This is a genomic window from Burkholderia sp. Cy-637, assembly GCF_011753175.1.
In the GTDB taxonomy this organism is placed as follows: Bacteria; Pseudomonadota; Gammaproteobacteria; order Burkholderiales; family Burkholderiaceae; genus Burkholderia; species Burkholderia gladioli.
The window spans coordinates 55,296-111,987 of record NZ_VWWC01000004.1 but is presented as its reverse complement, the minus strand read 5'-3'; the positions used below and the strand labels follow the sequence as shown (position 1 = coordinate 111,987).

Here is a 56,692-nt window from a genome sequence, read left to right as displayed (position 1 = left end):
GCGGCGCGCTGCTCAACATGCTGTCGATCCTGAGCTGGGCGAACTCGCCGATGATCGCCGGCTACGCCGTCAGCAAGGCGGCCGCCTGGGCGCTGACCAACGGCCTGCGCAACGAGCTGCGCGAGCAGGGCACGCTGGTGACGGGTTTCCACGCCAGCTACATCGACACCGACATGATTCGCCAGTTCGACGTGCCGAAGGCGCGCCCCGAGGACGTGGTGCGCACCACGCTCGACGCGCTCGAGGCCGGCGAGGAGGAAGTGCTGGTGGACGAGATCACGCGCCAGGTCAAGCAGGGCCTGTCCTCCGGCATCTACCTGCAGGGCCCGCGGGCCGGCTGATCCCGCGCTCCCGGCGCGACCGGCGGCAGGCGACGCCTGCCGCTGCCGGCCATCCGGGCCGGGCGCCGCGCTTGCGCGCCTGCCCCGCCCCATCCTTCCCGGCGCGATATCGAAGCGCGCCGAACCTGCCGCGCCCGCCCGGGCGCCCCCGGCCCTCTCCCGCCTTCGCGGCTCCCCGCCGCGCCTTGACGTTTTTTTCACTCCCGCCCCTGGAATATTCGCGTCGATCCGGTGTTACTCCGGATGCGGCCCGCCATGGCGGCGCCGCACACCACACGCGGCACCGACAAAACAACGATATCCACCCCATGAAAGCGATCTATTCGGAACTGAAGCGCGTCCAGATGCGGCCCACCGCGGCGCGCGTGGCGGTTCTCAAGCTGTTCCACGACGAGCCGGCCGCGCACTACACGGTCGACCAGGTGTTCCAGGCGCTCAGCGGCGAGATGAACTACAGCCTGTCGAGCATCTACCGGGCGCTGGCCAACCTGCAGGAAGCCTCGCTGATCGTCGGCTCCTCGGTCGGCTCGGCCAAGCTGGTCTACGAGCTCAATCGTGGCGAGCAGCACATCCACCTGGTCTGCACGCGCTGCGAGACGATCCGCGACCTGCGCGATCCCGAGTTCGAGCGCCAGCAGGCGAGGCTCGCGGCCGCGCACGGCTTCCATTACCAGGCGTATCGGCATGTGCTGTTCGGGGTCTGCGCCGACTGCGAGTCGGCGCCGAACGCTGCCGTGCATTGAGGGGCCGGCCCGGCCTCGCGGGCGGCAACCGGCTCGAGCGCGCCCGCGGCACCAAGGGGCGCCGGGCGTCTCGATCTAGCTGCCGCTCAGGGTACGCAGCTCGCCGCTGAACAGCCCCTTGAGCGTACGCAGCAGCAAGCCGGCGATGACCAGGCTGGTCACGCCCAGCAGCAGCCAGGCGACGCCGTTCGTGAAAGCGCCGGGGCTGGCGCCGGCGTAGCGCAGCGCGCAGATCGCGGAGGCGGCCAGCGGAAAGCTGACCGCCCACCAGGACACGCGGAACGGGCAGCAGGCCGCCAGATGGCGCATCTGCCCGGCCAGCACGGCGAGCATGAACAGGCTCAGCATGTAGAGGGCGGTGGCGAACAGGTCGTGCTGGCCGGTCACGGTCGTGTAGGCCGAGTAGCCGACCGCGAACGGCGCGACCAGGATCATCAGCGAAGGACGCATCGCGTCGGGCATCGGCGCCTCGAACAGCAGGCGCGAGAAGATCAGCGTGAACAGCGGGATCGCGAAGAACAGCCCGACCGCCAGGGCGAACACGCCGAGCCCCGAGGCGGCGGGCAGGCCCAGCGCCGGCATCGCCAGCGGCAGGTCGAGCAGCCCGACCACCGGGATGATCCAGGCCGGCGTGGCATGCGCGGCGTGCTGGCGGTCGCTCATCCAGCGGCCGACGATATGCCAGGCGAACAGCATCATGCCGGCCGCCCCCACCACCCACATGCCGAACGCGAGCGCGCGATCGAGGCGCACCAGCACGATGGGCAGCAGCAAGAGGCTGATCCAGACGGTGCCGAACAGGCTGCCGGCCACCGGATGTCGAAACTCCGTCATCACGGCGGCCCGCGCGCTCAGGCATTTCCAGCCGTAAGCCAGCAGCAGCGCGACGAACACCACGATCGCGAGGAACCCGACGAGATCGGCGATCGCCCCCGGCACGCCGTACAGGCGGGCGGCCTCGCGCCAGGCGACGGCGAGCCCGACCAGGCCCATCACCGAGCCGAACAGGCTCACCGGCAGGTAGTCGAGCTGCGAGGGCGACTTGAGTACCTGGCTTGCTGTGTCTCCCATGGCTTGCCTTTGTCGTATCGAGTGAGGGATGCGGGACCGTGCCGGCCTGGCGCGGCCGGCGTCACTCGAACTCTACCGGGGAAGGATGACAGGCGAAACCGTGTCGCGCGGGCCCGCGCCGCCCATCCCGCGCGGCGCCGGAGCTTCGGTTCGAGCCTCAGGCCTCGTGGCTGACCTCGGCCACCAGCATGTAGCCCTCGTTGCGCACGGTGCGGATCAGCATGGCCTTCCGGGCATCGTCGCCGAGCGTCTGGCGCAGCCGGCTCACGCACACGTCGATCGAGCGATCGAGCGGCGTGAGCCCCTTGTCGAACACGCGATCGAGCAGGAATTCGCGCGACAGCGGCCGGTTCGGATGATCGAGCAGGGTGCGCAGGGTGCGGTAGTCGGAGCCGCCGAGCGAGACCACCAGGCCCTCGGGCGACAGCAACTGCTTCATGCGCGTATCGAGCCGCCAGCCGGCGAAGCCGATCCAGGCGCTGGCCTCGCCGCCGCGCGCGCCGCCGCCCGGCACGGCGCGCGTGCGGCGCAGCACCACCTTGATCTTGGCGACCAGCTCGCGCGGGTCGAAGGGCTTGGGCAGGTAGTCGTCGGCGCCCATCTCGAGCCCGAGGATCCGGTCGAGCAGGCCGCCGCGCGCGGACAGGATGATGATCGGCACGCCCTGCTCGCGACGCAGGTCGCGCGTCAGGTCCAGGCCGTCCTCGCCGTCGAGCATCAGGTCCAGCACCACCAGGTCGATGCTGGCGCGCCGCAGGATCTGCTTCATCTGGGCACCGTCGGCGGCCACCTGGACCTGGTAGCCCATCTCGCGCAGGTAGTCCTGCAGCAGTTGCCGGATGTGAGGGTCGTCGTCGACGACCAGGATGTGATCCATCGCCATGTTCGGGGAAAGGCACCTGCTGGAAAAGCGCCGGTATCGCGCCAACGCAATCCATTACAAAAAGGCCCGGCGTCAACACAACGCCATTACAAACGGCCTTTAGAGTCTCGCGCTGTAAATAAAAATCGTTCGTGTTTCGCGAATATATCACGCCATTTTTGCCGCTCGCGAGGCAACAGCGGCGCGTTTCGCGACGCCCGCGCAAGCGGCTCGCGCGGTGGTTCCGACCACGCGGACGAGACGCCCAGGCCGGCACGCGGCCCCCTTTTTCTTCCGACGACAGACATCGATGAAGCAGACGACTTTCGCAGTCGCCGCGTGCGCGGCCCTGAGCACCTGCGGCGCCCATGCGCAGAGCAGCGTTTCGCTGTACGGCGTGATCGACGCCGGGCTGGTCTATACCAGCAACGCGGCCGGCAGCAAGCAGTTCCAGGCCGCCAGCGGCACGGTGACCGGCAGCCACTGGGGCATCGCCGGCCGCGAGGACCTGGGCGGCGGCACCGCGGCGATCTTCGCGCTCGAGAACGGCTTCAGCGTGATGAACGGCTCGCTGCGCCAGGGCGGGCGCCTGTTCGGCTACCAGTCGTGGGCGGGCCTGGCCAATCGCGACGCCGGCACGCTGACGGTGGGCCGCCAGTACGACTCGGTGGTCGACTATCTCGCGCCGCTGAGCTTCACCGGCCATCATCCGGGCGGCAACAACCTGTCGGCGCATCCCTACGACAACGACAACCTCAACAACTCGTTTCGCGTCAACAACGCCATCAAGTACGCGAGCCCGGATTTCCACGGCCTGACGTTCGGCACGCTCTACGCGTTCTCGAACGAGGCCGGCGGCTTCGACGACAACCGGCTCTACAGCGCCGGCGCCTCCTACCACCAGGGGCCGTTGACGGTGGCGGCCGGCTACCTGCAGGCCAACAACGGCGGCAGCGCCAACACCAACGGCGCGATCACGCTGACCGAGCGCACCTTCGTCGCCGCCCAGCAGCGCACCTACGGCGCGGGGCTGAACTATCGCGTGGGGCCGGCCCTGCTCGGCATGGTCTGGACCCGCACGCAGCTGGGCGGGCTGAACACCATCAACGGCGCGAACGGCCTGAACCTGGCGCAGAACGGCCAGGGCGCGAGCTTCAGCAACTACGAGCTGAACGCCGGCTACCTGCTCACGCCCTACCTCAACCTGAACGGCGAATACACCTACACGCAGGGCAGCATCTCGAACGCGACGGGCGGGCATCATCCGCATTGGCACGAAGTGTCGCTGCAGGCCGACTACCTGCTGTCGAAGACCACCGATCTGTATGCCCAGGTCAGCTACCAGCGCATCAGCGCGGACGGCTCGGGCCTGGGCGCCGACGTCAGCGGCCAGACGCCGTCGAGCACCAGCCAGCAGACGGTGGCCGGCATCGGCATGCGCCACAAGTTCTGAACGCGAAGGAAGGAAAGAAGGAAGGGGGGTGCCGGGCACACCAGATGCCCGGCGTCTCAGGTTCCGGCGATGCCGGGCGGCATCGCGCTCGATGGCCGGCTTGGGTTGCCGACTCTCTTCATGGCCCGCTTTCGCGACCGGCGCGCCTAGCGCCCGGCTGCCACCACCACGTCCTCGCCCGCCAGCGTCGCGTCGAGCGCGAGCTTCAGGCGCCGCACGCCCTCGCGGATATCGCCGGGCGCGGGCGCCGCGAACGACAGGCGCAGCGCGCAAAGATCGACACCGTCCTCGTAGAACGCGCGCCCCGGCACGAAGATCACGTTCTGCGCGATCGCCTGCTTGAGCAGCGCCGCCGATTCCGCGCCGCCGATGCGCGCCCACACGAACAGGCCGCCCTCGGGACGATGGAAGTCGATCGCGTCGCCCAGCGCGGCGTCCAGCCCGTCGCAGAGCGCATCGCACTTGTCGCGATAGGCCGCGGCGATCACCGGCAGATGCCGTTCCAGCGCGCCCTCGGCCAGGTACTCGGCGGCGATCGCCTGGGTCCACGGCGAGCTGCACAGGTCGACGGTCTGCTTGGCGATGGTGCAACGCCGGGCGATCTCGGCGGGCGCCACGGTCCAGCCTACCCGCAGCCCCGGCGCGACGATCTTCGACAGGCTGGCGAAATGCACCACCCAGTCGCGCGAGCCCGGCACCTGGTCCGACAGCGCCAGCATCGAGGGCACCGGCTCGCCGGCGAAGCGCAGGTCCGCGTAGGGATCGTCCTCGACGATCACGAAGCGATGCCGCGCGGCCAGCGCGAGCAGCGCCAGGCGCCGTTCGCGCGTGAGCGTGGCGCCGGTCGGATTGGCGAAGGTCGGCACCGTGTAGAGCAGCTTGGGCCGCGCCACGCGCCCCGAATCGAGCAGCTCGGCCAGCGCCTCGACATCCAGCCCCGCGCCGTCGGTCGGCAGCGTGACGATGCGCACCTGCGCCAGGCGCAGCGCGGCCAGCGTGGCCGGATAGGCGGGCTGCTCGGTCAGCACCAGGTCGCCCGGCGCCACCAGCACGCGCAGCAGCAGGTCGAGCCCCTGCTGCGAGCCGGTGGTCACCACCAGCTCCTCGGGCCGGCAGGACGCGCCGCGCGAGGCCAGCCGCGCGGCCAGCGCCTCCTTCAGCTCGGGCAGCCCGTCGGTGGGCCCGTATTGCAGGCAGCGCACCGGCTTGGCATAGGCACGCTGCGCGGCGCGCTCCAGCCCCTCGGTATCGAACAGCCCGGCGGCCGGATAACCGCCGGCCAACGAGATCATCCCCGGCAGGCCGAGGTAGCGGAACAGCTCGCGGATCGGCGAGCCGGCCGGTTCGCGAAACGGGGCGGTGAAGTCATACATGGGCGGGCCCTCCCTCAGACCACGTTCTTCTCGACGATCGGCCGGTTTTCCAGCACGCGCGTCCAGTCGAGCTCGGACAGGTCCAGCGTGGTGTAGCGGCCATGCAGGATCAGCTCGCTGACGCCGCGCCCGGTGGCCGGCCCCTGCTGCAGCCCGTGGCCGCTGAAGCCGTTGGCGAAGATGCAGTTCTCGACCTCGGGGTGGTAGCCGATGATCGCGTTGTGGTCGAACACGTTGTACTCGTAGTAGCCCGACCAGCAGTTCTCGACGCGCAGCGCCTCGAAACCCGGCACGCGATGCGCGAGCGTCGGCCAGATCACCTCGTCGAACAGCGCGTGGTCGACCTCGTCGAGCGGCAGGTCGTCGGGATCGCGATCGGGCGCGGGCGAGGTGCCGCACAGATAGGTGCGTCCCTCGGGACGGAAGTAGACGCCGCTCGGGTCGATCAGCAGCGGGCAGCGTTCCAGCCGCGCCGGCGAGGACACGTTGAAGATGCTGCGGCGGCGCGCGAACACCGGGATCTCGACGCCGGCCAGCTCGGCGATGCGGCGCGCCCAGGCGCCGGCCGCGTTGACCACGGTATCGCAGGCATGGCGCTCGCCGTCGGCGCTCACCACATGGGTGATGCGCCGCCCCTCGCGCACCAGGTCCACCGCCTCGCTGGGCAGGTAGCGCGCGCCGAGCGACTGCGCCTTCTTGCGCAGCGCCTGCACCAGCCCGTAGCCGTCGAACCAGCCCTCGCCGCGCTCGCCGTAGCAGCCGGCGGCGAGATCCTCGACGTTGAGCCAGGGAAAGCCGGCGGCCAGCGCCTCGCGCTCCAGGTAGCGGATCTGCGCGCCCTCGGCCAGTTGCAGCGCGTGGTTCTCGCGCAGCGTGGCCTCGCCCGCCGGCGTGGCGAGGAACAGGTAGCCGCCCTCGTGCAGGTCGATCGAGGGCTTGACACCGTCGATCGCCAGCCGCTCGCCCAGCTCGCGCAGGAACGCGATGCCGAACAGCGACATGCGGATCGACAGCGGCGTGGAGAACTGCTGGCGGATCGAGGCCGCCGACAGCGCCGAGGACGAGCGCGCGTAGGTCGGATCGCGCTCGATCACGGTCACCGCGACGCTCGGGTCGGCGGCCCGCAGGAAGTACGCGACCGCGCTGCCGATCACGCCGCCGCCGATGATGACGATCCGGGAACTCATGCCGCGCTCCGTTCAGCCGATGTTGAAGTCGATGCCCTGCGCGAGCGGCAGCGCCGACGAGTAGTTGACGGTGTTGGTGGCGCGGCGCATGTAGGCCTTCCACGCATCCGAGCCCGACTCGCGGCCGCCGCCGGTTTCCTTCTCGCCGCCGAAGGCGCCGCCGATCTCGGCGCCGCTCGGCCCGATATTGACGTTGGCGATGCCGCAGTCGCTGCCGGCCGAGGACAGGAAGCGCTCGCTCTCGCGCATGTCGGTGGTGAACACGCAGGACGACAGGCCGTGCGAGGCGGCGTTGTTGGCCGCGATCGCGTCCTCGAAGCGCTGGTACTTCAGCACGTAGAGGATCGGCGCGAAGGTTTCGGTCAGCACCACCGCCGTCTGCGCGGGCATCTCGACGATCGCCGGGCGCACGTAGAAGCCGCCCTCGCTGCCCGCCACCGCGTGGCGCTCGCCGCCGGTGACCTTGCCGCCTTCCCGGCGCGCCTGCTCCAGCGCCGACTGCATGCGGTCGAAGGAGCCGCTGTCGATCAGCGGGCCCATCAGGGTGCCGGCTTCCAGCGGGTTGCCGATGCGCACCTTGGCGTACAGCGTCTTGAGCTTCTCGACGGTCTCGTCGTAGATGCTCTCGTGCACGAACAGGCGGCGCAGCGTGGTGCAGCGCTGGCCCGCGGTGCCGACCGCCGAGAACAGGATGCCGCGCAGCGCGAGCTCCATGTTGGCGGTGTTCGAGACGATGCCGGCGTTGTTGCCGCCCAGCTCCAGCAGCGAGCGGCCGAAGCGGCGCGCCACCTCGACGCCGACCTTGCGGCCCATCTCGGTGCTGCCGGTGGCGCTGACGATGTTCGAGCGCGGATCGGCCACCAGCTTGGCGCCGATCTCGCGGCCGCCGTTGATCACGGCGGCCAGGCCGGCCGGCGCGTCGCCGAATTCGCGCAGCGCGTCGAGCAGGATCTGGTGGGTGGCCAGCGCGGTCAGCGGGGTCTTCTCGGAAGGCTTCCAGATCACCGCGTTGCCGCACACCAGGGCCAGCGCCGCGTTCCAGGACCACACCGCGGCCGGGAAGTTGAAGGCCGAGATCACCGTGCACACGCCCAGCGGATGCCAGGTCTCGGCCATCCGGTGGCCGGGGCGCTCCGAGGCGATGCTCAGGCCGTAGAGCTGGCGCGACAGGCCCACCGCGAAATCGCAGATGTCGATCATCTCCTGCACCTCGCCCAGCCCTTCCTGCAGGATCTTGCCGGCCTCCAGCGTGATCAGCGCGCCGAGCGCCGGCTTCTTCTCGCGCAGCTTGTTGCCGAGGATCCGCACCAGCTCGCCGCGACGCGGCGCCGGCACTTCGCGCCAGGCCAGGAAGGCCTGCTGGGCGGCGGCCAGGGCCGCGTCGACCTCGGCCTCGCCCTGGGTCGCCACGCGGGCGATCAGCTGGCCGTCGATCGGCGAATGCACGGCGAGTTCGCCGCCCTGGACGAGATGGTCGATGCCGAGTTCGGAAAGGATGCTTGCTGCGTTCACGTTGCCACCTCTGGATTGGGGAATGCGGAAAAGGGATTCATGGGGCCGCGTCGCCGCGGGCGCGGCGGCCCCTCGACGCGATGGTCGCCGAGCCGCCGCCGCATGGCGCGCCTCGGACCGAGGCGCGCCATGCGGCGCACCGGATCCTCATCGGCCAGCGGCGTCATTCGACACTCTGGCGCGTGGTGACGGGTACCCAGGCCGCGCTCTTCACTTCGTAGAGCGTCGAGCTGGGCTGCTTCAGGTCGCCGTTCGGCATGAAGGCGATGGTGCCGGTGATGCCGTCGTAGCGGGTGCTCTTGAGCGCCGCGTTGTAGACCGCCGGCGCGGTGCTGTTGGCCTTCTGCATGGCGCGGATCGCGATCCAGGCGGCGTCGTAGGCGAACGGCGCGTAGGCCAGCATGTCCACGCCGTACTTGCGGCGGAAGTCGGTCGCGAAGGTCTTGCCGCGTGCCAGGCGCTCGAGCGGCTGGCCGTATTCCCAGACCGAGGCGCCCTCGCCGGCCGGGCCCGCGAGCTTGATGAAGTTCGCGTTCATCACGCCGCCGCCGGCCAGGAACTGCGCGCGCATGCCGAGCTGGCGCATCCGCTTGACCAGCATCGCGGCCTGCGCGTCGAGCCCGCCGAAGAACACCAGGTCGGCATTGGTGCTCTTGATGCGGGTGAGCTGGGCGCTGAAATCGACCGCCTTGTCCGACACGAATTCGCGCGTCACCACCGTGCCGCCGTTGGCCTTGACGGCCTTCTCGAACTGGTCGGCCTCGCCCTGGCCGAAGGCGGTGCGATCGTCGATGATCGCGATGCGTTTGGCCTTGGTCACGGCCGCGGCGTATTCGCCCGCGTTGCCGGCGTTCTGGATGTCGTTGGCGATCACGCGGTAGACCGTGTCCAGCCCGGCGCGCGTGATGTCGGGATTGGTGGCGGCGGGCGTGAGCATCGGAATGCCGGCCTTCGCGTAGATCTTCGAGGCCGGCAGCGTGGTGCCGGAGTTGAAGTGGCCCACCACCGCGGCCACGTGGTCGTCCACCAGTTGCTGGGCGACCTGCACGCCGACGCGCGGGTCGCCCTGGTCGTCCTGCGAATCGACCACGAACTTCACCGGCTTGCCGCCGATCACCGGGTGCCCGGCATTGGCCTCGTCCACCGCCATCCGCACGCCGCTCTCGATGTCCTTGCCGTAGGCGGCGGCGCTGCCGGTCAGCGGGCTGGCCACGCCGATCTTGACGATTTCCTGCGCCAGCGCGGCCCCGGAAGCGCCCGCGGCACAGGCGAGCACGAGGGCGGACAGCACGGCGCGGCGGGCAAATCTCGGCGGGAATCTCATGGGACGCTTCCTTCGGGAACGGGAATCGGGGGCGGCGCCGGGGCGCCGGGGCGCTGTCGGCAGTGGACTTGCGGGTGCTGCCTGTGAGTCGGGGTCTTCCTGGTCGGGTCCGGCACGCTCGCGGCGTGCCGGCGGAACATGGGTCGATGGCGGCCGGCGCTGCCTGGCGGCCTGGCGGGAGCGCCGATTGTCGGCAGCCGGAAACGGCGGATCAAACGACTTCCACGCACCACCTCTTGCACTTTGCTCATCAAGCCCGGCACCGCAAGGCGCGCCGGGCCGCGCGGCCGGCTCAGCGCCCCGCGTTGGCGGTCATCTTGAAGATGCCCTGGGCGTTGCCGGCGTCGAAACGCAGGTCGAGCTTCCATTGGTGCGTCGCGCGGTCGAACTCGCGCTTGCGCGTGATGAATTCGTAGAACGAGCCCGGCACGCTGCGCGAGAGGATGCGACCCTCGGCGGTGCGGAACTGGCGCTCCACGATGTCGGCGCGATAGGCGGTCTGGAACACGCGGCCCGAGCGCGAGCGCTCGACTTCCGGCTTCATCGGCCGGCCCTTGGCCTTCTCGGCCTCGGCCAGCGCGAACACGTCGGCCACGCGGTCGGTGGCGTGGTTGAAGGCATTGCCCTCGGTGGCGATCCAGGCCATCTCGGCCGATTCGGCCAGCAGCAGCTCGTAGTCGTCGACGCTCGGCACCTCGTGCTGGCGCGCGAAGGCGCCGACGATCGCCGGCAGCAGCCGGTGCGCGGCCTCGAGCGGCAGCGTGCCGTCGCGCTCCAGCTCCCAGAGCAGGCCGAGCGCCTCGGGCGTGAGCGGGTCGCGCGAGGTGCGCAGCACGCGGCTGACCGCCTGCTGGAATTCGGTCGAGAAGCGTTCGGGATGAAGCTCGCTGACGAAGAACTGCGCGATGTCGTCGGGCGCGTCCTCGTGGGCGTAGGCGCGGCCGGTCATGCCGAGCTTGTCGAGCGGGTAGCGGCCGTTCAGGCGAAAGCCCAGCGGGCGCAGGATCCGCGCGAAGGCGGCCTCGCCCGGCGGCAGCGCGCCGGTCTCGCGCCAGCGCACGGTGCGCAGCGCGCCGTGGTCGAAGAACACCGAGCCGCCGGCTGCGATCGCATCGCGCGTGTAGTCGCGGCCGTTCGGCGAGCGCTCCAGCAGGTCCTCGAACAGCGCCATGTTCATCGCCTGGGCCAGCTCGGCGCGCGTGACCGTGCCGTCTTCCCAATCCGCCAGCAGCGGCGGCAGGTTCAGCGTGGCGAACAGGGCGTCGGTCTTCGGCTCGCCGAGCAGGGTGGTCAACAGGGCTTGCAGGTTCGAATTGCGCATCGGGGATCTCGTCGGGGTCTCTGGCCAGCCGGCCTCGCCGCGCGGGCGGCGCATGGGCTGGCTTGCTCCGGACGCATTATTCGAAATGGCCGCGGCCGGCGTAAAGCGAGATAAAATTGCCACTTGATGCGTTTTCGGAATCAACATGCGCAAATTCAAGATCCCGAACATGGGCGCGCTGCTGGCCTTCGAGGCGGCGGCCCGCCACCAGAGCTTCACCTACGCGGCGCGCGAACTGTTCCTGACGGAAAGCGCGATCTCGCGGCAGATCGCGACGCTGGAGGCCAGCCTCGGCGTGCGCCTGTTCGTGCGCGCCAAGCAGCGCGTGGTGCTCACGCGCGCGGGCCGGCTCTACAGCACCCAGGTGCGGCGCGCGCTGGAGAACCTCGACCGCGACACGCTGTCGATCATCGCGCACGGCAGCGGCGGCAGCTACCTGGAGCTGGCGGTGCTGCCGACCTTCGCCTCTCAGTGGCTGATCCCGCGCCTGAAGGATTTCTACGAGCGATGTCCCGAGGTGCGGGTCAACATGGGCGCGCGCACCGGCATCTTCTCCTTCGAGGAGTCGCACTTCGAGGCGGCGATTCATTACGGCAAGCCGACCTGGCCCGGCGCCGCGGCCGACTACCTGTTCGGCGAGGAAGTGGTGCCGGTGTGCGCGCCGGCGCTGCTGAGGAAGGCGGTGCGCAAGCCGCACGAGCTGCTGGCCTATCCGCTGCTGCACTCCACCACGCGGCCCGACGGCTGGTCGCGCTGGTTCGGCGCGCTCGGCGTGGAGGACCACGGCACCATGCAGGGCGACCGCTACGAGCTGCACACCATGCTGATCAGCGCGGCGGCGGCCGGGCTCGGCATCGCGCTGGTGCCGAAGTTCTTCGTCGACGGGCGCGAGGCGCAGCTGGGCGTGGTGGTGCCCTACGCGGTGCCGGCCGCCGCGCGCGAGGCGATGCGCGACGACGCGGCCTATTACCTCGTCTACCCGACCGAGCTGAGCCACAGCAAGCCGCTGGAGGCGTTTCGCGAGTGGCTGCTGGGGCAGGCGCGCGAGTATGCCGAGGCGCAGCAATGAAGGGGAATGATCGGCCGTGATCCTGGATCTTTCCCCGACCACCCTGGACGACGTCGAGGCGCTGGTGGCGATCCGCATTGCGGCGATGCGCGAGAGCCTGGAAGCGCTCGGCCGCTTCGATCCGAAGCGGGCGCGCGAGCGCTTCCTGGCCGGCTTCACGCCGGCCGATTGCCGCTTCGTCGAGGCCGACGGCGTGCGCGCCGGCTTCGTGCTGCTGCGTCGCCAGACGCGACCCTGGCTGCTCGACCACCTCTATATCGAGCCGGCCATGCAGGGCCGGGGCATCGGCGCGGCCGTGCTGGCGGCGATCTTCGCCGAGGCCGACGCGCAGGCCGCGCCGATCCGCGTGGGCGCGCTGCGCGGCAGCGCCTCGAACCGCTTCTACCAGCGGCACGGCTTCGTGTGGACCGACGAGGCCGAATGGGATATCCACTACCTGCGCGAGCCTCGCGACGGCCCGCGCCGCTGATCAGGCCGCCGCCCCCTCCACCACCCGAAACCACGACACGGCCGCGTGCAGGCTCTCGCTCTGCCGCTCCAGCGAGGCCGAGCTGGCCGAGGCCGATTCGACCAGGGCCGCGTTGTGGGCCGTGCTCGCCTCCATCTGCACCACGCTGGCATTGACCAGCTCGATGCCCGCCGACTGCTCGCGCGAGGCCAGGCTGATGTCGGCCATGATGGCGTTGACGCTGCGCACCGCGCCGAGAATCTCGTCCATGGTCGCGCCGGCCTGGCCGACCAGCGCGCTGCCCTCGCCGACGTTCGTGCTGGAGGCCGAGATCAGCTCCTTGATCTCCTTGGCCGCCGCGGCCGAGCGCTGCGCGAGCTGGCGCACCTCGCTGGCCACCACCGCGAAGCCGCGCCCCTGGTCGCCGGCGCGGGCCGCCTCGACCGCCGCGTTGAGCGCGAGGATGTTGGTCTGGAACGCGATGCTCTCGATCACGCCGACGATGCCGACGATGCGCGTCGAGCTGTCGGCGATCGCGTCCATGGTGCGCACCACGCGGCGCACCACCTCGCCGCCACGGGTGGCGATCTCGGAGGCGCGCGTGGCCAGCGCGCTGGCGTCGTGCGCGTTGTCGGCATTCTGGCGCACCGTCGCCGTCAACTGTTCCATGCTGGCCGCGGCCTGCTGCAGCGAGGAGGCCTGCTGGCCGGCTCGCGCCGACAGGTCGCGATTGCCGCCGGCGATGTCGCGCGCGTCGAGCCGGATCGCGTCGGTGCCCTCGCGCACCTTGCCGACCACCCCGGCCACGTGGCCGCGCATCTCGTCGAGGGCGGCCAGCAGCCGGTCCATCTCGTTGCCCCGGCCGATCTCGATGCGCCCGGTCAGGTCGCCCGCCGCGATCCTGGCGAAGTGCCCCACGGCCGCGTCGATCGGCCCGACGATCGCGCGCGCCAGGCCGCGATGCGCGATGAAGCCGGCCACCAGCGCCACCAGCGCGGCGATGCCGAAACCCGCCAGCGTCATGTCGAAGCGCCGCGCGGCCTGCTCGAAGCGGGCGCGCTGGCGCTCGACCTGGAAGGCCTCCAGCGCGGTGAGCGCCTGCTGGTACTCGTCGAACCAGGCGCTGGGCATGTCGCGCTGGGTGCCGAGGAAGTCGACCAGGTTGTCGCTGTCGAGCTGCTTGAGGCCCTTGGCGAAGGCCTGCGACAGCAGCCGGTCGCGCCGGGCCAGCATGGTGTCCAGCAAGCTCTTCTCGGCCGCGTCGGGCGCGTGCAGGGCGCGATAGGCATCGAGCTCGCGATTGCTCTCGTCGAGCAGCGCATGCAGGCGGCGGATCTCGTCGCCGGCCGGCTTGCCCGCGCTGATGATCTGCTCGACGTTGCCCAGGCCCACGCGCAGCATCAGCATGCGCTCGGAGCTGGTCTTGAGGTGCACCACCGAGGCGGTGTCGTCGCGGTACATCGCGTCGAGCGCGCCATTGCTCTTGACGAGCGAGAACGCGGCAGCCGCGATCACCAGCATCAGCAGCGCGGTACAGCCGGCAATCGTGGCGGCGAGCCCGCCGCGGATCGTGAGGGTTCGGGACATGGTCGGCATCGAGGAATCGGACGGAACGGCGGCCTGGGCGAGCCGCGAACGCCGGCCGTGCCGGCAGCGCGCCTCATGCCGGAGTAACGGAATCGCCGATTTTTGACTTTTGCCGCGAAGCGACGGGAACCCGTCCAATTGCGCCATGCGGCGCGCCTCCGGTTTGCCCGGTCGTGCGCGCCGCCACCTCCGCCGCCGCGTGGGTTCGGGGTTTTGCCGCCTTGCCGGGTTGCCGCCCGGCGGCCTTGCGGCTGGACCGCCGCGATGCCGCGAGTCGCGTATCGCGATCCCTGCCGTTCAGCCCACGCCGCTCACTGCGCGTCGTCGGCCGCGAAGGCGATCTCCTTCTGCGCCTCCAGTTCGGCGAGCCGCGCCGTCAACGCCTCGTGGATCAGCCGGTAGGCGCCGCCGCCGAGCACCAGCCGCCGCGGCGCCGGGCTCTGCTCGACGCTGGCGATCATCGCGTCCACCGCCTTCTCCGGCGACAGCGGCAGGCGATAGGTGGACGGCGAGCCCAGCGCGCGCCGCCGCGTGCCGACGATGGTGTCCTCGTAGACCTCGAGCGGCGTGGCATTGTCCAGGCCGTGGATGAAATTCGTATGCGCGCCGGCCGGCTCGACCAGGGTGACCTCGATGCCGAACGAGGCCACGTCCTGCACCACCGCCTCGAAGAAGCCCTCGATCGCCCATTTCGAGGCGTGATAGGCACACAGCCCCGGCAAGGCGATCTGCCCGCCCATCGACGAGACCTGCAGGATGCGCCCGCCGCCCTGCGCGCGCAGATGCGGCAGCGCCGCGCGCGTCACGCGGATCGAGCCGAGCACGTTGGTGTCGAGCTGGCGGCGGATCTGCGCGTCGGACAATTCGTCGGCGGCGCCGAAGGCCGCGTAGCCGGCGTTGTTGACCAGCACGTCGATCCGGCCAAAGGCCTCGAAGGCCGCGTCGACCACCGGGCCGATCCGGTTCGCGTCGGTCACGTCGAGCGCCTGCACCCACAGCCGCTCGCCGTGGCGCTCGCGCAGCGCGTCGAGCCGCGCCGGCTCGCGCAGGGTGGCCGCCACGCGGTCGCCGCGTTCGAGCAGCTTCTCGGTCAGGATCCGGCCGAAGCCGGTCGAGGTGCCGGTGATGAACCAGGTCTTGCTTGCACTCATTGCTACGCACTCCTCAGGCAGGGACGCGGTGCGGCGGGCACGCGGCTTGCCGAACGTGTCGCGCGAGACGGCTCGGCATCCCGCCTGTCCGCTTGCGTGATATACGCGCACATATGGCGCCGCATCCACGCCGGGCTCGCCGAGCCCGTCGCGGCAAGCCTGGCAGCCGTCGGCCCGCGCCGCGGTGGAAAGCGTCCATGATCGTCGATCGCGCCGGCGCGCATTGATGAGTTTTCCTCTACGAGGCTTGAAGCAAATCGGGACGGTCACGAGGCCGCCAACGGCGGTTTAATGAGCTTCGCGCGCGATCCCTCGCGCGCCCCCCCGCTCCCCTCAATACGCCTCGATACGGTAATCCGCCCATGACCGCCGACTCCAAACCGACCGCCCACGACCCCGGCAACGCCGCCAGCCCGCCCGAGCGCGCCACGATCTCGCGCCGCCGTTTCCTGCAGGCCGGCGCCTCCGGCGTGGCCACCGCCGGCAGCGGCGGCTGGCTCGCCAGCGCGGCCGCCGCCGAGCCCCAGCCGGCCATCGAGGAGACGCCCGCGCCCGCCGCCGCCCCCGCCGAGGCGAGCGCTCCGAACCTGCGCTTCAGCGTGAACGGCGTGGCGCGCGAGCTGCGCGTGGCGCCGAACGCGATCCTGCTCGACGTGCTGCGCGACTCCCTGCAACTGACCGGCACCAAGAAGGGCTGCGACCACGGCCAATGCGGCGCCTGCACGGTGCACGTGAACGGCGTGTCGGTGAACTCCTGTCTGTCGCTCGCGCTGATGCACGAGGGCGACGAGGTGACCACCGTCGAGGGGCTGGAGCGCAACGGGCGCCTGCATCCTGTCCAGCAGGCCTTCTGGGAACACGACGCCTACCAGTGCGGCTACTGCACGGCCGGCCAGATGATGAGCGCGGTGGCGGTGCTGCGCGACGCGCGGATCCCCGCCGACGACCATTCGCTGCGCGAGGCGATGAGCGGCAACATCTGCCGCTGCGGCGCCTACCGCAACATCGTGGCGGCGATCCAGGACGCCCGCGCCAAGGGCGGGAGGCAGATCTGATGCGCAACTTCGACTATGTCCGCGCCGACTCGGTCGCCAATGCGATCGCCGCCCGCGCGCAGGAACAGACCGTCTACCTGGCGGGCGGCACCACCCTGCTCGACCTGATGAAGCTCGACGTGATGCGCCCGGCGCGCGTGGTGGACATCCACAAGCTCGCGCTCGACCGCATCGAGACGCTGCCCGACGGGCGCATGCGGATCGGCGCGATGTTGAGCAACACCGAGCTGGCGCGCGACGAGCGGATCCGCCAGGCCTACCCGGTGCTGTCGCAGGCGCTGCTGTCCGGCGCGAGCACCCAGCTGCGCAACAAGGCGACCACCGCCGGCAACGTGATGCAGCGCGTGCGCTGCGGCTACTTCCGCGACGGCGTCTCGCCCTGCAACAAGCGCGAGCCCGGCTCGGGCTGCGCCGCGATCGGCGGGCTGAACCGCAACGTGCACGCGGTGCTGGGCGGCAGCGAGCATTGCATCGCCGCGCATCCGTCCGACATGTGCGTGGCGATCGCCGCGATCGGCGCGCAAGTCCACGTGCGCGGCCCGCAAGGCGAGCGCGAGATCGACTTCCTCGATTTCCACCTGCTGCCCGGCGCCACGCCCTGGCGCGAGCACGCGCTGGAGGACGGCGAGCTGATCACCCACCTCACGCTCGACGCGCCGCTGGCCGGCGGCCGCGGCGCCTACCTGAAGCTGCGCGACCGCGCCTCCTACCAGTTCGCGCTGGCCTCCTGCGCGGCGATCGTGGTGACGAACGGCGGCACCATCGAGCGCGCCCGGCTCGCGCTGGGCGGGGTGGGCACCCGGCCCTGGCGCGCGCATGCCGCCGAGGCTTCGCTGGCCGGCCAGCCGGCCACGCTCGACAGCTTCGCGCGGGCCGCCGCGCTGGCGCTGGAAGGTGCGCGCTCCTACGGTCAGAACGGTTTCAAGATCGCGCTCGGCCAGCAGGCCGTGGTGCGCAACCTGCAGACCCTCACCGCCTGAGGCGCGCCATGCCCACCTCGAACCGATTCCCCCTTTCCTCCCGGAGCCCCGCATGAGCGAGACCCTCGTGGGCCAGCCGGTCAAGCGCGTCGACGGCCGCCTGAAACTGACCGGCGCCGCGCCCTACACGGCCGACCAGCATCCCGCCGGCATGGTGCACGCCTATGGCGTGTTCAGCACCATCGCCAGCGGCCGCATCCTGCGCATCGACACGCGCGAGGCGCGGCGCGTGCCGGGCGTGATCGACATCCTCCATCACGAGCACGTGCCGCGCCTGTATCGGCCGAAGAAAAGCCCGATCGCGATCCCGACCATCCTGCGCGCCACCATCACCGACGAATCGCGGCTGCCCTTCGAGGACGCCACCGTCAACTACGCCGGCCAGTTCGTGGCGCTGGTGATCGCCGATACCTTCGAGCACGCGCGCGAGGCCGCGATGCGCGTGGCGGTGAGCTACGCCAGCCAGCCGGCGGTGGCCACGCTCGACCAGGGCCTCGCGCAGAACGGCACGCGCGACGGCGGGCGCGGCCATGCGCGCGGCGAGCCGGAACCCGCCTTCGAGGCCGCCGCCTACCGGGTCGACCTCACCTATCGCACGCCCGTCGAGACCCACAACCCGATGGAGCTGCACGCCACCGTGGCGAGTTGGGAGGATGGACGTCTGCACGTCTACGAGGCCTCGCAGGGCGTGACCGTGCATCGCAACACGCTGGCCAGCGTGTTCGGGCTGACGCCCGAGCAGGTCACCGTGGAGGCGCCCTTCATCGGCTCGGGTTTCGGCAGCAAGCTGTTCATGTGGCCGCATTCGGTGGCGGCCAGCGCCGCCTCGCTGGCGGTGGGCCGCCCCGTCAAGCTGCTGGTGCCGCGCGCGCAGATGTTCACGGCCACCGGCCATCGTCCCGAGACGAAGCAGCGGCTGCGCCTGTCGGCCGATGCCAATGGCAAGCTCAGCTCGCTGCGCCACGAGTCGATCAACAGCACCGCCATGACCGATTCCTTCACCGAGAACTGCGGCGGCGTCTCGCGCGTGCTCTATTCCTGCCCGAACGTGCTGGTGAGCCACCAGACCACGCGCGTCAACCGCGGCTGCTCGACCTCGATGCGCGCACCCGGCGCGGCGCCGGGCCTGTTCGCGCTGGAATCGGCGATCGACGAGCTGGCGCTGGCGGCCGGCCAGGACCCGCTCGCGTTCCGCCTGGCCAACCTCTCGACCCAGGACGAGGCGGCCGGGCTGCCCTGGTCGAGCAATCACCTGCCCGAGGCGATCACCACCGCCGCCGAGCGCTTCGGCTGGGCGCGCCGCAACCCCGCAATCGGCTCGATGCGCGACGGCCGCGAGCGGATCGGCTACGGCATGGCCGCCTGCAACTGGGACGCCTATCGCACGCCGGCCGAGGCGCGCGTGCAACTGAACAGCGAGGGCAACGCGCTGGTCACCTGCGCGATCCAGGACATCGGCACCGGCACCTACACGATCGCCGCGCAGATCGTCTCGGAACTGAGCGGCCTGCCGATCGAGCGGATCCAGGTGCGGCTCGGCAGTTCCGCGTTCCCGGCCGCGCCGATGTCGGGCGGCTCCTGGGCCACCGCGAGCGTCTCGCCGGCGATCGCCGAGGCCACCCGCAACGCGATCCTGCAGCTCAAGCAGATCGCCGTGGCCGAGGGCGCGCCCTTCGCCGGTGCCAAGCCCGAGGCGCTGGGCTTCGAGCAGGGCGTGCTGAGCGACGGCAAGCGCCGCATCGCCTTCGACGCGCTGCTCAAGTCGCGGCGCCTGGCCAACGCGGAAGGCTTCGCCAGTACCTCGGCGGCGCCGGCCGGCAAGTTCTCGTTCCGCTCCTTCGGGGTGCATTTCGTGGAGGTGCGCTGGGATCCGGGCATCTCGCACCTGCGGGTGGCGCGCGTGGTCAGCGCGATCGACGTGGGCCGCGTGATGAACCCGCTCACGGCGCGCAACCAGGTGGAAGGGGCGATCGTGATGGGCATCGGCATGGCGCTGTTCGAGGCCACCGAATACGATCCGCGCACCGGCCTGCCCGGCAACAACAACTACGCCGAGTACCCGGTGCCGGTGCATGCCGACCAGCCCGACATCGAGGTGATCTTCCTCGATCATCCGGACCTGGCCTTGAACGAGTTCGGCGCGCGCGGGGTGGGCGAGATCGGCATCACGGGGCTGGCGGCGGCGGTGGCGAACGCGGTGCATCACGCCACCGGGCAGCGCGTGCGCGAGCTGCCGATCACGCTCGACAAGCTGATCGATCCGGCCGCGCCGGTCTTCGCCTGAGCCGGCGGGCAGCGCGCCTCAGCCCGGCGTGCCGCCCGTCAGGCCGATCACGAAATCGAGGAAGGCGCGCGTGCGCGCCGGCAGGTGCTGGCGCGAGGGGTAATAGGCATACAGCGGGAAACGCTCGTCGGCCCAGTCGGGGAACAGGTTGACCAACTGCCCGGCGGCGATCATCGGCTCGACCGCGAAGGCCAGCATCTGCGCCACGCCGAGGCCCGCCACGCAGGCGCGCACATGCGCGGCCGGATCGTTGACGATGAGCCGGCCGCGCGCCTCCACCACCAGGTGCCGGCGCTTGCGCCGGAACTCCCAGCGATAGGGGCGCCCCGTCTCGGGATTGCGGAACTCGATCACGCGATGGCCCTCGCCGGCCAGGTCCTCGGGCCGCAGCGGCCGGCCGTGGCGCGCCAGGTAGGCGGGCGCGGCCACCGTCACCACGCCGGTGTCGAACAGCTTGCGCGCGACCAGGGTGGAAGCCTTCGGCTCGCCGAACTGGATCGCCAGGTCGAAACCCTCCAGCACCAGGTCGCCGACCGTATCGCGCGCGATGACCTCGACGTCCAGCCCGGGATGCGCGGCCATGAAGCGCTCGAGCGGCGCGCCCAGCACCAGCCCGTAGCAGACCGGATCGAGGTTGACGCGCAGCCGGCCGCGCACCACCGCCGCGTCGCCGGCCGCCGCCGCGGCCGCCTCCTCCAGGCCCGCCAGGTGCGGCATGACCTGCTCGTAGAAACGGCGCCCCTCGTCGGTCAGCGAGACCGAGCGCGTGGTGCGATTGAACAGGCGGATCTTCAGGCGCTTCTCGAGCCGGGCGATGGCGCGGCTGACGCCGGGCGGCGTCATGCCGATCACCTCGGAGGCGGCCGCGAAGGTGCCGGTGTCGACCACGGCCGCGAACACGCTGATTCCGCCGGACAGGTTCTCGTGACGCGATGGCATCGGGGTGAACCGGCGCGGGCCGGGCGTGAGGGAGGATGGCGCAAAGGTATCACGAGCCGAAGGCCGCCGATCGATGACGCCATGTCATCAATGCCCTGACCCGGCGGGCCTGGGTCGCGCGCGGGCGAGCCCGCACAATCCGCCTCATTCCCGGCCGGGCCCGGGTCACCGAGGGGCGCCGGCATCGGCTCGCGCCCCGCTGCGAGAAGGAATTCCCCATGTATGCGATCACCGGCATCACCGGCAAGGTGGGCGGCGCGCTCGGCCGCCAGTTGCTCAGCGAGGGCCGCCCGGTGCGGGCCGTGGTGCGCGACGCCGGCCGCGCCGGCGACTGGGCCGCGCGCGGCTGCGAGATCGCCACCGCCGAGATGGACGACGCCCGCGCGCTGGCCGCCGCCTTCGAGAACGCGCGCGCGGTGTTCGTGCTGCCGCCGTCCGACTTCGATCCCGAGCCGGGTTTTCCGAAGGCGCGCCGCATCATCGACGCGGTGGTGGCGGCGCTGCGCGCGGCGCGGCCCGAGCGCGTGCTGTGCCTGAGCACCATCGGCGCGCAGGCCGGCGAGATGAACCTGCTCACGCAGCGCGGGCTGATGGAGCAAGCGCTGCGCGAGTTGCCGATGCCGGTCACGCTGCTGCGGCCCGGCTGGTTCATCGAGAACGCCAGCCGCGACATCGAATCGGCGCGCGAGCACGGCCTGATCGCCAGCTTCCTGCAGCCGCTGGCGCGCCCCGTGCCGATGAACGCCACCGCCGACGTCGGGCGCGTGGCGGCGCGGCTGATCCAGGAAAGCTGGCAGGGCCTGCGCGTGGTCGAGATGGAAGGGCCGCGCCGCCTGAGCCCGCACGATCTCGCGGCGGCCTTCTCGCGCGTGCTCGGCAAGCCGGTGCAGGCCGAGGCGGTGGACCGGCGCGCCTGGGACACGCTGTTCCGCGCGCAGGGCATGCGCCATCCGCTGCCGCGCATGCGCATGCTCGACGGCTTCAACGAAGGCTGGATCGACTACGAGTGCACCCACGGGCCGATCCTGAAGGGCGAGGTGGAGGTCGACGCGGTGCTGCGCGAGTTGATCGCGCGAGCGGGGTGAGGCGCCGGCAGCGCGCCAGCCGAACGCCTTGACGACGGGTCAGGCCGCTCGATGACCGTGCCGCATCGCCACCGGCACGGTCGCCGCCGCCTCGGCGCGCTGGACCACGTCGTCCGCCTCCGCCTCTGCCTCTGCCTCCTCCCGCGCCCCTTCCTCCATCAACACCCCCTCCCACTTCGCCACCGCCGCCGAGGCCACCGCGTTGCCGATCACGTTGGTGGCGGTACGCCCCATGTCGAGGAAGTGATCCACGCCCATCACCAGCAGCAGGCCCGCCTCGGGAATATCGAACTGGCCCAGGGTGGCCGCGATCACCACCAGCGAGGCGCGCGGCACCGCCGCCATGCCCTTGCTGGTCAGCATCAGGATCGCCAGCATCGACACCTGCTGCGCGAAGGACAGGTGCACGCCGTACGCCTGCGCGATGAACAGCGTGGCGAAGGTGCAATACATCATGGTGCCGTCGAGATTGAAGGAATAGCCGATCGGCAGCACGAAGCTGGCGATGCGCTTGGGCACGCCGAAGCGCTCCAGTTGCTCCAGCGTCTTCGGATAGGCCGATTCGCTGCTGGCGGTGCTGAAGCCGAGCAGCATCGGCACGCGCATGTACCGGATCAGCGCGAACACGCGACGGCCCAGCAGGGCCCCGCCGGCCAGCACCAGCAGCAGCCAGAGCAGCAGCAGGCCGCCGTAGAACTCGCCCATGAAGCGTCCGTAGGTGAGCAGCACCGACAAGCCGCGCGAGGACACCACGTTCGCGATCGCGCCGAACACGGCGATCGGCGCGAGCGCCATCACGTAGCCCGTCACCTTCAGCATCGCGTGCGCCACCTCGTCGAGCAGGCGCACCACCAGCGCGCCCTTGTCGCCGAGCGCCGTGAGCCCGGCGCTGAAGAACGCGGCGAACACCACGATCTGCAGGATCTCGTTGCCGGACATCGCCTGCACGATGCTGCTCGGCACCAGGTGCGCCACGAACTGGTTCAGCGACAGCGCGCCGGCATTGAGCCCCGAGCTCGCGTTGGCCGGCGGCAGCGGCAGCCCCAGCACGGCGCCGGGCTTCAGCCAGTTCGCCAGGCACGCGCCCAGCACCAGCGACAGGAACCCGGCCGCCATGAACCAGCCGAGCGTGCGCAGGCCGATGCGGCCGGCGGTACGCACGTCGCCGATGCGGGTGACGCCGGTCACCAGCGTGCAGAACACCAGCGGCGCGATGATCATCTTGATCAGCCGCAGGAACACGTCGGCGAGCAGCGAGAAATAGCCGCCGAAGCGAGCGGCCTGGTCGGCCGGCAAGCCGGCATGGCAGGCATAACCGGCGGCGATGCCGAGCAGCATGCCGGCCACGATGCGGGCGGTGAGCGGAAACTTCATGAGGAACTCCTGGGCGTTCGCGGGCGAACGCGGGTAGCAAGACGGCGGCTCAATGTCCTGAAACGAGCCGCGTGTAGGCGAGACAGGCCACCGCCGCATCCTGCAGCGCGATGCCGACGGCCTTGTAGATGACGATGTCCTCGGCGTCCCCGGCACGGCGCTCGCCGGCCGCGATCACCGTCGACAGGTCGACCAGCGGTCGGCGCTCGACCAGCTCGCGCGGCGGCAGCAGCAGGTCGCCGGTTTCGAGCGGCGTCTGCCGGGTCCAGTCGACCACCAGCCGCGAGGCGCGTTGCAGCGAGGCATCGTCGATCTCGCGCTGGTCCGGCCGCGTCGCGCCGATGCTGGCGACGAAGGCGCCGGGCCGCAGCCAGTCGCCGCGAAGCACCGGCTCGGATGCGCGCGTGGCGAGCACCACGATGTCCGCCGCGGCGGCTTCGCGCGCCTCGACCACGCGCGTCCCGATCCCGTGGCCGGTGGCGATCTCCTCGGCCAGCGCGCGAGCACTTGCCTCGTCCGGGCTGTGGATGCGCAGCTCGCGCAAGCCCGGCCGCGCCGCGAAGGCCAGCGCATGCGCGCGAGCCTGGATGCCGCTGCCGAACAGCCCGAGGCTGGCGCTGCCCGGGCGCGCGAGGTGCTCGGCGGCCAGCAGCGTGGTGGCCGAGGTACGGAAGCCGGTGATCGAATCGCCTTCGAGCAGCGCCACGAGTTCGCCGTCGTCGAGCGAGAACAGCGCGATGTAGAAACGGAAACGTCCGTCGATGGTCGTGTAGAGCTTGCTGGCCGCCAGCCGCGCCGAGCCGAGCATCGCGCTCATCGCGCTGAACTTCAGGTCGGCCAGGCCGATCCGCGCGCGCGGCTGCACGCTGGCGCCGCCGTTCGCCATCTCGAGGTAGGCCCGGCGGATCGCCTCGACCGAGGAAGGGATATCGAGGCAGCCGGCCACCTGGGCATTGGTATAGGTCTTCATGCGCGCGGCTCCAGCGTGGTCGGTTCCACCGCGCCGCTGATCCAGCAGCCCGCCTCGGGATTGCCCGGCTCGCGCAGGGCCACGCCGATGCTCGACGGCCGGCCCATCGCGACGCCCTGGCGGATCGTGATCGCCGTCTCGCCGGCCGGCAGCAGGCCGTGGTGCAGCGCGCCATACAGGGTCGCCGCCGCCGCGATGCCGGTGGCGGCGTCCTCGGGATAACCGGAGCCGCGCGGGAACTGCCGCGCCTGCAGGACCAGCGGCCGGGCCGCTTCGATTGCGAAGGGATAGAGTCCCGTCGATCCGAGCGCGTCGCACAGCGCGCGCACCGCGTCGAGCCTGGGCGCGATCGCATGGAGCCGCTCGACCGAGCGGATCGGCACCAGCGTCTTGGTGCGGCTGGTGCGGGCGTTGACGATGCCATGCGGGCCAAGCGCGTCGGCATCGAGGCGCAGCACCTCGCGGATTGCCTCGAGCAGGCCCGCATCCTCGACCGGCTGCACGCTGCCGCGCGGCTGGCTCACGTCGATACGTCGCGCCGCTTCGTCGTAACGCAACTCGACCACGCCGCTCAGCGTCTCGACGCGGGCCGTCGCGCCGGTCCAGCGGCCGGTCTCGCGCAGCAGCCACATCGCGCCGAGCGTGGCATGCCCGCACATCTCCATCTCGTGCTCGGGCACGAAGAAGCGCAGCCGGCACAGGTTGCGAGGATCCTCAGGCATGCAGACGAAGGCGCTTTCGTGACCATAACGCGCCGCCACCGCCTTCATGGCCTCGGCCGGCAGCGTATCGGCATCGAGCACCACGGGCGCCGGGTTGCCGCCGCCGGCACCGGCCGGGAACACGCTGAGGAAATGCGGCCGCGGATCGCCGCGATCGTTCGCGACGCCCGCCGACGCGGACAGGATTCCAACAAGACTCATGAACTGGCTCCCACGTAAAAGTGGCGCCAGCATGCCGAAGCACAAAAAAACGGTCGCGCCCGATCGGGCCAGGCATCGAGCACGATCGGGCCAGCCGCGCGCCGGGCCCGTCGCGCGGGGGCCGCGCCGCCCCGGCGTTTTCCCTGTGCCGAGCGAGCGGCCCGCTCATTTCACGAATCCGCCGCCGGCTTCGTGCTAGGCGGCCGCGCATGCTCGCGAGCGTTTCAAAAACCTGTTTGGAGCGGGCGCGCGGTTGATTTCCAGGCAGCCCGTCATCCAGAATCCTCGCGACGGGTTCGAGACGCCCGCCCGAGAAGAACCACATATTCCGGCCAATTCGTTCCCGTTTCGATGCAATCGATCGCTTTGCAGTCCTGTTGAAACTACATAAACGAAACAAACTCACAGAGGGACTTCTCGCATGTCATCCAAACTCTCCCTGGCCGCCGCCGCGGCCGTGTCCTGCCTGCTGGGCCTGGCCGCGTCGCCGGCCAGCGCCGGGCCGGCCACCGTTTCCGATCCGTTCTACAGCTACACCGGCAACACGCCCCTGGCATCGATTCCGGCCGGCACGGTGCTCAAGACGCGCGAGGTCACCTATCACGTGGCCGGCATCCCGACCGCGCTGAAGGCCGAGCAGTTGCTGTATCGCACCAACAACGCGCAGAACCAGCCGGTGGTCAACGTCACCTCGGTGATCCGCAGCCAGGTCAGCAACGGCCACGCCATCTCCTACCAGTCGGCCTACGACTCGCTGAACCCCTACGACGAACCCTCGCAGGTGATCGCCGGCGATCGCGACATCACCAAGTTCGTCAATCTCGGCACCCTGATCTACAGCGCCGAATCGATCCCGCTCTCGGCGCTGCTGCTGCTCGGCTACAACGTGATCGTGCCCGATACGCAAGGCCAGACCGCCGACTTCGCGGCCGGCCCCGAATACGGCATGACCACGCTCGACTCGATCCGCGCGGCGCTCAATACCTCGTCCACCGGCCTCACGCCCGCGAGCAAGGTGGCGATGATCGGTTATTCCGGCGGGGCGATCGCCACCAACTGGGCCGCGCAACTGGCGCCGAGCTACGCGCCCGACGTCAACAAGCAGCTGGTGGGCGCGGCCGAGGGCGGCGTGCTGGTCGACCCCGCCCACAACCTCAAGTACGTGGACGGCAGCATCGTCTGGGGCGGCGTGGCCGCGGCCGCGCTGGCGGGACTCTCTAGAGGCTTCGGCTTCGACCTGACGCCCTACCTGAGCGATACCGGCGTGGCCGTGTTCAAGGACATCCAGAGCCAGTCGCTCGCCTACATCCTGCCGAGGTACACGGGCCTGCGCTGGAAGACCCTGTTCAAGCCGCAATACGCGAACGACATCAACAGCATCCCGGTGTACGTGACCTACGCCAACAAGGTGAACGCGGGGCTGGCCCCCTCGCCGACCATCCCGATGTACATCGGCCAGGGCACCATCGGCATCGTGGACGGCACCTTCAGCCTGCAGGTGGGCGACGGCGTGATGCTGGCCCACGACGTGCGCGCCCTGGCGCAGAAGTTCTGCGCGAGCGGCACGCCGGTGGTCCATGTCGAATATCCGCTCGATCACTTCGGCTCGGTCGCGACCTGGGCCGCCGGCATGCTGCCCTGGCTCTACGATCGCTTCGCCGGCAAGCCCGCGCCCAGCACCTGCGCGCTGACGGCCCTGCTGCCGAGCAGCTCGCTGGCGCCGGAAACGCAGCACTGAGCGACGCGGCACGCGCGCCGATAACAAAAAAACGCTGTCGCCCAGGGGCGATCCGCCGTCGCGGATCGCCTTCTTCATTTTCCTTCACCGCCCCCGTCCGCCCGCTCCGCCGTCACGGCCGAATGCCATAATCGAGCCTGCCCGACATTCAAAAAGACGTCCCCGGAGAATTTCCATGCAGAACCTCGACAATCCCTCGCACGACCGCGAGGTCGGCGTCGCCGACGCGACCCAGGACACCACGCGCATCGACGACGTGCGCATCGGCGCGGTGCGCCCGCTGATCTCGCCGGCGCTGCTGCAGGACGAGCTGCCGGTGCCGCAGGCCACGCAAACCCTGGTCGAGGACACCCGCAAGGCGATCGGCGACATCCTGCACGGCCGCGACGACCGCCTGCTGCTGGTGGTGGGCCCCTGCTCGATCCACGATCACGACCAGGCGCTCGACTACGCGCGCCGCCTGAAGGCCGCCGCCGACACGCGGCAGGACGAGCTGCTGATCACCATGCGCGTCTACTTCGAGAAGCCGCGCACCACGGTGGGCTGGAAGGGCTACATCAACGATCCGCGCCTGGACGGCAGCTTCCGCATCAACGAAGGGCTGCGCGCGGCGCGCCACCTGCTGCTCGACATCAACGCGCTGGGCCTGCCGGCCGCCACCGAGTTCCTCGACCTGCTGAGCCCGCAGTACATCGCCGACCTGATCGCCTGGGGCGCGATCGGCGCGCGCACCACCGAGAGCCAGAGCCATCGCCAGCTCGCCTCGGGTCTGAGCTGCCCGATCGGCTTCAAGAACGGCACCGACGGCGGCGTGCAGGTGGCCTCGGACGCGATCGTGGCCGCGGCCTCCAGGCATGCCTTCATGGGGATGACGAAGATGGGCATGGCCGCGATCTTCGAGACGCGCGGCAACGACGACGCGCACGTGATCCTGCGCGGCGGCAAGAACGGCCCGAACTACGACGCGGAGCACGTGGAAGCCTGCTGCGCGGTGCTGCGCAAGGCCAGCCTGCGCGAGCAGGTGATGGTGGACTGCTCGCACGCGAACTCGAACAAGTCGCACGAGCGGCAGATCGAGGTCGCGCAGGACCTGGCGGGGCAGCTCGCGCAGGGCGAGCAGCGCATCGTCGGCGTGATGGTCGAGAGCCATCTGGAGGCGGGGCGCCAGGACCTGAAGCCGGGCGTGCCGCTCAAGCGCGGCGTGTCGATCACCGACGCCTGCCTGAGCTGGGCGCAGACCGAGCCGGTGCTGGACGTGCTGGCCGATGCCGTGCGCCGGCGGCGCGCGCATTCGCGCCAGGCCTGAGCGCGGAGGCGGCGGCATGGCGCGGCGGTAGTCGGACGACTCGGCTGCCGCTGGCGCGCTCGCGCTTGCCTGCCGCCGGCCGGCGAGCACCGCGCCGCCAGCCGGCGGCAGGCAGCGGCAAGCAGCGCACCGCCGTGAATTTCGACGCCGGCGCGACGCGCCTTATACTGGCCGCTCGATCCGCGTGCCGGCCCCCGCCGCGCGAAGCATCGCATGGCGTGCGCCGCGCCTGGTCCGGCGCGTCAGGAATCGCATCATGAAGCACTATCCCACCGCTTCCCGTCATCTCTCGGACGACCGCGTCGCCGACGTCCGGCACGTATCGGTCGGCGGCTATCGCACCGAGCCGCACGCGCACGACGAGGAATACATGTTCCTGCTGCCGCGCGCCGGCCAGTTGATCCTCAATGTCGAATCGAACGCGGCGCCGCTGCGCGTCGCGCCGAAATCCTTCGTGGTGGTCCCGCCGCATCGCCTGCACGACACCCACGGCTACCGGCCCCAGCAGGAACACGTGGCGGTCTACGTGGCCCGCGATTTCGTGGCCCATTGCGAGCGCAAGGCGCGGCGCGCGCTGTCCTGCGCGCGGATCTCGGTCTGGTCCGCGCCGCTGCCGCTGCTCGACGCCGTGCGCGTGGCCGCCGGCACCGGCCAGGCCGGCGGCGGCGAGCTGGCCGCCTATCGCGCCGAGCTGGCCGCCCAGATGGCGGCGGCCGCCTGCGTGGAAGCCGGCCTCGCCTCGGCACCGCTGCCGCCCGGCAGCGCCGACGCGCATCGCGAACTGGTGCGCGACATCCTTGCCTTCCTCGACGCGACGCTCGACCAGCCGGTCGGGCTCGACCGCATCGCCTACGAGTTCGGACTGTCGCGCCGCACGCTCACGCGCATCTTCCGCGACGCGACCGGCGAATCGGTGGTCGACTACCAGTCGCGCCGACGCGTCGAGCAGGCGCGGGCGCTGCTGCGCGCGCCGAACATGACGGTGGTGGCCGCGGCCGCCGCGGTCGGGCTGGAGTCGCCCTCCTACCTGGCCCGGCTGTTCCGGAAACATGGCTACGCGCCGCCGCGCCGCATCAAGGGCTGAACGCCCGCTTTCCGCTTCCCCGCTTCCCCGCTTTCCCCGCCGCCCTCTCCGTTTCCTTCAGACGAAATCGCCGTCCGGCGCGGCATCCGTCGCCATTAGCCACGTTTATCGATTCGATAATCAGCAGATAGTTTTCATTATGGCGACCGCCCTTTAGACTCCGTGAAAACCCTGATCCGCGCGCCGTTCGATCCGGCGCGCTTCGTTTGGACGTGTCCCGCGGTTTCGGCGCGACGCCTCGGCATACCGATGGCAGAGCCGGCCGCGCGAACCGTCACCTGACCGAGAGGCAAGAGCATGACCGCTTTGTTTACCCCGTTCCGCCTGAAGGACGTCGAGCTGCGCAACCGCATCGCGGTGCCGCCGATGTGCCAGTACAGCGCCGTCGACGGCTTCGTCAACGACTGGCACCTGGCGCACTACACGAGCCTGGCGCGCGGCGGCGCCGGCCTGGTGATCGTCGAGGCCACCGCGGTGTCGCCGGAAGGCCGCATCACGCCGGGCTGCACGGGCCTCTGGGACGACGCGCAGATCACCGGGCTGGCGCGCATCGCCGCCGCGATCAAGGCGGCCGGCGCGGTGCCGGGCATCCAGATCGCGCATGCGGGCCGCAAGGCGAGCGCGAACCGTCCCTGGGAAGGCGACGACCATATCGCCAACGACGCGCCGGGCGGCTGGCAGACCATTTCGCCGTCGGCCTCGGCCTTCGGCAAGCACCTGCCGAAGGTGCCGCAGGCCATGACGCACGAGGACATCGCGCGCGTGCGCGGCGATTTCGCGGCCGCGGCGCGCCGGGCTCGCGAGGCGGGTTTCGAATGGCTGGAGCTGCACTTCGCGCACGGCTACCTGGCGCAGAGCTTCTTCTCGCCGCATGCGAACCAGCGCAGCGACGAATACGGCGGCGACTGGACGCGACGCAGCCGCTTCCTGCTGGAAACGCTGGCCGACGTGCGCGCGGCATGGCCGGAGAACCTGCCGCTGACGGCACGCTTCGGCGTGATCGAATACGACGGCGACGATGCGGCCACGCTCGATGCATCGATTCGCCTGGCGGGCGACCTGAAGCGCGGCGGGCTCGACATGCTGAGCGTCAGCGTGGGCTTCTCGACACCCGACGCGCAGATTCCCTGGGGCCCGGGCTTCCTCGCGCCGATCGCGGCACAGGTCAAGCAGGCAACCGGGTTGCCGGTCGCCTCGGCCTGGGGCATCGACGATCCGAAGGTGGCCAATCGCACCGTCGAACAAGGCCAGCTCGACCTGGTGATGGTCGGGCGCGCGCACCTGGCCGATCCGCACTGGCCGTATTTCGCGGCCAAGAAGCTGGGCGTGGAGCGGCCCTCGTGGGTGCTGCCGGCGCCGTATGCGCATTGGCTGGAGCGTTACGCGGTGGCGACGGGGGATTGAGCGGGCGCCTTCGGCCGGCATGAGCAGCACCGGCATTGCCGCGACGCGATCGTGGCAATGCCGCCCGCGCCGGGCTCAATGGGACGGCGCGTCGTCCTCGAAACGAATATCGCCTCGCATATGCACGGTCTGCCCGTTCGCATGCACGATGTTCGTATAGACCACATGCCTTTCGTAGTCCTCGACATGCACGACGTTGTCGCCGGTGTGCAGCTCGTGCCAATACACCAGGTAGACGTTCGGCCGTATCTCCGCGGCATGGTAGTCGACCGTATCCGTCACGCCCTTGTAGGGCCCGGTGAGGCCGACGAAGCTCATTTGCGCGGACGTCGTGAAATCGAGGCGGAACGTGTTGTCGCCGAAACGCACCAGCACCTTCCGGCCGACGGCCACGAAGCCGCCGTCGGCGGGCGCCACCGGGTTCGCGACGGGAATGCCGGAATCCGGCGCCTTGCCCGCGGCGGCGCCCGGCATGGCGAAGGCCACCACGAACCCCAGCGCGCCCATGCATTGCACAAGCCTGCGCATTCCGTTTTTCATGAGCTCTCTCGTAGTCGAAGGGGGGAGACAAGGTGCGTCGGCAACGATGCCTTCAGTGCGGCAGGCGTGTCCTGTAGACACCGTAGGGAAGCGTAGCCCGGCTGACGCCGTTGTTCCACTGCGCGCCGCGATTGAGTTGCGAGCTCGAGACATACAGGTAGCCATTCGTGCCGATGCCGAGCGAATCCGGCCAGATCAGGCGTGAATCCGTCACCAGCGTGTGGACGGTGAAATCGGGCGACAGGTACTTGATCGAATAATCGAGCGAGCTCGTCAGGATGATGTTGCCCGAGCTGTCCGCCTCCAGGCCGTGGGTAATGCCGACCTCCTTCACGAATTGCACCTTGGACAGCAGCGTGCCGGCATCGAGATTCGGATCGGCGAGATACTGCGTCTCGATCCGATAGAGATTGACGTTGGTGACCGGCTTGAAATACAGGAAGCGGTTATCGCGAGTCAGGGCGATCCCGTTGACGTTGGAGGCATAGGGCTTGCCCGTCGCGTCGCGCATCTCCACCCCGCCGTAGGACAGGACGATGTCCGGATCGGCCAGCGTGGGCGTGGTATTGGCCAGCACGACCCGCGACTTCCCATTGGATAGGTCGAGCACCACGATTGCCGCCAGCCCGGGATCGGACAGATAGGCGAGATTGCGCTGGGTGTCGACGCGCACGTCGTTCAGCGCGGAACGATGCTTGTCGAGATCGTCGAAATGATAGATCCGCAGCGCGCGGCCGGTGGCGATATCGAATTTGACCAGCTTGAAATAGCCTTCGGTGCTGCTGCCGTCCGGGTTTTGCGTGGCCGGCTGGGAGTCGAGCACCCAGAGGAAGTCGTCGGCATCGACATAGAGGTCCTGCACGCTGGCGAAATGGTGGTCGTCGCGGGCCGTCGCGGCGTTCCAGCTCGCATCGGGATAGGGAAGCTCGCTGCCGCCGACCACCTCGGTGAGCCCGTAGCGATACGGGCCGCCCAGCTTGGGGAACGAGACGAACAGGCGGTTGGTGGAGGACACGCCCACGCCGATCGCCTGGTACGGGCCGGACGAGGCGGCCAGGCCCAGGCGCTGCTGGCTCGGCGCGACGGCGGGCGTGTCCTCGAGCACGACCACCTCGGCCTGGGCGGCAGCGGCGAAGGCCGAGCCTCCCAGTGCGATAAACAGGCTGATTGCCAGCGCGGACTGTTTCATGATGACCTCGTTGCAGGTTGCTCACCAAGGACCCGCGGCCGCCGATCGGCCCCGGGGAGTCGCCTGTCTCGACGAAGGCCGGATCAGGACGTGCGAAGCTCGCGGTCGCAGGCCGCGTTCGGCGGCGCATCGATCGAACGCTCGGGATGGATCCTCAGCGTCATCAACGCGCCCATCACGAGAAACAGCAGCGAGCCCGCGAAAGGCAGGTTCCAGTTTCCCGTCCTGTCGATCACCGCACCGAACACCACCGGCGAGACGATGGTGGCGAGCGCCGCGCCGGTATTCAGCATGCCGCTCGCCGTGCCCGCATAGCGCGGCGCGACGTCCATCGGCACCGCCCAGATCGGCCCGATCGTCAGTTCCAGCATGAAGAACGCGCCGGACAACGCCGTCGTGACGATCGTCAGGTCGCGACTCAGCATCACCGGAACCATGCAGGCCGCGGCACCGAGCAGGCTGAACGCGATCACGCCCTGGCGCGCCAGGCGCAGGCTGCCGGTCCAGGCCAGCACGCGATCGCTCAGCACGCCGCCCAGGATGTCGCCGACCACGCCGGCCAGGAACACGCCGGATGAAAAGATCGCGGAGGCCTTCAGGTCCAGCCCGTAGCCGTGCAGGAAATAAAGCGGTACCCAGCTGAAGAACAAGGTGTTGCTCCATACCTGGCAGAAGTACACGAAGATCGACGGCGACATCCGCCCGGCAATGCGTCGCCACGGCGTCGGCGGTCTCGCGTGGGCGCCGGTGCCGCCGCGCAACGGCAATTGCGCGAGTTCCGCCTGGTTCACGCGCGGATGAGCGCGCGGATCGTCCCGGTAATACCAGACCCAGACCACGATCCACAGCGCCGTCAGCACGCCCACCGCGACGAAGGAGAGGCGCCATGAATACATCGTCGCGAGCAAGGCGACCAGCATCGGGGCGATCGCGTTGCCCAGGCGCGACGAGGAATGCGTGATGCCCTGCACGAAGCCGCGCTCCTTCGCGTGGAACCAGTTGGCGATCGCCCTCGACTGCGCCGGCAAGGCCGCCCCTTCACCGACGCCGAGCAGCAGGCGCGCCGCGCACAGCGATGCCAAGCCGCCGACCATGCCCGTCGCGATCGTCGCCACCACCCAGATGGCGCCGCAGATGAACAGGGTGCGACGCGCCTCGATGCGATCCGCCAGCCAGCCGCCGATGATCTGGAAGATCGCGTACGTATAGCCGAAGGCGGAAAAGGCGAGGCCCAAAGTCGTGTTGGACAGGCCGAGTTCCGCCTTGATCGGGCCCGCGGCGGCGGCCAGGTTGACCCGATCGAGATACAGGATGAACGACATCGCGCACAGCAGCGCGAGGACCGCCCGTTGGACGTGTGTACGCCCGGATTGCCGCAACTGCGAATTCATGTCTCCTCCGACTGCGAGGTCCGCGGCGTCACGCGAGTGCGCCGTCGGCCCCTGTTCGATCTGGATACGGGACGATCGCCGCCGCCCGTTCACGCCACCGGGATCGTCCTCGTGCTCGCCATGCGGCAGGCCAGGTCGAAGGCATGCGCCATCGCCGTGGCGCTGGCGCGCCCCTGCCCGACGATGTCGTAGGCGGTGCCGTGCGCGGGCGTCGTGACCGGAATCGGCAGGCCGCCCTCGACCGTCACGCCGATCTCGAAACCGAGCAGCTTGGTGGCGATCTGCCCTTGGTCGTGGTACATCGTCACGATGCCGTCGAGCTGGCCCGCGCGAGCGCGCAGGAAGATCGTGTCGGCCGGATAGGGGCCGCTCGCCTCGAAACCCCGGGTCGCGGCGAGCGCCATGCCGGGCTCGATCACGTCGCGCTCCTCGCTGCCGTAGTTGCCGTGATCGCCGTTGTGCGGATTGAGGCCGCACACGCCGATGCGCGGCGCGGCGACGCCGGAGGCACGCAAGGCGACGCTCAGCATGCCGATCGCATCCGCGACCGCCTCGGGCGACAGATGCGCGGACACCTCCCTGAGCGGAATGTGCGAGGTAACGCGAGCCGTCCACAAGGATCCCAGCACGTTCAGCTCGCCGCATACGCCGCGATGCCCGAGCTGGCTGGCGAACCAGCGCATCTCGTCCTCCTCGCGCATGCCGCCCAGGCGCAGCGCGCCTTTATTGAGCGGTCCGAAACATACGGCATCCGCCGATCCTTCCTGCACATGCCGCACCGCCAGGCGCAGCGAATCCAGCATGAAACGCCCGCTCGCCTCGCTGACCACGCCGGCTTCGAACACGGCGTCGCTGCCCGCCCAATGCGGTATCTCGAGCCATCGCGCGGCCTGGGGAAGCGGCACGCCAGCGGCGGCCGCGCCGCGCGCGAGCGCCTCGCGATTGCCGATCAGGAGGATCTCGGCTTTCCTTGCGGTATCGGGATCGGCCAGCAGCCTGGCGATGATTTCCGCGCCGATGCCGGCAGGGTCGCCGATGCTGAGCGCGATTCGAATGGGTGATGGGGACATGGGGTTCCGGCGGCGAGGGTGGTGGGTGCCGCCATGCGGGGTCAGGCGGCTCGATCCCAAGATAATGACGATCGGGCCGCCACGCCATCGCTGATTGGGCTAGGCAGGTTTCGCATCTCGCGAAACCGGCCGGGCCAGGATGTCGAGCACGGCCAGCGTGGAGGACGACAGGCTGTCGACCGGGCGATGGCAGAGCAGGAACTGGCGCGCGGCCCACTCGCCCTCGACCGGCAGGATTCGAAACCGCGGGCCGGCGGCCAGCACCCGCGCCACGCCTTCCGGCATCACGCCGATGCCGACGCGCGCGGCGATCATGGCCGTCATGCTGTCGAAGCTGCCGACGCGGATCCGCATGCGCAGGGCGCGATCCGCGGCATCCGCGAGCCGCGCCAGCGAGATGGAGATGGCCGAGCCTTCGGTCAGCCCGATCACGTCGCAGCCGAGGATGTCGTCGAGCGAGACGCGCTCGCGCTCGGCCAGCGCATGATCCGCGGTGGTCACGACCACCAGCCGGTCCTCGCGGTATTCGCGCGTCGGGAAGTCGAGCCGCCCGAGCGAGGCCTCGTAGATGCCGAGGTCGACCACGCCGCGCGAGAGCGCCTGCATCACGCCGTGGCTGTTGAGTTCCTGGAGATCGATGTCGATACCGGCATGCAGGTCGTGGCAGCGCTGGACGTCCTCGGCGAGAAACTGCAGGACGGCCGAGGTGCAGGCCGCGATCTTGACGATGCCTCGGCCGCCCTGCCGAAAGGCCGAGGCGTCGTCGGCCATGCGCGCCGCCGAATGCAGCATGCTGCGCGCGTGGGCCAGCAAGGCACGGCCCGCATCGGTCAGCGCCATGCCGTGAGGCCGTCGCTCGAACAGCGCGACGCCGAACTGCGCCTCCAGGTCGGCGATGCGCCGCGAGGCGGCCGCGGGCGCCAGCGCGAGACGCTCGGCGGCCTTGGTGACCGCACCCGATTCGGCGGTCGCCTCGAACAGCCGCAATGTCGTCAGATCGAAATGGACACGGTTGGCGCGACGAATCATGGCGACGGGAATTGGCGTGGACGATGCGCCGGATTGTATCCGCCCGCCCGGGCCGGCAGGGGCGCGCCCCGCGCCGGCCGCGAGCGCGCCCGGCCGACTAGGAGCCCACCACCACCGGCGCCGGCAACTGATCGACCGCCGGCGCCTCGATGTCGCGCGCGTGGATCAGCTCGCTATCCTGCTCGGTGATCGCCGGATAGGCCTTGCGCGAGTGGAACAGCTCGACGCGTCGCGGATGGCGCTGCAGATCGAGGTTCAGCGAGAAGGTGTCGAGCTGCGTCGTGCCGGTGATTTCCTTGTCGGGAATCAGCGCATAGTCGACCGAACCATCGGCATAGCTGATCTTCACGAAATAGCGCGCGTCGGCATAAAGCGCCGGCAGGCCGCTGCCGAACGGGCTCGGCAGCGCGAACACATTGCCGCTCTTCGCGAACAGCGGCGGATAGACCTGCGAGGTGCCGTCGGTCGAGCTGGCCGTCAGCGTACCGATCAGCGTCGCCACCGGCGTGTCGATCTTCACCGGCGCGAGCGCGCCGTCGGCCACGCTCGTCGCGTCGTAGCGCAGCGTCGTGCCGTTCCAGCGATACACGCCCGGCGTGGCGGTCTGGTCAGCGAGCGTCGGCGTCGTGTCGAGCCAGTTCTGCATCTTCATCGCCTGGTAGGCCGTGAACTGTGGATAGCAGGCGACGGCATTGCCGTCCTCGCCGCCATTCATCGGATCGTGCTTGCCGACCGATTGCCCGGTCGCCTTGTCGATCACCGGCCCATCCGCGTTGACGCGATACCAGGTGCGGAACTGGTTGTGCACGGTATCGAACCCCCAGGGATTGTTCGGCCCGTTGATGCCGTCGTTCGGATATTCGTCCGCGATTCCCCACTGCTTCGCGGTCCCCTCCGTGAAATGCGACAACCCCAGGGAATGCCCGAGCTCATGGGCGAAAAGGTTGCCGCATTGTCCGCTCGCGTAGTTCCAGGTGGCGGCCCAACCGGTCCAGCCGCCCGAGTAGCCGAAGGTATTGGCATCCTGGTACTTGCCCTTCGCCGCGTCGTAGTACCAGCCGATCCCGATATACGAGCCGAAGCTGTAGGGCGAGGAATCGCCATAGACCGTCGCGCCCTTCGCGTCGCGAATCAGCAGGCCGCGCCCGGTATTGGCCAGGCTGGCGCGAATCGCGAACGGCTTGAGCAATTTGCCATAGAGATCATTGGCGCCATCGGCCGTGACGTCGGCGAATCGGGTGTATTTGCGCGGAGCATGATTACCGCCCTGAAGCACCGCATAATCGAGCTTGAGTGTCGTGTAATCGAAATAATTCAGGGTGCTGACCGGAATCGAGCCGTAATAGTCGCGCGCCAGTTTCGAAATCGGCACTTCCGAGGTAGTGGGATCCTGTGCCGTCGGCCACAGCACCAGCGACAGCCTGCCGATCGTGAAGCGAGCCGGTCGCGCCCACTTGACGGGCGTCGCATCGAGGCTCGCGCCGTTGCCATAGCGGATGCCGAGCGAATACTGCGGCACCACGTCCGCGGCCGGCACCACGGCGCTCCACGCCGCCGTGCTGTAGGGCTGCAGCTTCGCCTGCGTCAGCCCGCTTTCCAGGATGCCGGGCAGGCCGGCTGGCGGCGTCAGGGGCACGCTGTATAAGGTCGTCGCGCCCTGCCTGACATCCAGATAAGGCTGCACGCCAGCCGGGACCGGCGTATCCGGGGTGAACAACAACAGGGCCTGGCGATGGATGATCGGCACGGGCGCCAATCGCGTGCCGCCGCTGCGCGGCACGACGTGAGTCTGCGCGAATTCGATTTTCCCGCTCGGTGCCGACTGGGCAAAGGCGTCGTGTTCCTGTGCAAGCACCAACAGGCCAGCCAATGCCAGCAGGCGTGTCAATTCGGACGATCGATTCATTGGAAAATCCTCTCAGAATATTCGGTTATTAATTTCCCATCACTGTCTCCTGAAAGCGGGTAATTATTTTTTTATCTTCACGATTGCCGAATATTACATCATCGATTTTTCACCAAACAGCATTTCGGATAATAGAAACGCCCATTAATCAAATGGGTCGACAAAGGAAGCCAATTCTTCCCGGCAGGAAACGACACCCCTCGAAACACGCCGGCGCCACCCCGCCCCGCCACCCGCCCCATTCCCCCCGGGAATGACTCCTATCACCGCCACCCGTCTTCTTCGCCCACCCCCGCGCTCGCATCATTCGCTCACCAACCCACCCAACAGGAGCGAACCATGAGCCACTTCCCCGCCTACACCATCGACACCGCCCCGGCCGCATCCAGGGCCACGCTCGAAGCCACGAAAAAGGCCTTCGGCTTCCTGCCGAACCTGCAGGCGCACATGGCCGAATCCCCCGAACTGCTGGCCGGCTATTCCGCGCTCTGGGACCTGTTCTCGAAGAGCACGCTGACGCCGCAGGAGCAGCAGGTGGTCTACCTCAGCGCGAACTTCGAGAACGACTGCCACTACTGCATGGCGGGCCACAGCACGCTGGCGAAGATGGTCGGCATGACGCCCGAATCGATCGCCGCGCTGCGTGCCGGCACCGCCCTGCCCGAGGCGAAGCTGGAGGCGCTGCACCGCTTCGCCACGCTGGTGGTGCGCGAGCGCGGCTTCGTGCCCGAGGCCGACATCGAAGCCTTCCTGGCCGCCGGCTACACGCGCCAGAACGTGCTCGAGGTGATCCTCGGCGTGGCCACCAAGGTGATGAGCAACTACACCAACCACGTGGTGCACACCGAATACGACGCCTTCATGAAGGGCAACGAGTGGACCAAGCCCGCCCAAGCCGTCGCCGCCTGAGCCGCGAAAAACCATGCAGCAGCCGGCGCACGCAACAGGCAGGCCGCGCCGGCCGACGCTCTCTTTCGATCATTCCCCAGGAGTCCATCATGTCCCTGCAACAGAAACTCGACGCCTTCAAGGCAGACTTCCGAGCCGGCAAGCCGCCCTACAATGCGCCCGCGGAAATCCACCCGATCATGGAGCGCGCCACCGCCGAGCTGATCGCCAGCGGCCAGGCCGGCCGCGCGGTCCAGGCCGGCGATCGCGCGCCGCAATTCACGCTGAGCGACCAGGACGGCAAGCTGGTGTCCTCGGCCGACCTGCTGGCCCAGGGCCCGCTGGTCATCACCTTCTATCGCGGCGTCTGGTGCCCTTACTGCAACCTCGAGCTGCAGGCGCTCGACGCGGCGCTGCCGCAACTGCGCGAATACGGCGCGCGGCTGGTCGCGATCTCGCCGCAGACGCCGGTCAACAGCCGCAAGTCGGTACGCGACAACCAGCTCGATTTCCCGGTGCTGAGCGATGCGAAGGGCGAGGTCGGCGCCGCCTTCGGCCTGCGCTTCGCGCTGCCCGACTATCTCGTCGAGCTCTACAGGAAGCTGAAGAACGACCTGCCGGTGACCAACGACGATCCGTCGTGGACGCTGCCGATGCCGGCGCGCTACGTGATCGGCCAGGACGGCGTGGTGCTCTACTCGGAGGTCAATCCCGACTACACGCGTCGCCCCGAGCCGGAAGACCTGTTCCCGGTGCTGGAACGCGCCCGCGTCGCGCGCTGAGCGCCTCGCCTGCCTTCTCTCTCGCCACTGGAGCCGATTCATGTCACAACGCAGCTTCCTCGTCACCGGCGCCTCGAAGGGCATCGGCCTCGCGCTGAGCCGGCGCCTCGCGCGGGCCGGCCATCGCGTGGTCGGGCTGGCGCGCGGCCAGGCGGCCGATTTCCCCGGCGAACTGGTCAGCGTCGATCTCGGCGACGCCGGCGCGACCGATGCCGCGCTGCGCGCGCTGCTCGCGCGCCAGGCCTTCGACGGCGTGGTCAACAACGTCGGGCTGGTGAAGCCGCAGCGGCTCGGCGCGGTCGAGCTCGCGACGCTCGACGAGGTGTTCTCGGTCAACCTGCACCCCGCCGTGCAGACGGTGCAGGCGCTGCTGCCGGGCATGCGCGAGCGCGGCTGGGGGCGGGTGGTCAACGTGTCGAGCCTGACGATCCTCGGCATCGCCGAACGCACCGCCTACGCGGCGGCCAAGGCGGCCCTGGTCAGCTTCGCGCGCTCCTGGGCGCTCGAATTGGCCGATACCGGCATCACCGTGAACGCGGTGGCGCCGGGGCCGACCGAGACGGAACTGTTCCGCGCCAACAACCCGCCCGGCAGCGAGGGCGAGCGCCGCTACCTGTCGGGCGTGCCGATGGGCCGATTCGGCCAAGCCGACGAGATCGCGGCGGCGATCGCCTTCCTGCTGTCCGAGGATGCCGGCTTCATCACCGGCCAGACGCTGTTCGTCGACGGCGGCGCCTCGATCGGCCGGCGCGCGTTCTAGGCGGCGCAGCGGGCGGTGCGACGGGTGGTGCGGCCGGCCGCGCCGCCGTTCAGCGCGGCGCGACCGGCTCGCCGGCCAGCACTTCCTCGACGAAGGCCACGAAGGCCCGCGCCTTCGAGGTCACCAGCCGGCCCGAGGGAAACACCGCCCAGAGGTCCACCGGCGGCAGCGACCAATCCGTCAGCACCGCGCGCACGGTGCCGTTCGCCAGTTCGGGCCCGAACATCCATTCCGACGCCACCGCCAGCCCCATGTCGGCGAGCACGGCGGTGCGCATGCCCTCGGCCGCGCTGACCCGCACGCGCCCCGACACGGCCACCGTCACCTCGGTGCCGTCGCGCCGGAACGACCAGGATTCGCCGCCGCCGCGCTGCGAGTAGATGATCGCCTGGTGACGGCTCAGCTCGGCCGGCGTGAGCGGCGTGCCGGCCTCGGCCAGGTACTCGGGCGTGGCCACCACCAGCCGCCGGCTGCTGGCGATCGGATGCGCCGTCATCGAGGAATCGTCGAGCCGCCCCATGCGCAGCGCCACGTCCACGCCTTCTTCCAGCAGGTCGATCGCGCGGTCGTCGAGGATAATGTCGAGCTGCAGGTCGGGATGGCGGTCGACGAAGGTCTTGAGCGCGGGCAGCACATGCAGCCGCGCGAAGGTCACGGCGGCGCCCACCCGCAGCCGGCCCGACAGCCCCGCCGACGATTCGCGCACCGCCTGCTCGGCCTGGTCGGCCTCCTCGATGGCGAGCCGCGCATGTTCGTAGAAACGCTGGCCGGCGTCGGTCGGCGTCAGGCCGCGCGTCGAGCGCAGCAACAGCCTCGCGCCCAGATGGGCCTCGAGCTGGGCGACGGACTTCGAGACGGCGGGCTGCCCGAGCTTCAGGCGCCGCGCGGCGGCCGAGAACGAGCCCGCCTCGACCACCGCCACAAAGGTTTCCATCGCTGCCATGCGGTCCATCGTCCCCTCCCCCAGTGATTCGAGCCGGTGCATCGGCGCCGGGCAGCAGTCTAGCGCGCATGGCACGGTGGAAGATATCGGCCGCCTCCCGGCCCACGCGATCGCATGCCGTCGCGCCCCGGCATTGCCGAGCGCGCGGCGGCCGGCTTATGCCGATTTCGTCAGCGAGACAGTTCCAGCCAGGACGATGCCGCGCCGCATGGATCAATCATCACAACGCACCGTCCAATTCATTTCATCATCCGTTGAATTAAAGGAAAATCACCTATGCAATTGGAATCAAAATCAAATAAATCGAAGGAAAGTCCATCCGCTTAAATCGCGCGCACGCCCGCCGGGCGCGCTCGCGCGGATTGCCGGCAAGCCGCGGCGAAGGCCGCCGGGCCGGGAACGGTTCCTGAGCCAGACTCATTCCAGCCCCTTTTCAACCTGCTATTCCTGACAGTGCCGGGACAGCGGGATACCCGACTGATCTCATCAAGTCAGCTATCAAATTGATGTAGATACTGCAATTGGTGTTTATAATCCCGGAATAATTTTTCATTTAGTTGAGCAATTGCCGGAATTGCACCGAGATTTATTCATACAACGTCAACAAAGCGGCCGTTAGACTCGTCTGCGCATGTCGAGCGACATGCATGCATGAGGCGCAGTCATCCCGCAGGCGAGTCTTCGGATCCGAAGCCGCCGCGCGATTTTCGAACCAACGGCCGCGTTTGCTGACTTAAATGTATGGACGGATGGCGTTCGCGCCGCGGGCTTCGGCGGGGTTCCGAAGCCGGGCCGGGCGGCGTCGGCGGGTCGGGAGAGCGGCTCGCGAGGCGCCAGGCAGGATGCCCGGGCCGGATTCGGCCCGGCGGCGGCCGTGACGAAACCGGTGCATCATCGTTGTCAGATTAGTAAGCCGGCGGCCCGAGCGCGCCGGCACGAGGCGAGAGCAATCAACTTACGTCAGAGTCAGAGCCACATGTCGAGCCCGAACAAATACTCCGCGCTGCCGTCCTTGCGGGCCCTACGCTACTTCGTGAGCGTGGGCCGGCACCGCAGCATCAAGACGGCCGCCGAGGAAATCCACGTCACGCCCTCGGCGATCAGCCAGCAGATCGTCAAGCTCGAGGAAGAACTGGGCGTCAGCCTGCTGCAACGTTCGCCGCGCGGCATCGACATCACCCCGCACGGCATCCGCTACCTGCAGGAGCTGCAGCAGGTGTTCGACCTGATCCTGCGCGCCACGGACCGCCTGCGCAGCAATGCCAACCATACCGATATCGTCACGGTCAGCTGCGCGCACAGCTTCGCGATGCAATGGCTGGTGCCGCGCCTGTCGGAGCTCTCGCGCGTGGCGCCCGGCGTCGACCTGCGCATCAGCACCACCAACCGCTACGCGGCCTTCGTCGACGACCAGATCGATTTCGCGGTGCGCCACGGCGCGGGCCGCTACCAGGGGCTCAAGTCCGAGCTGCTGCTCGACGATCCGCTCTACCCGATCTGCAACCCGCGCCTGATCGAGCAGGCCGGGCCGTTCCAGTCCTTCCAGGACCTCGGCCGCGTCACCCTGCTGCACGACGAGCGGCACAAGGAATGGCTCGCCTGGCTCGACCGCTACCAGGTGGGCGGCGTGCGCGGCGATCGCGGCACCATGTTCATCGACTCGAACGGCGTGATCCACGCGGCGCTGGCCTGCCACGGCGTGGCGCTGGCCCGCAAGTCGATCATCGCCTCGGAGCTGGCCGACGGGCGCCTGACGATCCTGTTCGACGCGCCGATCACCCCCGAATACGCCTACTACCTGGTCTACCCGGAGCAGACGCTCGACAACCCGAGCGCGCGCGTGTTCCGCCAATGGCTAATGGAAGCGGTGAAGAATCCGCGCCCCGCCGAGCAGCCGGTGGTCCAGCTCAGCGCTGCGGCCGACTGAGGCCGCCGGCAGCCGGCCTCGCCGGGACGCCGTGCCAGGCCGGACATCGGGCCGGACCTCAGACCGAACACCAGGCCGCACATCAAGCCGAGCGCTTGCCGGTCAGCACCGACAGCTTGAGCACGCCGCTCGCCAGCATGGTGCCGAGGATCACCACCGCGCAGCCGAGGAACATGGTGGGCGTGATCGCCTCGCCGAGGAACAGCGAGCCCCACACCAGGCCGAAGATCGGCACCAGGAAGGTGACCGAGACCGCGCGCGCCGGGCCGGCGGTCGAGATCAGGTAGAAGTAGATGATGTAGGCGATGCCGGTGCAGGCCACGCCGAGCGCGATCACCGAGCCCCAGGCCAGCGCCGAGACGGGATGGGCGGGCCAGTACAGGAACATGAAGGGCAGCAGCACGATGGCCGCGCCGATCATGCTGCCGGTGGCGATCGCCAGCGAATCGACGCCGACCAGGAATTTCTTGGTGGCGTTGGCCGAGATGCCGTACAACAGGGTCGCGCCGAGCACGGCGAGCGGCGCGATCGCGCCGGCGCCGAACGAGCCGCCGCCCGTCAGGTCCTTCCAGACCAGGATCAGCACTCCCGCGAAACCGATGAACAGGCCCGCCACGCGCAGCCCGCTCAGGCGGTCGCCGATCCACAGGAAGGCGACGATGGCGGCCCACAGCGGCGTGGTCGCGTTGATCACCGAGGTGATCCCGGCCGGCAGCGTCAGCTCGGCGTAGGCGAACAGGCAGAACGGCAGCGCCTGGTTCAGCACCCCGATCACGAACAGCGGCAGCAGCTTGCCGGACATGCGGTGGAAACCGCGCCGGGAAGCCAGCACGATCGCGAGGAACACCGCCGCGATCAGGATCCGCACCGCCATCAGCGGCACCGGCCCGAACTCGGGCGCGCCGACGCGAATGAACAGGAAGGAGGCGCCCCAGAGGGCGGCGAGCGTCAACAGCAGCGTGAAATTACGGGCGTTCATGTCTTGGCTTGGGGAGGGTGGCCGGCAAACGTTTGTGTAGGAAGGGAAATCAGGGCCGTGCCTCGGCGGGTTCGCCGCGAACCCTGGCGGGATCGGTGTTCGCGCCGCAGACGATGACGGCGACGCGCTCGTCGCGCGCCGGCACGTAGCGTCCCGACAGCAACGCGGCGAAGGCGGTCGCGCCGCCCGGCTCAGCCACCAGCCGCAGCTCGCGCCAGAAGGCGCGCTGCGCGGCGACGATCTCGGCATCCTCGACCGTCAGCATGCGCGCCACGCGCGGCGCGATCACATTGAAGGTATGGCGACCGGCGCGGCGCGCGCCGAGCGAATCGGCGGCCACGCCGCCGACCGTCACGTCCACCGGCTCGCCCGCCTCGAGCGCGGCACCCACCGCACGCGCCGTGACCGGCTCGACGCCGATCACGCGGGTGGCCGTGCCGGCATACCAGGCGCATACGCCGGCCAGCAGGCTGCCGCCGCCCGCGGCGACCAGCACCGTGTCGGGCGCGCCGGCCTGCTGGTCGAGTTCGAGCGCGACCGTGCCCTGCCCCTCGATCAGCTCGGGTTCGTCGAAGGCGTGGATGGCCAGCGCGCCGGTCTCGCGCGCATGCCGCTCGCTGGCGGCCAGCGCCTCGCCGTAGTTGGCACCGCTCACCATCACCTCGCCGCCGAGCTCGCGGATCTGCCGCAGCTTTTCCGGCGGCGTCAGCGTCGGCACGAACACCTGGGCGGCAAAGCCGAGCGTGCTGGCCGCATGCGCGACCGCGATGCCGTGGTTGCCGCCCGAGGCCGCCACCACGGTGCGCGCGCCGTTCACGTCGCCGCGCGCGAGCAGGCGGTTGAACACGCCGCGCGGCTTGTAGGAGCCGGTGTGCTGGCAGGTCTCGAGCTTCAGCGCGAGGTCGAAATCGAAGCCGAAGCTGCCGGCGGCCAACTGCAGCACCGGCGTGCGCCGCACGCGCGCGGCGATGCGCGCATGGGCGGCCACGATGCGCGCGCGCCAGTCGTCGAGCGCTGCCTGCGCCGCCGGATCGTAGAGGGCGAGACCTTGGTCCCGCCCGGCGCCACGCTTCATGTCCATCGCCTGCTTCTCCTTGCCCTCAGGCACTTTCGTCGGCCAGCACGCGGCCGGTCACGCCGGCCAGCGCCGCGCGCAGCACGCGCAGGCCGCCGCTCAGCACGGACTCGCGCCAATCGTCGCGCGGCACGTCGAAGAATGCGCGCAGGGCCGCACGCGCCCGCGCGGCGGCCGGCGAATCGCCATAGGGATCGTTGCGCCAGGCCACCGCCTCGGCGCGCAGCGCGGCCACCGCGTCCGGCACCGGGTGGGTGCCGAACTCGAGCGCGATCGAGGTCAGCGAGCGGCCGAACAGCCAGCGCCGCCAGGCATCGTAGAGCGTGCCGTCGAGGTCGTTCGAGACCGCGCCGCCGGCGCGCGGCGCGCCGAGCGCCGGCCCGAACCAGGCCTGGGCGCGCGCCAGCGCGGCCGAGCCCGGCAGGTCGAACGATACCGGCTGCCCCTCGCCGTAAGGCCCGAGCCCGGTGTGCAGGTCGACCAGCGCGATATCGGCGGCATGGCCGAGGTTCTCGCGCACCAGCTCGCCGATCAGCCGCGCGCTCCAGGTCGTCTCGTTGCCGCCGTAGAACAGCCCGTCCGGATGTCGATACTGGCCGCGCGAGAGCGCTTCCTGGAACGCGGCGATGCCGTGGCGCCCGGTGAAGTCGCGCAGCGACGCGTCGGCGCGCACGCGCGCCACCGGATCGTCGTCGCCGGTCAGCAGGGCGTCGTGCAGCGCGTCGTAGCCGTCGTTGCTTGGGCGCGCCGTGTTCCAGTCGATGAAGTTGCGGTTCAGGTCGACGTTGTCCTCGTTGACGCGCCGATGCCAGGCGAAGCCGAACGGATTGAGCGCATGCACCAGCATCACCGCCGCGTCGCAAGGCAGCTCGCCCGCGTCCTCGCCGGCCAGCCAGGCGCACTGGATCGCCGAACCCGCGTAACCCTCCACGCCATGCGTGCCCGATACCACCACCAGCACGCGCGAGGCGGCGGCCGGCCCGAGCCAGGCCACGTCGGTGGTCAGCGTGACACCGTCCGGACCGCGCGCGGGGTTGCGCACCTGGGCGAGCCGCGCGCCACGCCGCGCCGCCGCCTCGCGAAAGCGCGCGCGCGCCGCCTCGTAGCTGTCGGAGAACATCTCGCCGGCCTTCATCACGCCGCCAGTTCGATGCCCGTGGCGCGATGCCAGTCGACCGTCAGGCCGAGCGAGCTCATCTCGCTGTCGAAGCGCGCCACCGCGCGCTCGCGGAAGTCGGGATAGAGCACGCCGTGACGGATGCCGGTGTCGAGCAGCCCGGAGATGTCGCGCCAGAGGTAGGGGTGGATATGGTCGCGATACCAGTCGCAATGGACCTGGGCGCGCACGCGCTCCTCCGGGTTCTCCTCGAACATGCGCTCCAGCACCTTCTTGCCGAAGGCGAGATGGGTCGCTTCCTCGCGCGCGATCTGGCGGAACGAGGGGAAGATGTCGGGACGCGTCTCGCTCATCTCGGCCAGTTCCTCCATCGCGAGCACGCCCTCGGCATACACGTTCAGGCCGATCAGCACCTCGAGCTCGTCATCGCTCTCGAACAGCTTGTCGAAGCGGTTGTCGATGTCCTTCAGGCGATAGCGCTCGATCAGCGCGTCGTCCCATTGCAGGCCCAGGTGGCGCACGCCTTCCTTGAAGAAGTTCGAGTGGGAGACCTCGTCGTGCGCGTGATGCACCAGGTAGAACTTCTCGCGCAGGTCGTCGCGGCGCGGAATCCACTTCGCGCACAGATCGATGATCTCGAGCTCGGAGAAGTAGAAGTTGACGTTGACCGTCAGGATCAGGTCGAGCAGTTCCTGGCCGCCCTGGTCGAGAATCTTCTTGTAGAGTTCCATGCGTCAATCTCCTTGGCCGCGCTTGAGCAGGTAGCGGGCGAAGCGTGACTTGTCGGCACGCAGCGCCTGGGTGGTGATGTCGAGCAGCGAGCAGAGCAGCGCCACGCTGGGCGTCTCGCTGGCAAGTTCGCTGTCGTGAAACGATGCGCCGAGCCGCTGGGCGCCCATCTGCAGGAAGGCGTGCAGGGGGCTTTCGCGGCTGTCGGAAAAGGCGTCGATGACCAGCGTGGTGTTGAAGCCGCCGACCAGGTAGCGCTTGACCACGGCCTTGAACAACAGTCCCGACAGGCCATACGGCGCGCTGTCGAAACGACGCCGGCGCCAGGCGGGATCGACGATCAGCCGCTGCGGCTCGACCAGTTGCGTATAGCGCTTGAGCGGGCCGAGCGGGAAGAACCGCTCGATCGGCAGGCCGACGCGCGAATCGCCCACCACGCGCACCGTCGCGATCATGATTTCCGCCGCGCCGGCGTGCGGCCGGACGAACACCGCCAGATAGTCGCCGCTGGCGTGATAGTCGTCCTCCACGGCATGCACTTCGTCCTCGACCTCGAGCAAGCCGCGCTCGGCGCCGTAGACGCGTTGCCACAAACCACCCACTTCGCGCATCGACTGCGGATCGTCGCGATCCAGCGTGCGTACCGTGAACTGCGGGAAGGCATCGGATGGCGCCAGCCCGGGGGGAGCCCAGGCTGGCGCAAGCGCTTCCACGACGGTCGATTCATCTTCCGGCATAGGCAGTACTCTCGTTTTCCGAGGGCTGGCGCCGCTCGGGTTCTCTCAGGTTCGGAGGCTGGTGCCCCTCGCTCTTGCCGCGGGTTTTGCCCGTCGGCGCTCTCTCAGGTTCAGGGGCTTTTCGCCCTCTCGGGGGCTTTTCGCCCCTCGTTGCTGTCGCGTCGGGATCGTGATCCCTCGGCTTCCTCGGAATGCGGGAGTCATGGCTCCCTGGCTGTTATTCGGTACCACGCAATGGATGCACGGCGATCGCATGTGCTCGCGCTGGGGCCGGCGGCACGTGCCGGCCCGGGTGCCGCGCCGCGATCAGCGGTATTCGACGTAGTGGAGCGAGTCGTCCCACATGCGCTTGTAGAAGGTTCCCGCCACGTAGGAGGCATGTGCCATCCAGCGCACCTCCTCCTCGTTGAGCGGCGAACGATCGATGATGTCCCACAGCTCGACCACGTGTTCCTTGTCGGTCTCGCCGTGCGAGAAGAAGAAGCTCAGGTTCTCGTGCTTGAGCGGCGTCTTTTCCAGCACCAGCTTGCCGAACCAGGCGCCGTAGCGCTGGCCGATCCCTTCCAGCACGATCGAGCTGGCCAGGCGCGTGCCCGGCATATGCAGCGCGTTGTGCACGTTGAAGGCCACGTAGGCCATCGCCGAGGGTTGCGGCAGCAGCGTCTTCGGATCCGGGCCCTGGTAGCCGGTGGAATAGAGATCGTCGAGGATCCACTTGTAATGCGGGATTTCCTCGTGCGCATGCGCCACCAGGTATTCGCGCAGCTCGGTCAGGCGCGTCGGGCAATTGGCGGCGGCCGCCGCGAACGACATCGAGCCCTGGTAGATCTGGTAGAACAGCGTCAGCAGCAGGTGCTGGTAATCGGTCACGCTCCACTTGCCCGCGTCGAGCGCGCTGAACACACGGTTGCCGGCGAATTCCTCGATCGCCTGGTTCGCCGCCTGGCGAACCGCCTTGTAATCGACTGACACCAATCGCGACTCCGCTTGCTTGAAGGTTCATCCACCGGCGGGCTGGGGCCCGCGCCGGGCGGCTTTCATTTCGTCTCGATTGTCAATCGTCTCGCGAATCGAAAAGAATCGGAAGGTCGATTAATAAATCGATATAAATCTGACGTCGGAGGGCAGATTACCAATGCGAAACAAAGGGAACAAGCTAGATTTTTTTCGGCAGCTTTAGATTGGCTAAAGCTCGATTGCCGCGTGCCGGCGCGGCGCCGGGCCGGCACGATACGCCGGAGATGTCCGCCTGGCGGGGCGCGGCGGCCGGCGCACCGGTCAATGGCACCGGTACCGGCGATGGATGCGAAGAATCGGCCTCGAATCCGATTTAATCAATGAATAAGCCGCTTGTTTCAATTTTGAAAGCTGCGATCACAGAGAAAGACAAGCGCTGGAATTGGTTTCAAGCCCGATATCATTAAAATGTTTTCCGGCATTATGCAAAGAATCGCTTTGATGGCGCAAGTGGCGATCCGCGATTGCCGCGCGGCGAGCATCGACGCCGGCCGGCGTTCAATACTTCGAACTGCTGACCAAGCATGCGGGCCGCTTGGCAGCGCTCGATATCGAGGATCGCGGGATGCCGGGCCGGCACGATCGACACCGATCGATCGGCAAGCGCTCGCGAACGAGACGGCGGGCGGGTGGGAAAAATCCGCGCGGGCAGGACGAGGACGACCCGGCAGCCTCGCCTCGTCCATCGCCCCGCCGCTACCGCGATCGGCGTGATCCGTGCCGCAACCGGCAGGCGCCAGCCCCGAACGTAATCGTCCGTAATCTGATTCTTTGCTTTTCTCGCGAAAAATTACAGGCTCGATTTGATTCGCGCCCTGGCCCAAAAAACTTTCAATAATCGCACGTCAATCATTAACAACAGCTTTCCATTTCGACATCTTTCCTCATACTTCACGCCGCGCTCGATCGCCCTGCCCGGCGCCCGTCGAAGCGATCGTCGCGCGCGACGGTCCCCGGCAATCCGACAAAAACCCTGAAAATTCAGCATCACCGATGCGTTTCCCGCGCCCACCACGGTCCCCGCAGCCGCCTTCCTCGATACCGGAAGCCTCATCGCCACAATGGAAAGCACTTCGTAATAAGTCGCATCTTCACATCATTTCAAACCTTACGATCCACATGATCGTTTTATTTCTTTTTTATTAAAAAATGACCGAATAGTCAGAATTCCCCGGCGATCCCTGTCACGAAAACGTAAATAGCCCGCTCCAATAATTCGCCCCGACAAAAAGTTCACGGATCGGCTTTCGTGAGAACGCAAGAAGAACTCATCAACCCACAGGGACCCCAAAATGTCGGTTAGTTCAAAGCTACGCATTCCCCTCCTGCTGACCTCGATCGCGGCAGCCAGCATGCTGGTTGCCTGCGGCGGCGACGATGATTCGTCCTCCGCATCGAACGGCAACGGCGGCACCACCACCTCGACCAAGACGCTCACCGGCACCGTGGCCGCCTCGGCCCTCGTGCCGGGCGGCACCAACGGCGACCCGGTCATCAAGGCCGGCTACTACGCCGGCGCGACGGTGTGCCTCGACGTCAACGGCAACGGCAAGTGCGATGGCAGCGACCCGGTCGCCACCACCGACGCCAAGGGCCAGTTCACGCTGAAGGTGGCCTCGAACGCCACCGGCCAACTGCTCGCCGACATCAGCACCAAGGCCACCAACACGGCCGCCGGCAGCGCCGTGGCCAGCCACCTGGTGCTGCGCGCCTCCGCCGCCCAGGTCGCCGACCAGGGCGCGAACATCGTGATCAGCCCGATGTCGAGCGAAGTGCAGCGCCTGGTCGAAGCGAACAACAGCAGCTACGCCACCGAGAAGGCCAATCTCGCCACGCGCCTGAGCGGCGCCGGCGTGGCCAACGCGGCCTCGTCCGTCACGGTCCCGGCCGGCGACGTGCTCGCCGATGCCGGCAAGCTCTCGGGCGCCGAGCAGGCCGCGATCCTCTACGAGGACAACGCGCTGAGCAACCGCTACACCTACGCGACCACCAAGCTCGATCGCGGCGACCTGTACCCGGACAACCTCGCGGTCACCGGCGGCGATCCCTCGCTGGCGAAGCTGCAGGGCATCAGCAGCAACACGATGGTGACGCCGACCCAGACGCAGGCGCCGATCACCTTCGCGCAGGCCCAGCAAGCCGCCTTCAACGTGGAAGGCATCCCGCGCTACGACGCGGTGTTCATCCTGATGCTCGAGAACCGCTCGATCGGGACCACCACGGGCGGCACGATCGGTATCGAAGGCTCGGGCGACGCGCCGTACATCGCCGGCAACCTCGACTTCACCACCGGCAAGTGGAACCAGGCGACCACCTACTACTCGACCGGCAACCCGTCGGAGCCGAACTACACGGCACTGGGCGGCGCGGACGACTGGGGCATCACCGACGACAACTGGTGGGGCTGCAACGTCGATGCCTCGTCGCTGACGGACGCCGCGTTCAAGGGCGGCACGGCATCGGACGGCCAGCCGCTGGTCTCGACGTCGGCCGTTCCGGCCAACGCCAACGGCGACCTGTCCGGCTTCGGCAACTGCCCGACCGGCTCGAACGCCGCGCATAACATCACCGCGCCGAACCTGTTCACCCTGCTGACGAACTCGGGCCTGAACTGGCGTACCTACAGCGAGTCGATGAACCCGGGCCAGGACGTGCGTACCGACAGCATCGCCGACGCGGCGGTGGTGGCCGGCTACAACGGCGCGGCAGGCACCACGACGGCCGGCATCACCAGCCCGGCGATCGCGATGCCGAGCGCGCTGTACAAGACCAAGCACCACCCGGGCATGGCCTACCAGACCGCGCGTTCGCTGCCGGACTTCTTCGCCAGCAACCGCACGATCTTCGGCACGCAGTACGCCGACGCGATCAAGAGCACCTCGGTGTACCCGGTCCCGCAGAACTACAACTTCGACCAGTTCAGCACCGACCTGGCGAACGGCGACGTGGGCGCGATCAACTTCGTGGTGCCGGACCAGTGTGACGACATGCACGGCACGGGCAACGATCCGACCTGCAAGAACGACAACCTGGTCAAGCGCGGCGACTCGTACGTCCAGCAGGTGGTGAGCAAGATCCAGGCATCGCCGATCTGGAACAACCCGAAGCGCCACGTGGCGATCGTCGTGATGTTCGACGAAGGCGAAGGCAGCTCGACCTCGTGCTGCGGCTGGAACCCGTCGCAGACCAGCAAGGCCGAGCCGCTCACGTTCGCCAACGGCACGTACACGCCGACGGTGACCACGGTCTACAACCACGGCAACCACGGCCACGGCAACTCGATCTTCGGCGTGATCACCAACCATGGTCCGCAGGGTATCCAGGATAGCGACGCGTACAGCCACTTCTCGCTGGTCCGCACGATGCAGGACATGTTCCAGCTCGCCGACCCGGCACCGGGCCAGGAGTTCACCTACCTCGCCCGCGCGAAGTACACGGAGAGCTTCATCTCGCAGAACATCCTGAACCTGCCGGAACTGGCAAGCAGCGCCGATACGCACTTCGACTCGGTCCGTCCGATGAACCATGCGTACATCACGCCTGCCGGCTACACGCAGAAGCTCAATCCTGCCGACATCATCAACACGCAGGAAGCGAATCGCCAGCCGGGTCCGGACAAGACCCAGACCAACATCTGGGCGATCCAGTAAGTCCCGCGTCCGCGGGGAGGCGCCAGCCCGGACGGGCCGGCCCCTCCCCGCTCCGAACGCTTGCGTAGTGAAGCCGGGCAGGCCCTTGGGCACGCCCGGCGATTTCGTTGATGACCCTGTCCGGCCACCCGGCACCGCGCCTCGCGCGACCGGCCGCGCCGAACGACAAACCGAATGCCTGACCAGAAGAAGATAACCGCCATGCGCACGCTATCTCTTGCATTGATCTGTGTACTTACCGCGCTGCTGGCTGCCTGCGGCGACGACTCGTCCGGCGGCGGCGCCTCCGGCTCGTCGGGCGCCTCCGCGCCGGCCGGCGGCAGCAGCACCGCGGCCTCGACGCTGAGCCCCAAGGCGCAGCTCGGCGAGAAGATCTTCTTCGACAAGACCCTGTCGGGCAACAAGAACATGGCCTGCGCGAGCTGCCACGACCCGGCCTATGCCTACGGGCCGCCGAACAGCCTGTCGGTGCAGCTCGGCTCCGATCCGTCGCAGGCCGGCGTGCGCGCGGTGCCCTCGCTGCGCTACAAGTCGATGACGCCGCCCTACAACGACAACGCCGACAACCCCGACGGCGTCACGCAGAACGCGCCCGGCGGCGGCTTCATGTGGGACGGCCGCGCCACCTCGCTGGCGACCCAGCCGGCCCTGCCCCTGCTGAACCCGATCGAGATGAACAACAGCTCGCCGGACGCGGTGGTGAAGGCCGTGCAGAACGGCGCCTATGCCGCGCTGTTCCAGCAGGTCTACGGCAACGCGGTGTTCGGCAACACCACCAGCGCCTTCAACGCGATCGGCGACGCGCTGCAGCAGTACCAGAACGAGGACGAATCCTTCGCGCCCTACTCGAGCAAGTTCGACCTCTACATCGGCAACAAGATCGGCGGCACGCTGACCGCCGCCGAGACGCACGGCCTGCAACTGTTCAACGACACCAGCAAGGGCGCCGGCTGCGCGGCCTGCCACTACGTGGGCGCGAACTTCAACGGCTCGACCGGCCTGATGACGGACTTCACCTACCAGGCGATCGGCGCGCCGCGCAACGACACCTCGATCCCCGGCAACCCGAACCCGATCCCGGCCGACGCGGACGCGAGCTTCTTCGACATGGGCCTGTGCGGCCCCTACGCGACGCTGCACGTGCCCGGCACGGCATCGAGCGGCGCCGGCCCCGATTCGTTCACCGGCGTGAACGTGCCGGACCCGTATTGCGGCCGCTTCAAGGTGCCGACGCTGCGCAACGTGGCCACCCGCAACGCGTTCTTCCACAACGGCGTGTTCCACTCGCTGGTGCAGGTGGTGAACTTCTACAACACGCGCGATACCAACCCCGAGTACTGGTACCCGGCCACCGGCGGCACCGGCGCGCCCACCAGCAACCCGAGCTTCGCGCTGCAGCCGACCTACCTCGCCGGCGCCACCGTCAACCGCTTCAACGACCTGCCGGCCGACTATCGCGGCAACATCGACGAGGAGCTGCCGATGGGCCAGGGCCAGACCGACGCGGGCGGCACCACCGCCGCCGACGGCGCCCAGGCGCGTAGCTTCCACTCGGCGCCGCAGCTCTCGCAGAAGGACATCGCCGACCTGGTCTGCTTCATGAAGACGCTCAGCGACGGCTACCAGGCGCCGGCCACCGCGCCGAGCTCCGGCGACTGCGTGAACTGAGCACCTCCTGTCGCCCGGCCCGCCCGCTCGATGCGCGGCGGGCCGGGCCGTTTTTCCCGACTTTCCGAACCGCTTGCCACTCATGATCCAACGTCTTTCCGCCGCCCTGCTCGCCGTGATGCTGTCCACCGCCGTCCACGCCAGCCCCAGCCCCCAGGACGCCAGCCGCGAGAACTTCACGGCCGCCGTCAACGACTTCCTCGCCAAGCGCGGCCACCTCTGCCTGGGCAAGTACGACTGGCCGATCTACGTGACCGACGAGGACAAGGCCGGCCACAGCGCCGATTCGCTGCAGTTGCCGGTGCTCGAGAAGCTCGGCATCGTGACGGGCAAGGACATGCTGGTGGACGGCCACGACCAGGGCAAGAAGCTGGTCGCGCATGCACGCCAGTACCAGTTGACGGCCGAAGGCCAGAAGTACTACCTGCACATTCCGGAAGTGACCGCGACCGCGATGACGCGCGTCACGCACCCGGCCGATTTCTGCGTGGCCACGCTCACGCTCGACAAGGTGGTGGGTTGGGAGAAGCCGGTGCAGCGCAACGGCGAGACCATGACCTCGGTGCTCTACACCTACAGGATCGATCCGGCGCCGTTCGCGAAGAACCCGGATTTCCTGCGCGTCTACCCGATGGTGCAGCGCGTGATCGAGGGCCAGGGCACGCAGCAGTTGCGTGAAGGCATGCATCTCACGCCGAAGGGCTGGGTCGCCGACGAGATCTTCCAGCGCTGAAGCCGGCCCGGCGAGGCATGAAGGCGGGCCGGCGCGCCCGCCTCCCGCTCCTGCCCACGCGGCCCGAGCCGGCCGCGCGAGCTGGCGGTGCAGGCGCCGCCTTACTTCATGCCCGGCTCGGCCGCGTCGATGCGCGGCACGAAGCGCTGAGTGCGGATCCACTTGGTGGCCACCCACTTGTCGCCCGAGCCGATCGGCGCACTCGCATGCAGCGAGGCCGGGTCGGAACGCCCGCTGCCGTTGCCGTACTCGAAATAGAAGGCCTGGCCGCGCCGCGGCACCACCGAGCAGCCGACCTGCGGAAACAGCGTCTCGCCGCCGCTCTCGACATCGTTCAGGTACATCAGCAGGGTGCCGACGCGCTGCCCGCTGCGCGCGATCGATTCGGCATTGGCCGGGTTGCCCGGCACGAGGTAGTCGACGTGCGGCGTCGATTCGGCGCCGGCCTCGTAATGCAGCATCTGCAGGCCCTCGCCGTTCTCGACCGGGAAGCCGGTCAGCGCGGCGATGCGCTGCTCGATGCGCGAGATCAGCGGGGTTTCGCCGAGGCGGAAGAACATGCCGTCGCTGCTGCGATGGCCGGCCACGATGTTGCGGCCGGTGACCGGATCGACCACCGTCGAGCGGTTCAGGCGCGGGCGCGCCAGCTCGATCAACTGCCTGCATTCGCCGGCGCTGAGGAAACCGTCGAGCAGCACCGCGGCGGGCCGTTGCAGGCGCAGCAGCACGCGTGTCTCGTGCTGGCCGAGCCGGATCAGCGGCCCGGCCGGCACCCGCAGCGCGGCGGGCTCGTAGCCGGCCCGCGCGCCGCCCACCTCCAGCTTGTCCGCGGGCAGCGGCGTGCCGTACATCAGCGCGGCGGTGACCGCCTCGACCATCGCCGCCGCCACCTCGGGCGCGCTCTGGTGCCCGACCAGCTCCTTGACGAGCGCCTGCGCGTCGACACCGCGCGTCAGGTTCTGCAGGATCCAGTCGCGCACCGGCGCGGGAAAATCAACCGTGATCGACATCGTCGGAAGGGGCGAGGGCTCGCCCGTAAAAAGTGTCGAGATTACGACAGCTTGTTGTCACGACGATGACGGCGGCACGGCCCGGGCCGCTCAGGCGAAGCGCTTCACTTCCTCGCGCCATTGATGCTGCTGGCGCCAGCCCAGCAGGCGCTTGAGCTTGTCGTTGCTCAGCAGCGTCTGGAACTCGCCGATCGGCTTGTTGACCGGCACGCCCGGGTAATAGCGCTCCAGCAGCACGCGGCTCGGCAGGTCCGAGGACACGTCGTCGGCCGCCACGTTCATGATCTCGAAGCCGAGCCCGTCGGTCTCGATCGCGAGCCGGCAGGCCTCGGCCAGGTCGCGCCCGTCGATATAGCTCCAGGCGATGCGCTTGCGCAGGGCCGGGTCCTTCAGCCAGCCCGGGAATTTCGCGTAGTCCTCGGGGTCGAGCACGTTGCCGATCCGAAAGCAGTAGATGTCGGCGCCGGTGCGTGCCTGGAAGGCCTTGGCGGTCACCTCGTTGACCACCTTCGAGGTCGCGTAGCTGTCCATCGGATCGACGGGGTAGTCCTCGTCCAGCGGGAAATAGGCCGGATCGCGGTGGCGATGGGCGAACACCACGCCGTAGGTGGTCTCGCTGGAGGCCAGGATCACCTTGCGGATCCCCAGCTTCGCGGCCGCGTCGAGGATGTTGTAGGTGCCCATCACGTTGATGCGGTACACCTCGTTGTCGGGGGTCACCATGATGCGGGGGATCGCGGCGAAGTGGACGATCGCGTCGATCGGCTTCGGCTCCAGGTCATCGGCGAACTCCACCGGCGCCGTGCTCGAGGCCAGCGCGTTGAACACCTGGCCGGCATCGGTGATGTCGGTGATCAGCGTGCGCGCGGTGCGCTTGGGCATCGGCACGCGATCCAGGTTCATCACCTCATGGCCGTGCTCGACCAGGTTCTCGACCACCCATTTCCCGGCCAGGCCGCTGCCGCCGG

General features: G+C 69.1%; 48 protein-coding genes (2 of these 48 only partly in view). 20 read left to right on the top strand and 28 right to left on the bottom strand.

All coding sequences use genetic code 11. The annotated features are described in order from the left end of the window. Together F3J10_RS02620 and F3J10_RS02615 are read left to right on the top strand one after the other, a co-directional pair. Positions 1 to 341 carry the final stretch of an SDR family oxidoreductase gene (locus tag F3J10_RS02620; protein WP_166913726.1) on the top strand. The gene continues 364 nt to the left of window position 1, outside the view, so 341 of the gene's 705 nt are visible here — the last part of the coding sequence; the start codon falls outside the window, past its left edge; its stop codon occupies positions 339 to 341. Between the two features lie 308 nt (positions 342 to 649). Further along, the gene (locus F3J10_RS02615; protein WP_036055519.1) at positions 650 to 1,084 is read left to right on the top strand and encodes a Fur family transcriptional regulator; all 435 of its coding nucleotides are present in this window, start codon (positions 650 to 652) and stop codon (positions 1,082 to 1,084) included. A 75-nt stretch (positions 1,085 to 1,159) separates the two neighbouring features. Here the strand turns inward: F3J10_RS02615 and F3J10_RS02610 are convergent, their stop codons facing one another. Then, positions 1,160 to 2,155 carry an SLAC1 anion channel family protein gene (locus tag F3J10_RS02610; protein ID WP_167240878.1) on the bottom strand — a complete coding sequence of 332 codons (996 nt, stop codon included), beginning with the start codon at positions 2,153 to 2,155 and terminating at the stop codon, positions 1,160 to 1,162. A 157-nt stretch (positions 2,156 to 2,312) separates the two neighbouring features. Further along, the gene (locus F3J10_RS02605) at positions 2,313 to 3,032 is read right to left on the bottom strand and encodes a response regulator (protein WP_043278131.1); all 720 of its coding nucleotides are present in this window, start codon (positions 3,030 to 3,032) and stop codon (positions 2,313 to 2,315) included. A gap of 295 nt (positions 3,033 to 3,327) precedes the next feature. Between F3J10_RS02605 and F3J10_RS02600 the strand changes: the two genes are divergently transcribed. Next, positions 3,328 to 4,470 carry a porin gene (locus tag F3J10_RS02600; RefSeq protein ID WP_166913732.1) on the top strand — a complete coding sequence of 381 codons (1,143 nt, stop codon included), beginning with the start codon at positions 3,328 to 3,330 and terminating at the stop codon, positions 4,468 to 4,470. A 146-nt stretch (positions 4,471 to 4,616) separates the two neighbouring features. On the opposite strand, the gene F3J10_RS02595 is transcribed toward F3J10_RS02600, so the two are convergent. The 5 genes from F3J10_RS02595 to F3J10_RS02575 form a co-directional block, all read right to left on the bottom strand. After that, positions 4,617 to 5,843, bottom strand: coding sequence for a PLP-dependent aminotransferase family protein (locus F3J10_RS02595; protein WP_167240876.1), 1,227 nt, complete (start codon positions 5,841 to 5,843; stop codon positions 4,617 to 4,619). A gap of 14 nt (positions 5,844 to 5,857) precedes the next feature. Further along, a complete protein-coding gene (locus F3J10_RS02590; protein ID WP_167233045.1) occupies positions 5,858 to 7,030 on the bottom strand; it encodes an FAD-binding oxidoreductase in 1,173 nt (390 codons plus the stop codon). Between the two features lie 12 nt (positions 7,031 to 7,042). After that, positions 7,043 to 8,542, bottom strand: a complete 1,500-nt coding sequence (locus tag F3J10_RS02585) for an aldehyde dehydrogenase family protein (protein WP_167240874.1) — start codon at positions 8,540 to 8,542, stop codon at positions 7,043 to 7,045. Positions 8,543 to 8,705: 163 nt separating this feature from the next. Then, the gene (locus F3J10_RS02580) at positions 8,706 to 9,866 is read right to left on the bottom strand and encodes a branched-chain amino acid ABC transporter substrate-binding protein (RefSeq protein ID WP_167240872.1); all 1,161 of its coding nucleotides are present in this window, start codon (positions 9,864 to 9,866) and stop codon (positions 8,706 to 8,708) included. 292 nt (positions 9,867 to 10,158) lie between these two features. Further along, entirely contained in the window at positions 10,159 to 11,187 is a 1,029-nt protein-coding gene (locus F3J10_RS02575; protein ID WP_166913735.1) for a DUF1338 domain-containing protein, read from the bottom strand. A gap of 145 nt (positions 11,188 to 11,332) precedes the next feature. Here F3J10_RS02575 and F3J10_RS02570 point away from each other — a divergent pair, with 145 nt between their 5' ends. Next, the gene (locus F3J10_RS02570) at positions 11,333 to 12,256 is read left to right on the top strand and encodes a LysR substrate-binding domain-containing protein (protein ID WP_166913737.1); all 924 of its coding nucleotides are present in this window, start codon (positions 11,333 to 11,335) and stop codon (positions 12,254 to 12,256) included. Between the two features lie 16 nt (positions 12,257 to 12,272). Continuing rightward, positions 12,273 to 12,725, top strand: coding sequence for a GNAT family N-acetyltransferase (locus tag F3J10_RS02565; protein ID WP_345791182.1), 453 nt, complete (start codon positions 12,273 to 12,275; stop codon positions 12,723 to 12,725). On the opposite strand, the gene F3J10_RS02560 is transcribed toward F3J10_RS02565, so the two are convergent. Then, on the bottom strand, positions 12,726 to 14,291 hold the full coding sequence (locus tag F3J10_RS02560) for a methyl-accepting chemotaxis protein (RefSeq protein ID WP_166913739.1): 1,566 nt from the start codon (positions 14,289 to 14,291) through the stop codon (positions 12,726 to 12,728). 311 nt (positions 14,292 to 14,602) lie between these two features. Next, complete coding sequence (locus F3J10_RS02555; RefSeq protein WP_166913741.1) at positions 14,603 to 15,442, bottom strand: SDR family oxidoreductase; 840 nt, start codon at positions 15,440 to 15,442, stop codon at positions 14,603 to 14,605. Positions 15,443 to 15,804: 362 nt separating this feature from the next. Here F3J10_RS02555 and F3J10_RS02550 point away from each other — a divergent pair, with 362 nt between their 5' ends. Genes F3J10_RS02550 through F3J10_RS02540 form a run of 3 tightly spaced genes read left to right on the top strand, consistent with a single transcriptional unit; the run spans position 15,805 to position 19,761 of the window. Next, complete coding sequence (locus tag F3J10_RS02550) at positions 15,805 to 16,497, top strand: (2Fe-2S)-binding protein (protein ID WP_205200133.1); 693 nt, start codon at positions 15,805 to 15,807, stop codon at positions 16,495 to 16,497. Beyond that, a complete protein-coding gene (locus F3J10_RS02545; RefSeq protein ID WP_166913743.1) occupies positions 16,497 to 17,477 on the top strand; it encodes a xanthine dehydrogenase family protein subunit M in 981 nt (326 codons plus the stop codon). Before F3J10_RS02550 ends, F3J10_RS02545 begins: the two co-directional genes overlap by 1 nt. Positions 17,478 to 17,529: 52 nt before the next feature. Beyond that, complete coding sequence (locus tag F3J10_RS02540) at positions 17,530 to 19,761, top strand: xanthine dehydrogenase family protein molybdopterin-binding subunit (RefSeq protein ID WP_166913745.1); 2,232 nt, start codon at positions 17,530 to 17,532, stop codon at positions 19,759 to 19,761. 18 nt (positions 19,762 to 19,779) lie between these two features. On the opposite strand, the gene F3J10_RS02535 is transcribed toward F3J10_RS02540, so the two are convergent. Then, on the bottom strand, positions 19,780 to 20,700 hold the full coding sequence (locus F3J10_RS02535) for a LysR family transcriptional regulator (protein ID WP_166913747.1): 921 nt from the start codon (positions 20,698 to 20,700) through the stop codon (positions 19,780 to 19,782). A gap of 218 nt (positions 20,701 to 20,918) precedes the next feature. Here F3J10_RS02535 and F3J10_RS02530 point away from each other — a divergent pair, with 218 nt between their 5' ends. After that, the gene (locus F3J10_RS02530) at positions 20,919 to 21,785 is read left to right on the top strand and encodes an NAD(P)H-binding protein (protein WP_166913749.1); all 867 of its coding nucleotides are present in this window, start codon (positions 20,919 to 20,921) and stop codon (positions 21,783 to 21,785) included. Positions 21,786 to 21,824: 39 nt separating this feature from the next. On the opposite strand, the gene F3J10_RS02525 is transcribed toward F3J10_RS02530, so the two are convergent. The 3 genes from F3J10_RS02525 to F3J10_RS02515 are packed head-to-tail and all read right to left on the bottom strand — an operon-like array spanning position 21,825 to position 25,052. After that, a complete protein-coding gene (locus F3J10_RS02525) occupies positions 21,825 to 23,159 on the bottom strand; it encodes a dicarboxylate/amino acid:cation symporter (protein WP_166913751.1) in 1,335 nt (444 codons plus the stop codon). A 49-nt stretch (positions 23,160 to 23,208) separates the two neighbouring features. Further along, positions 23,209 to 24,129: an NAD(P)-binding domain-containing protein gene (locus tag F3J10_RS02520; RefSeq protein WP_025097806.1), complete on the bottom strand. Its 921-nt coding sequence runs from the start codon at positions 24,127 to 24,129 to the stop codon at positions 23,209 to 23,211. Next, a complete protein-coding gene (locus F3J10_RS02515) occupies positions 24,126 to 25,052 on the bottom strand; it encodes a PhzF family phenazine biosynthesis isomerase (protein WP_205195502.1) in 927 nt (308 codons plus the stop codon). The genes F3J10_RS02520 and F3J10_RS02515 overlap by 4 nt, the downstream gene beginning before the upstream one ends. A gap of 421 nt (positions 25,053 to 25,473) precedes the next feature. On the opposite strand from F3J10_RS02515, the gene F3J10_RS02510 reads away from it, so the two are divergent. The 4 genes from F3J10_RS02510 (at position 25,474) to F3J10_RS02495 (ending at position 30,584) form a co-directional block, all read left to right on the top strand. Then, the gene (locus F3J10_RS02510; RefSeq protein ID WP_025097808.1) at positions 25,474 to 26,790 is read left to right on the top strand and encodes a lipase family protein; all 1,317 of its coding nucleotides are present in this window, start codon (positions 25,474 to 25,476) and stop codon (positions 26,788 to 26,790) included. Between the two features lie 175 nt (positions 26,791 to 26,965). Further along, a complete protein-coding gene (locus F3J10_RS02505; RefSeq protein ID WP_166913753.1) occupies positions 26,966 to 28,096 on the top strand; it encodes a 3-deoxy-7-phosphoheptulonate synthase in 1,131 nt (376 codons plus the stop codon). A gap of 256 nt (positions 28,097 to 28,352) precedes the next feature. Then, positions 28,353 to 29,180: an AraC family transcriptional regulator gene (locus tag F3J10_RS02500; RefSeq protein WP_166912646.1), complete on the top strand. Its 828-nt coding sequence runs from the start codon at positions 28,353 to 28,355 to the stop codon at positions 29,178 to 29,180. Positions 29,181 to 29,477: 297 nt separating this feature from the next. Next, positions 29,478 to 30,584, top strand: coding sequence for an NADH:flavin oxidoreductase/NADH oxidase (locus tag F3J10_RS02495; protein WP_036055495.1), 1,107 nt, complete (start codon positions 29,478 to 29,480; stop codon positions 30,582 to 30,584). Positions 30,585 to 30,659: 75 nt separating this feature from the next. Here F3J10_RS02495 and F3J10_RS02490 read toward each other — a convergent pair whose 3' ends face one another. The 6 genes from F3J10_RS02490 to F3J10_RS02465 all read right to left on the bottom strand — a co-directional run bounded on the left by F3J10_RS02490 (position 30,660) and on the right by F3J10_RS02465 (position 37,709). Next, positions 30,660 to 31,112, bottom strand: coding sequence for a hypothetical protein (locus F3J10_RS02490; RefSeq protein ID WP_166912647.1), 453 nt, complete (start codon positions 31,110 to 31,112; stop codon positions 30,660 to 30,662). Positions 31,113 to 31,176: 64 nt separating this feature from the next. Then, on the bottom strand, positions 31,177 to 32,313 hold the full coding sequence (locus F3J10_RS02485) for an L-dopachrome tautomerase-related protein (RefSeq protein WP_166912648.1): 1,137 nt from the start codon (positions 32,311 to 32,313) through the stop codon (positions 31,177 to 31,179). 83 nt (positions 32,314 to 32,396) lie between these two features. Then, entirely contained in the window at positions 32,397 to 33,635 is a 1,239-nt protein-coding gene (locus F3J10_RS02480; protein WP_240155326.1) for an MFS transporter, read from the bottom strand. Positions 33,636 to 33,793: 158 nt separating this feature from the next. Beyond that, entirely contained in the window at positions 33,794 to 34,774 is a 981-nt protein-coding gene (locus tag F3J10_RS02475; protein ID WP_166912650.1) for a 4-hydroxythreonine-4-phosphate dehydrogenase PdxA, read from the bottom strand. Positions 34,775 to 34,873: 99 nt separating this feature from the next. Continuing rightward, positions 34,874 to 35,803, bottom strand: coding sequence for a LysR family transcriptional regulator (locus tag F3J10_RS02470; protein ID WP_166912651.1), 930 nt, complete (start codon positions 35,801 to 35,803; stop codon positions 34,874 to 34,876). 97 nt (positions 35,804 to 35,900) lie between these two features. Further along, positions 35,901 to 37,709, bottom strand: a complete 1,809-nt coding sequence (locus tag F3J10_RS02465) for a M66 family metalloprotease (RefSeq protein WP_240154602.1) — start codon at positions 37,707 to 37,709, stop codon at positions 35,901 to 35,903. 339 nt (positions 37,710 to 38,048) lie between these two features. Here F3J10_RS02465 and F3J10_RS02460 point away from each other — a divergent pair, with 339 nt between their 5' ends. The 3 genes from F3J10_RS02460 to F3J10_RS02450 all read left to right on the top strand — a co-directional run bounded on the left by F3J10_RS02460 (position 38,049) and on the right by F3J10_RS02450 (position 40,139). Continuing rightward, positions 38,049 to 38,618, top strand: a complete 570-nt coding sequence (locus tag F3J10_RS02460; RefSeq protein ID WP_096751755.1) for a carboxymuconolactone decarboxylase family protein — start codon at positions 38,049 to 38,051, stop codon at positions 38,616 to 38,618. A gap of 89 nt (positions 38,619 to 38,707) precedes the next feature. After that, positions 38,708 to 39,379 carry a peroxiredoxin-like family protein gene (locus tag F3J10_RS02455; RefSeq protein ID WP_166912652.1) on the top strand — a complete coding sequence of 224 codons (672 nt, stop codon included), beginning with the start codon at positions 38,708 to 38,710 and terminating at the stop codon, positions 39,377 to 39,379. Positions 39,380 to 39,419: 40 nt separating this feature from the next. Then, entirely contained in the window at positions 39,420 to 40,139 is a 720-nt protein-coding gene (locus F3J10_RS02450; RefSeq protein WP_025097815.1) for an SDR family oxidoreductase, read from the top strand. Between the two features lie 49 nt (positions 40,140 to 40,188). On the opposite strand, the gene F3J10_RS02445 is transcribed toward F3J10_RS02450, so the two are convergent. Continuing rightward, positions 40,189 to 41,091, bottom strand: coding sequence for a LysR family transcriptional regulator (locus F3J10_RS02445; protein ID WP_166912653.1), 903 nt, complete (start codon positions 41,089 to 41,091; stop codon positions 40,189 to 40,191). Positions 41,092 to 42,058: 967 nt separating this feature from the next. Between F3J10_RS02445 and gcvA the strand changes: the two genes are divergently transcribed. Next, on the top strand, positions 42,059 to 43,009 hold the full coding sequence (gene gcvA, locus F3J10_RS02440) for a transcriptional regulator GcvA (protein ID WP_013691250.1): 951 nt from the start codon (positions 42,059 to 42,061) through the stop codon (positions 43,007 to 43,009). 82 nt (positions 43,010 to 43,091) lie between these two features. Here the strand turns inward: gcvA and F3J10_RS02435 are convergent, their stop codons facing one another. From F3J10_RS02435 to F3J10_RS02410, 6 genes are all read right to left on the bottom strand, one after another. Continuing rightward, a complete protein-coding gene (locus F3J10_RS02435; RefSeq protein ID WP_025097817.1) occupies positions 43,092 to 43,988 on the bottom strand; it encodes a DMT family transporter in 897 nt (298 codons plus the stop codon). A gap of 49 nt (positions 43,989 to 44,037) precedes the next feature. Next, on the bottom strand, positions 44,038 to 45,069 hold the full coding sequence (locus F3J10_RS02430; RefSeq protein WP_166912654.1) for a threonine/serine dehydratase: 1,032 nt from the start codon (positions 45,067 to 45,069) through the stop codon (positions 44,038 to 44,040). A 19-nt stretch (positions 45,070 to 45,088) separates the two neighbouring features. Next, on the bottom strand, positions 45,089 to 46,198 hold the full coding sequence (locus F3J10_RS02425; protein WP_240155327.1) for a DUF2817 domain-containing protein: 1,110 nt from the start codon (positions 46,196 to 46,198) through the stop codon (positions 45,089 to 45,091). Continuing rightward, positions 46,198 to 46,911 carry a hypothetical protein gene (locus tag F3J10_RS02420; protein ID WP_025097820.1) on the bottom strand — a complete coding sequence of 238 codons (714 nt, stop codon included), beginning with the start codon at positions 46,909 to 46,911 and terminating at the stop codon, positions 46,198 to 46,200. The genes F3J10_RS02425 and F3J10_RS02420 overlap by 1 nt, the downstream gene beginning before the upstream one ends. A gap of 3 nt (positions 46,912 to 46,914) precedes the next feature. Next, positions 46,915 to 47,646: a hypothetical protein gene (locus F3J10_RS02415; protein WP_025097821.1), complete on the bottom strand. Its 732-nt coding sequence runs from the start codon at positions 47,644 to 47,646 to the stop codon at positions 46,915 to 46,917. 306 nt (positions 47,647 to 47,952) lie between these two features. Next, positions 47,953 to 48,618 (bottom strand): iron-containing redox enzyme family protein, encoded by a 666-nt coding sequence (locus F3J10_RS02410; RefSeq protein WP_223997645.1) that lies wholly within the window; start codon positions 48,616 to 48,618, stop codon positions 47,953 to 47,955. A 1,337-nt stretch (positions 48,619 to 49,955) separates the two neighbouring features. On the opposite strand from F3J10_RS02410, the gene F3J10_RS02405 reads away from it, so the two are divergent. From F3J10_RS02405 to F3J10_RS02395, 3 genes are all read left to right on the top strand, one after another. Next, complete coding sequence (locus tag F3J10_RS02405) at positions 49,956 to 52,313, top strand: alkaline phosphatase family protein (RefSeq protein WP_166912655.1); 2,358 nt, start codon at positions 49,956 to 49,958, stop codon at positions 52,311 to 52,313. 201 nt (positions 52,314 to 52,514) lie between these two features. Then, positions 52,515 to 53,981, top strand: coding sequence for a cytochrome c peroxidase (locus F3J10_RS02400; protein WP_166912656.1), 1,467 nt, complete (start codon positions 52,515 to 52,517; stop codon positions 53,979 to 53,981). 82 nt (positions 53,982 to 54,063) lie between these two features. Further along, positions 54,064 to 54,714: a hypothetical protein gene (locus tag F3J10_RS02395; RefSeq protein WP_013691259.1), complete on the top strand. Its 651-nt coding sequence runs from the start codon at positions 54,064 to 54,066 to the stop codon at positions 54,712 to 54,714. A gap of 101 nt (positions 54,715 to 54,815) precedes the next feature. On the opposite strand, the gene F3J10_RS02390 is transcribed toward F3J10_RS02395, so the two are convergent. Both F3J10_RS02390 and F3J10_RS02385 read right to left on the bottom strand, forming a co-directional pair. After that, positions 54,816 to 55,724 (bottom strand): 2OG-Fe(II) oxygenase, encoded by a 909-nt coding sequence (locus F3J10_RS02390; protein WP_025097824.1) that lies wholly within the window; start codon positions 55,722 to 55,724, stop codon positions 54,816 to 54,818. A gap of 90 nt (positions 55,725 to 55,814) precedes the next feature. Next, positions 55,815 to 56,692 carry the 3' portion of an NAD(P)-dependent oxidoreductase gene (locus F3J10_RS02385; RefSeq protein WP_025097825.1) on the bottom strand. 22 nt of this gene lie beyond the right edge of the window, so the window shows 878 of its 900 coding nt (coding positions 23-900); its start codon lies off the right edge, out of view; its stop codon occupies positions 55,815 to 55,817.

Bases quoted from the DNA above. Each gene is read 5' to 3' on its own strand.
- F3J10_RS02615 (WP_036055519.1), top strand. From the start codon at position 650: ATGAAAGCGATCTATTCGGAACTGAAGCGCGTCCAGATGCGGCCCACC.
- F3J10_RS02610 (WP_167240878.1), bottom strand. From the start codon at position 2,155: ATGGGAGACACAGCAAGCCAGGTACTCAAGTCGCCCTCGCAGCTCGAC.
- F3J10_RS02605 (WP_043278131.1), bottom strand. From the start codon at position 3,032: ATGGATCACATCCTGGTCGTCGACGACGACCCTCACATCCGGCAACTG.
- F3J10_RS02600 (WP_166913732.1), top strand. From the start codon at position 3,328: ATGAAGCAGACGACTTTCGCAGTCGCCGCGTGCGCGGCCCTGAGCACC.
- F3J10_RS02595 (WP_167240876.1), bottom strand. From the start codon at position 5,843: ATGTATGACTTCACCGCCCCGTTTCGCGAACCGGCCGGCTCGCCGATC.
- F3J10_RS02590 (WP_167233045.1), bottom strand. From the start codon at position 7,030: ATGAGTTCCCGGATCGTCATCATCGGCGGCGGCGTGATCGGCAGCGCG.
- F3J10_RS02580 (WP_167240872.1), bottom strand. From the start codon at position 9,866: ATGAGATTCCCGCCGAGATTTGCCCGCCGCGCCGTGCTGTCCGCCCTC.
- F3J10_RS02575 (WP_166913735.1), bottom strand. From the start codon at position 11,187: ATGCGCAATTCGAACCTGCAAGCCCTGTTGACCACCCTGCTCGGCGAG.
- F3J10_RS02570 (WP_166913737.1), top strand. From the start codon at position 11,333: ATGCGCAAATTCAAGATCCCGAACATGGGCGCGCTGCTGGCCTTCGAG.
- F3J10_RS02560 (WP_166913739.1), bottom strand. From the start codon at position 14,291: ATGTCCCGAACCCTCACGATCCGCGGCGGGCTCGCCGCCACGATTGCC.
- F3J10_RS02555 (WP_166913741.1), bottom strand. From the start codon at position 15,442: ATGAGTGCAAGCAAGACCTGGTTCATCACCGGCACCTCGACCGGCTTC.
- F3J10_RS02550 (WP_205200133.1), top strand. From the start codon at position 15,805: ATGACCGCCGACTCCAAACCGACCGCCCACGACCCCGGCAACGCCGCC.
- F3J10_RS02545 (WP_166913743.1), top strand. From the start codon at position 16,497: ATGCGCAACTTCGACTATGTCCGCGCCGACTCGGTCGCCAATGCGATC.
- F3J10_RS02540 (WP_166913745.1), top strand. From the start codon at position 17,530: ATGAGCGAGACCCTCGTGGGCCAGCCGGTCAAGCGCGTCGACGGCCGC.
- F3J10_RS02535 (WP_166913747.1), bottom strand. From the start codon at position 20,700: ATGCCATCGCGTCACGAGAACCTGTCCGGCGGAATCAGCGTGTTCGCG.
- F3J10_RS02530 (WP_166913749.1), top strand. From the start codon at position 20,919: ATGTATGCGATCACCGGCATCACCGGCAAGGTGGGCGGCGCGCTCGGC.
- F3J10_RS02525 (WP_166913751.1), bottom strand. From the start codon at position 23,159: ATGAAGTTTCCGCTCACCGCCCGCATCGTGGCCGGCATGCTGCTCGGC.
- F3J10_RS02520 (WP_025097806.1), bottom strand. From the start codon at position 24,129: ATGAAGACCTATACCAATGCCCAGGTGGCCGGCTGCCTCGATATCCCT.
- F3J10_RS02515 (WP_205195502.1), bottom strand. From the start codon at position 25,052: ATGAGTCTTGTTGGAATCCTGTCCGCGTCGGCGGGCGTCGCGAACGAT.
- F3J10_RS02510 (WP_025097808.1), top strand. From the start codon at position 25,474: ATGTCATCCAAACTCTCCCTGGCCGCCGCCGCGGCCGTGTCCTGCCTG.
- F3J10_RS02505 (WP_166913753.1), top strand. From the start codon at position 26,966: ATGCAGAACCTCGACAATCCCTCGCACGACCGCGAGGTCGGCGTCGCC.
- F3J10_RS02500 (WP_166912646.1), top strand. From the start codon at position 28,353: ATGAAGCACTATCCCACCGCTTCCCGTCATCTCTCGGACGACCGCGTC.
- F3J10_RS02495 (WP_036055495.1), top strand. From the start codon at position 29,478: ATGACCGCTTTGTTTACCCCGTTCCGCCTGAAGGACGTCGAGCTGCGC.
- F3J10_RS02490 (WP_166912647.1), bottom strand. From the start codon at position 31,112: ATGCGCAGGCTTGTGCAATGCATGGGCGCGCTGGGGTTCGTGGTGGCC.
- F3J10_RS02485 (WP_166912648.1), bottom strand. From the start codon at position 32,313: ATGAAACAGTCCGCGCTGGCAATCAGCCTGTTTATCGCACTGGGAGGC.
- F3J10_RS02480 (WP_240155326.1), bottom strand. From the start codon at position 33,635: ATGTCGTTCATCCTGTATCTCGATCGGGTCAACCTGGCCGCCGCCGCG.
- F3J10_RS02475 (WP_166912650.1), bottom strand. From the start codon at position 34,774: ATGTCCCCATCACCCATTCGAATCGCGCTCAGCATCGGCGACCCTGCC.
- F3J10_RS02470 (WP_166912651.1), bottom strand. From the start codon at position 35,803: ATGATTCGTCGCGCCAACCGTGTCCATTTCGATCTGACGACATTGCGG.
- F3J10_RS02465 (WP_240154602.1), bottom strand. From the start codon at position 37,709: ATGAATCGATCGTCCGAATTGACACGCCTGCTGGCATTGGCTGGCCTG.
- F3J10_RS02460 (WP_096751755.1), top strand. From the start codon at position 38,049: ATGAGCCACTTCCCCGCCTACACCATCGACACCGCCCCGGCCGCATCC.
- F3J10_RS02455 (WP_166912652.1), top strand. From the start codon at position 38,708: ATGTCCCTGCAACAGAAACTCGACGCCTTCAAGGCAGACTTCCGAGCC.
- F3J10_RS02450 (WP_025097815.1), top strand. From the start codon at position 39,420: ATGTCACAACGCAGCTTCCTCGTCACCGGCGCCTCGAAGGGCATCGGC.
- F3J10_RS02445 (WP_166912653.1), bottom strand. From the start codon at position 41,091: ATGGACCGCATGGCAGCGATGGAAACCTTTGTGGCGGTGGTCGAGGCG.
- gcvA (WP_013691250.1), top strand. From the start codon at position 42,059: ATGTCGAGCCCGAACAAATACTCCGCGCTGCCGTCCTTGCGGGCCCTA.
- F3J10_RS02435 (WP_025097817.1), bottom strand. From the start codon at position 43,988: ATGAACGCCCGTAATTTCACGCTGCTGTTGACGCTCGCCGCCCTCTGG.
- F3J10_RS02430 (WP_166912654.1), bottom strand. From the start codon at position 45,069: ATGGACATGAAGCGTGGCGCCGGGCGGGACCAAGGTCTCGCCCTCTAC.
- F3J10_RS02425 (WP_240155327.1), bottom strand. From the start codon at position 46,198: ATGAAGGCCGGCGAGATGTTCTCCGACAGCTACGAGGCGGCGCGCGCG.
- F3J10_RS02420 (WP_025097820.1), bottom strand. From the start codon at position 46,911: ATGGAACTCTACAAGAAGATTCTCGACCAGGGCGGCCAGGAACTGCTC.
- F3J10_RS02415 (WP_025097821.1), bottom strand. From the start codon at position 47,646: ATGCCGGAAGATGAATCGACCGTCGTGGAAGCGCTTGCGCCAGCCTGG.
- F3J10_RS02405 (WP_166912655.1), top strand. From the start codon at position 49,956: ATGTCGGTTAGTTCAAAGCTACGCATTCCCCTCCTGCTGACCTCGATC.
- F3J10_RS02400 (WP_166912656.1), top strand. From the start codon at position 52,515: ATGCGCACGCTATCTCTTGCATTGATCTGTGTACTTACCGCGCTGCTG.
- F3J10_RS02395 (WP_013691259.1), top strand. From the start codon at position 54,064: ATGATCCAACGTCTTTCCGCCGCCCTGCTCGCCGTGATGCTGTCCACC.
- F3J10_RS02390 (WP_025097824.1), bottom strand. From the start codon at position 55,724: ATGTCGATCACGGTTGATTTTCCCGCGCCGGTGCGCGACTGGATCCTG.